The sequence below is a fragment of the Pseudomonas sp. 22082 genome, from assembly GCF_052046055.1.
Taxonomy (GTDB): domain Bacteria; phylum Pseudomonadota; class Gammaproteobacteria; order Pseudomonadales; family Pseudomonadaceae; genus Aquipseudomonas; species Aquipseudomonas pharyngis.
Map to the genome: position 1 here is coordinate 107,714 of NZ_JBQEQB010000019.1, position 41,855 is coordinate 149,568.

Below are 41,855 nucleotides of genomic sequence, written 5' to 3' on the forward strand. Positions count from 1 at the left end.
CCCACAGTTGGGGACTGCATCAACCGAAGGCTGTCAGATCAACAGCACTTCGGCCCACCCTTGCCACCGTAACGGGCTTCCTGACGTTCACGAAAGAACATCTCGTAGCTCATCACCGGTTTGTCCGGGTGTTTGGTCTGCATATGCTCGACGTAGGTGTCGTAGTCGGGCATGCCGACCATCAGGCGCGCGGCCTGACCGAGGTATTTACCGAGGCGACTCAGGTCATTGAACATGCTGCAATCCTCTGGTTACGCGTCCGGCAGGGCCTGGAATGGCGATTCTTTGTCCGTACGCTCTTTTTTGCCCCAGGCGGCGATGCCGACCTTGAGCGCATAGAACAGGATGCTGAATACCACGAACAGGAACAGCGCGGTCAATGTAGCGTTGGTGTAGGCGTTGAAGATCACGTGCTGCATCTGCTCGACGCTCTTGGCCGGCGCCAGCACCTGACCGTTGGCCAGTGCATCACTGTACTTCTTGGCCAGCGACAGGAAGCCGATCGCCGGGTTGGCGTCGAACAGCTTGATGAAGCCAGCAGTCGTGGTGCAGATCAGCAGCCAGGTGGCCGGCAGCAGGGTGACCCAGATGTAGCGCTGGCGCTTCATCTTGATCAGGACCACGGTGCCGAGCATCAGCGCGATACCCGCCAGCATCTGGTTGGAGATACCGAACAGCGGCCACAAGGTGTTGATCCCGCCCAGTGGATCAACCACGCCCTGATACAGCAACCAGCCCCACATCGCCACACAACCGGCGGTGGCGATCAGGTTGGCGGACCAGGACTCGGTACGTTTGAGTGCCGGAACGAAGGAGCCGAGCAGGTCCTGCAGCATGAAGCGACCGGCACGGGTGCCGGCATCGACTGCGGTCAGGATGAACAGCGCTTCGAACAGGATCGCGAAGTGGTACCAGAACGCCATGGTGTTTTCACCCGGCAGGACACTGTGCAGGATCTGCGCGATACCGACCGCCAGGGTCGGCGCACCACCGGCACGGGCCAGGATGGTGGTTTCGCCGATGTCATGCGCCACGGCTTGCAAGGCTTCCGGGGTAATTGCAAAGCCCCAGTTGCTGACCGCAGTTGCCACAGCCACCACATCACCGCCGACCACGGCAGCCGGGCTGTTCATGGCGAAGTACACGCCTGGCTCGATCACCGAGGCCGCGACCATGGCCATGATGGCCACGAACGATTCCATCAGCATGCCGCCGTAACCGATGTAGCGGGCGTTGGTTTCGTTATCCAGCAGCTTCGGCGTGGTCCCCGAGGAGATCAGCGCGTGGAAGCCCGATACCGCACCGCAGGCGATGGTGATGAACAGGAACGGGAACAGACCGCCCTTCCACACCGGACCGGTGCCGTCGACGAACTGGGTCAGGGCCGGCATTTTCAGCTCGGGCATGGTCACCAGGATGCCGATCGCCAGGGCGACGATGGTACCGATCTTGAGGAAAGTGGAAAGGTAGTCACGCGGCGCCAGAATCAGCCACACCGGCAGCGAAGCGGCGACGAAACCGTAGCCGACCAGCATCCAGGTAATCTGCACGCCAGTGAAGGTGAAGGCCTTGGCCCAGACCGGATCGGCGGCAATCTGCCCACCGAGCCAGATCGAACCCAGCAGCAGCAACACGCCGACTACCGAGATCTCGCCGATGCGGCCCGGACGGATGTAGCGCATGTAGATGCCCATGAACATCGCGATCGGGATGGTCGCCATCACGGTGAAGATGCCCCACGGGCTTTCAGCCAGGGCTTTCACCACGATCAGCGCCAGCACCGCGAGGATGATGATCATGATCAGGAAGCAGCCGAACAGGGCGATGGTGCCGGGGATGCGGCCCATTTCTTCACGCACCATGTCGCCCAGGGAACGGCCGTTGCGACGGGTGGACATGAACAGAACCATGAAGTCCTGCACCGCGCCCGCCAGCACCACGCCGGCGATCAACCACAGCGTGCCGGGCAGATAGCCCATCTGCGCCGCCAGTACCGGGCCGACCAGCGGCCCCGCGCCGGCGATGGCTGCGAAGTGGTGACCGAAAAGAATGTGTTTGTTGGTTGGAACGTAGTCCAGACCGTCGTTGTTGAGTACGGCGGGGGTGGCCCGACGCGGATCGAGTTGCATCACATTGTTAGCGATGAACAGACTGTAGTAACGGTACGCAACCAGATAAATGGCCACGGCGGCGACCACAATCCACAAGGCGTTGATCGCCTCGCCTCGGCGCAATGCCACTACGCCCAGGGCGCACGCTCCTACGATTGCCAGCAGCAGCCAGGGTAAGTGGCGTAGCAGGCTATTATTATTTTTCATTTTATTATTCCAGCCAGGGTGGACAAGAAAGACAGCCACCCCGAGTTTAGCGCTGTTGGCGGCAAAGGCCATACCCCGACATTGGTCTAGACAGTCCATTCGTTGGCAACACCCCGCCGGTCGGGTCTATAGTCAGCTGACCTTCCTGAGGATTGCACCATGAGCGAGCACCCGTCCGAGCGTCGCCGCTTCAAACGTATCGCTTTCGATGCCCGAACCGAATTGAGCCAGGGCGAGTACATCTGGCCGGTGAAGCTGATCGATCTGTCGCTCAAGGGGCTGTTGATCGAGCGGCCCGAGCCCTGGCTGGGCAATCCCGAGCAGGATTTTTTCGTCGACATTCATTTGAGCGAGGACGTACACATCGAGATGGATGTGCAACTGGCGCATGAAGATCACGGCCAGCTCGGTTTCGTGTGCCGGCATATCAGCCTGGAGTCGATTCAGCGCCTGCGTCGCCTGATCGAACTCAATCTGGCCGACGAAACCGAACTGGAACGCGAGCTCGGGGCGCTGATAGACGTCTGATCACTCGAACAACGAGTCCAGCGCCTGCTCCAGACGTGTCACCGCAATGATCTGCAAGCCTGGCGGCGCTTCCTTCGGCGCATTGCCCTTGGGCACAATCGCGCGCTTGAAACCGTGCTTGGCAGCTTCCTTCAACCGCTCCTGACCGCTCGGCACCGGGCGCACTTCGCCGGACAGGCCGACTTCGCCGAACACCAGCAGGTCATGGGGCAACGGACGGTTGCGCAGGCTCGACATGACCGCTGCCATCAAGGCCAGGTCGGAGGCGGTTTCCAGCACCTTCACCCCGCCGACCACGTTGAGGAACACGTCCTGATCGTGAGTCGGAATGCCGCCATGCCGGTGCAACACCGCCAACAGCATCGCCAGACGATTCTGATCCAGCCCCAGCGTCACCCGACGCGGGTTGGCCAGATGACTGTCATCCACCAGCGCCTGGACTTCCACCAGCATCGGCCGGGTGCCTTCCCACGTTGCCATCACCACACTGCCCGGGACTTCTTCCTGAGCGCGGGTAAGAAAAATCGCCGAAGGGTTGGAGACTTCTTTCAGGCCCTTGTCAGTCATGCCGAACACGCCGAGCTCGTTCACCGCGCCGAAACGGTTTTTCACCGCCCGCAGCAAACGCAACCGCCCGTCGGACTCGCCTTCGAAATACAGCACGGTATCGACCATGTGCTCCAGAACCCGCGGCCCTGCGAGCGCGCCTTCCTTGGTCACGTGGCCGACCAGGAAAATCGCCGTGCCGCTTTGCTTGGCGTACCGCACCAGCAACGCCGCACTCTCGCGCACCTGGGACACCCCGCCCGGCGCCGATTGCAATTGTTCGGTGAAAATCGTCTGGATCGAGTCGATCACCATCACCTTGGGTTTTTCCTGGCGGGCGGTGGCGATGATGGTTTCGATACAGGTTTCGGTCATGACCCGCAGTTGATCCTGCGGCAGACCCAGACGACGTGCACGCATGGCGACCTGTTGCTGAGACTCTTCGCCAGTGACGTACAGCGCCGGCATGGTCTTGGCGAGGTTGCACAGGGTCTGCAGCAGAATCGTCGACTTGCCAATGCCCGGGTCGCCGCCGATCAGCACCACCGAACCGTCCACCAGACCACCGCCGAGCACGCGGTCGAGCTCGCCGGAGGCTGTGGAAAAACGTGGAATCTCTTCGATGCTGACTTCGGCCAGGGTCTTGATCTGCGCTTGCTGCCCGGCCCAACCGGTGCGCCCGCTCGGGGCGGCGGCAGCGCCGCTCTCGACCATGGTTTCGGTCAGGGTGTTCCAGGCGCCGCATTCGCCGCACTGCCCGGCCCACTTGGGAAAGGTTGCGCCGCACTCGGTGCAGCCGTACATGCGCTTGGCCTTGGCCATTTGAACCCCCGGCAAAAACCGCGATGATAACGCAGCCATCGTCGATCAGCGCGGCGCGCCGGGACGGATTTCTCCGCTGGCCAAACGCGCGGCGCTGCTGTCGGTCAAACCCCGACAGTTGCCGGGGTTTGAAAGGGTCGCTGTCAGTCGACCAGTTTGGCGGCCAGGGCCTTGACCCGCTCCAGGTCACCCTTGGCCACTTTGGTCACACCGGCGCCGTATTCCGGATCCGCCTTATAAAGGAAGGACAGCATGATGTGCTTGCTCTCGTCGTCGGTACCCGCCAGCGAACCGCCGAAGCTCTCGATCAGGTCCTGACGTTCCTTCTTGCTGAACGAGCGATACAGATCGCCAGCCTGCTTGAAGTTCTGCTCACGCTGGATCTTCGCCTGTTGCGTGCTGCCCTGCAGCGCGGTCTGGCTGTAGCGCGCACCTGGCGTCTCTTCACGTGGTTGCAGACGGCTTGGCTGATAGTTGACGCCCGAGGTGCTCGCACCGGCATTCATCGCGCCATCCTGATTGCCATTGTTGACTGCAGTTTTGGCAGCATTGATCGGCAATTGCAGGGCATTGGCGCCGAGGCGATACATTTGCGTATCGGCATAGGCAAATATACGGCCTTGCAGCAGACGGTCTTCCGAAGGCTCGATGCCCGGCACCACATTCGATGGCGCCATGGCCACTTGTTCGGTTTCCTGGAAGACATTAGAAGGATTGCGGTTCAAGACCATTTGTCCAACTTTTCGCTCAGGAATACCTGGCCAAATCTTGGTTGCATCAAGAGGATCGAAATCAAACTTGGACAAATCTTGCGGATTCAATACTTGGATGTACAAGTCCCACTTGGGAAAATTTCCGCTGTTAATATTTGTTACTAAATCGTGAGTCATGTGACTGTAATCCCGGCCCTGAACTTGCACAACTTGTTGCGGATCGAGATTCTTGATGCCCTGCAAACTTTTCCAGTGAAACTTCACATAGTGCACATCGCCCTTGGCATTGACCAACTTGTAAGCGTGCACACTGTTACCGTCCATCTCCCGATAACTGGCCGGTGTACCCGAGTTGGAATACAACTCGGTCAATGTGCGGGTGGCTTCCGGTACATGGGAGAAGAAGTCGAAGCGGCGTGAATCATCGTCAAGGTTGGTACGTGGATCGGGCTTGAAGGCATGCACCATGTCCGGGAACTTGATCGCATCGCGGATGAAAAACGTCGGGAAGTTGTTGCCCACCAGATCCCAGTTGCCGTCAGCGGTGTAGAACTTGGTGGCGAAACCCCGTGGGTCCCGCAGGGTTTCCGGTGAATGGTTGCCATGCACCACCGCGGAGAAACGCACGAACACCGGCGTGACCTGGCCGACAGCGAACACCTTGGCCTTGCTCAGATCACTCAGGTCGTTGGTCGCGGTGAACGTGCCATGAGCACCGGTACCCCGGGCATGCACGACGCGTTCGGGAATGCGTTCGCGGTCGAAGCGTTGCAGCTTCTGGATCAGTTGCACGTCCTGCAACAGTACCGGGCCGGTTGCGCCGGCAGTTTGTGAGTTCTGGTTGTCGCCGACCGCCGCACCGTTATCCCGGGTCAACGGCGCCGCACTCGCGGAAAGGGTCAGTAGGCCGGCAGTCAATAAACCGAAGGTATGACGAAGGGAAAAGGCCCTCAGGCCATGCATGGAATTCATTTCAGACTCCTCTGTTATTTTGAGGCGCATCCAGGTGCGCCTGCCAGAGGCTAGAAGCTCAGCTTGCCAAACATAAATAGAAAGTTCGTAACGCGACGATTGAGCATTTTTTCTTGAAGATCAGCACGTTGCAGCGTATTTCGCGCGCGATTAGTGGCACTTTGCAAACTAATTGCGAAATGGTGTGTCGATAAAAGCGGGCTTTGTAAGAAGGTGTTTCGCGCAGGACGCGTTATGCTGATTTACACTGCGTACACCAAACTCATCTGTAACAAGGAAATAACTATGGGCGTGCTCAGCGAGTTCAAGGCCTTCGCGGTCAAAGGCAATGTGGTCGACATGGCCGTCGGTATCATCATCGGCGCGGCCTTCGGCAAGATTGTTTCGTCATTTGTCGGCGACGTGATCATGCCGCCAATCGGCCTGCTGATCGGTGGGGTGGATTTCAGTGACCTGGCGATCACCCTCAAGGCTGCCCAGGGCGATGCCCCCGCCGTGATGCTGGCTTATGGCAAGTTCATCCAGAGTGTTCTGGACTTCGTGATCGTCGCCTTTGCGATTTTCATGGGTGTCAAAGCCATCAATCGCCTGAAGCGTGAAGAAGCCGTGGCTCCTTCCTTGCCACCGGTGCCGACCAAGGAAGAAGAACTGCTGGGCGAGATTCGCGATCTGCTCAAGGCCCGGAACAACCAGCCTTGAAGACTGAAACGGCGCCTTAGGGCGCCGTTTCCTTACCAGTAGTTTTCCACTGCCACCTGCCCCGGTCGCCGGGCCAGGCTCAAGGCCATACCGCGTTGCTTGAGCAAGGCCCGGGTGTCATCGATCATCTGCGGATTGCCGCAGAGCATCACCCGGGAATGCGCCGGCGTCAGCTCCACACCGGCCATCTTTTCGAGTTCGCCATTTTCGATCAGCGTAGTGATGCGTCCGTTGAGGGCGCCGGCATACGGCTCACGCGTGACCACCGGAATAAACTGGAACTTGTGGGCGTATTCCGCGAGGTAGTCGCGCTGTGTCAATTCCGCGATCAGCTGTTGATAAGCCAGCTCACGAGACTCTCGCACGCTGTAGACCAGGATGATTCGCTCAAACTTCTCCCAGACCTCGAAGTCCTGCAGGATCGACAGAAAGGGCGCCACACCCGTGCCTGTGGATAACAGCCAGAGATCACGACCATCAATGAATCGATCCAGCGTCAGATAGCCAAAGGCCTGGCGCTCGATCAGCAAGCTGTTCCCCACCTTCAGGCGGCTCAGTTCGCTGGTGAACTCGCCCCCCGGCACCACAATGGAAAAGAACTCGAGAAATTCGTCGAACGGCGAAGACACCATCGAGTAGGCGCGCCACACCGTGCTGCCATCCTCACGGGTCACGCCAATCCGGGCGAATTGTCCGGCTCGGAAGCGAAAACCGGCATCCCGTGTGGTACGCAGGGTGAACAGACTGGGGGTCAGCGACTGTACATCGAGCAATGTCTGGCGGCTGAATTTTTCGCTGCTGGCGGTCATTGGGTCACTCCATCAACAAATGAATGAATTGTTACGCATTAATCCTCATTGGAACACCGACGGTTTGTAATGCTATTTCAATGTGCCATCACCCTGAGAAGGAGTAGTAGATAACATTCAAGCGATGCAATTCTTTAAATGATCCTCCGCATATAAATCGTCATCTGATATTCCCGTTTCAAGCATCGCTCAAGAGCAAAAGAATCCAACAGACTTGTGGGAATCCTCCTACACTTCCATCCGTGTCGGCGCCTTGGATCCAATCCAGCATTCTCACGAAACAGGAAGAGATGGAGAACTCTCGAAATGGAAAGGTGGAAGGAGCATCAAATAAAACAGCTTACGCGCGCGAAGAATATTGAAAACGCATTCCCGATCTTGAGAAATTTTGCCAACAACATCGGTTTTCAATTCTGCGGCATTACAATCTCGCGGCCTGACTCCCAGTCATTCAAACCGTTTTATATCAATAACTTCACAGAGGCGTGGAACGACGAATACGAAAAACAGTGCTGTGAAAGCGACCCGATTGCGGCTTTTTGCCATCAATCAATGTTGCCGTTTCTCTGGACCAGGAAAGCATTTTCCAAGACACCGAAAATGTGGAGTGCACTTCAGAACCACGGGATGGAACATGGCTGGTCACAGTCGTATCTCGACGAAGAGAACGACCTGTGCTGCACAATCAGTCTGGCGCGAACCTACTGCGAAATCTCTGCATTGGAGCTCTACGAACAATACGGTGTGATGCACTTCATCACGCAGCATTTGAGTGAAATGATCGTTCGCGCCCTCCCGCCAGCACAGGCCAAATCACCGCCCGTACGATTGTCTACCCGAGAGCTCGAAATCGTGAGGCTGTGCGCCTTGGGCAAGACCGCCTGGGAAATCGGTCAGATTCTGAATGTGGCCGAACGGACCGTGAACTATCACATCAAAAACCTGATTGTTAAGTTCAACGCCTGCAACAAGATGTCAGCCGTCATCGCCGCCACCAGGGCCGGGTTCATTCCCAATCACCCTTGCTGAAATCAGACGAGTATTGCCAATAAAAAAAACGTACCATTTGCAACCTTCCTGAGTGATGACGCGATCTTTTGCGCCGCTGTCCACTCGGACGGTTCCGCCGCACTACTCCTGGGCCGCGGGACACCCGTCGATTACCCAGAGTCCCCGCCCCATGCCTTTTCTCGATACGCCCTTCGCCCAGCTCGATCTGATCCGCCAGCCCGAACAGCAGAAGGACCCGCTGCAAGCCTTCGACGCAGCCGACGAATACCTGCTCAATCATCTGGCCGAACAGAACCTGCCGATCGAGACACGGGTTCTGGTACTTAACGACAGCTTCGGCGCCCTGGCCATCAGCCTCTCGGGCAAACTGCAGGTCAGCACCAGCGGTGATTCATTCCTGGCGTTTCAGGGGCTGGAAAAAAACCTGCTGCGCAACAGCAAGGCGTTCGATGCTGTGCGCGGTATTCCCGCCAGCGCGCCATTGGTCGGGCCGTTCGACCGGGTGCTGATTCGCGTCCCGAAAACTCTGGCGCTGCTGGAAGAACAACTGATTCGCCTGCAAGGCCAATTGGCACCGGGCGCTCAGGTAGTGGCAGCGGCGATGGTCAAGCATTTGCCGCGTGCCGCCGGTGATCTGCTGGAACGCTACATCGGGCCGGTTCAGGCTTCGCTGGCGGTGAAGAAGGCCCGACTGCTGATCGCCACGCCCGAGCCCAAGGCACCGGCCGTCTCGCCCTACCCAACTCGCTATCGCCTCGACGAGCCGGCCATCGAGCTGCTCAATCACGCCAACGTGTTCTGCCGTGAAGGGCTGGACATCGGCACCCGTGCCTTCCTTGCGCACCTGCCAAAAAATCTTGGCGCTGCACGAGTCGCGGATCTTGGCTGCGGCAACGGCATATTGGCCATCGCCAGCGCCCTGCAAAACCCAGATGCGCATTACACGCTGGTGGACGAATCGTTCATGGCCGTGCAATCGGCAGTCGAGAACTGGCGCGCGGCGTTCGGTGAACGTGACGTGATCGTACGCGCCGGCGACGGTCTGGCCGGTCAGGAAGCGCAATCGCTGGACGTAGTCCTGTGCAACCCGCCGTTCCACCAGCAACAGGTGGTCGGCGATTTCCTCGCCTGGCGCATGTTCCAGCAGGCCCGCGAAGCGCTGGTGGTCGGTGGCGCGCTGTACATCGTCGGCAACCGTCACCTGGGTTATCACAGCAAACTGGCGCGACTGTTCCGGGGTGTCGAGCAAGTCGCCGCGACTCCGAAATTCGTGATCCTCAAGGCGCGCAAATAATCCGGGCAAAAAAAACCCTCCGGTCGGAGGGTCAAAAATCCGTGCCGCAAGGCAGCGGGATGGGAAGTCTCAGTGCGTGGTCAGACCTGCGGCGTTCATGAACATGCGCATCAGGCTGGCGACGATGAACAGAGCACCGACGCTGCCGACCCAGATCATGGCCAACCAGCCGAGCCGCTGCCACAGCGGCTTTTTTTCGGCTTCTTCAATATCGTGCAGGGAATGTTTGCCGGTCATGCTTGCATCCTCCGGTTGCGGGAGATGGCGCCGCGCTCGGCGCCATCGTGATCACCATTAGTGATAACCGTCTTCGTGGGTGACCTTGCCGCGGAACACGTAATAGCTCCAGAAGGTGTAACCCAGGATGAACGGGATGATGAACAGCGTGCCCACCAGCATGAAGCCCTGGCTTTGCGGCGGCGCGGCGGCGTCCCAGATCGAGATCGACGGCGGCACGATGTTCGGCCACAGGCTGATGCCCAGACCGCTGTAGCCGAGGAAGATCAGCACCAGGGTCAGCAGGAACGGCATGTAGTTGGCGTTTCGCGCCACCGCACGGATCAGTGCGTACAGCGTCACCAACACCAGAATCGGCACCGGCAGGAACCAGAACAGATTGGGCAGGCTGAACCAGCGCTCGGCGATTTCCGGGTGAGAGAGCGGCGTCCACAGGCTGACGATGCCGATCACCGCCAGCAACACGAAGGCCAGCGGGCGCGCCAGGTCATGCATCTGCTCCTGAAGCTTGCCTTCGGTCTTCATGATCAGCCAGGTGCAACCGAGCAGCGCATACGCCACAACAAGCGCGGCGCCGCAGAACAGCGTGAACGGCGTCAGCCAGTCCAGTGAACCGCCGGCATATTGCCGGTTGACCACGGGCAAGCCGTCGATGAACGCACCGAGCGCCACGCCCTGGAAGAACGTCGCCGCCACCGAACCACCGATGAACGCCTTGTCCCACAGGTGACGCTTGTCGTCCTTGGCCTTGAAGCGGAACTCGAATGCCACGCCACGGAAGATCAGCCCGATCAGCATGAAGATCAATGGCAAGTACAGCGCCGACAGCACGACCGAATAAGCCAGCGGGAACGCGCCGAACAACGCCGCGCCGCCCAGTACAAGCCAGGTTTCATTGCCGTCCCACACCGGGGCAACGGTGTTCATCATCACGTCGCGGTCGGTCTTGCCGGGGATGAACGGAAAGAGAATCCCGATCCCCAGGTCGAAACCGTCCATGACCACGTACATCATGATGCCGAAGATGATGATCACGGCCCAGATCAGCGGAAGATCAATACCCATGATTCAAATCTCCTTGGTCAGGCTGCGGTCGTGTTCGGCGCCATCGTCGTCGGCAGCGGACAACGGACGGGCCGGCGTACGTTTCTGGCCAGGACCACCCTCGTTGGTTTCCTTGCCTTCGTCGGTCTTCGGCCCTTTGCGCACCAGGCGCATCATGTAGCCCAGCCCCGCACCGAACAGCGCGAAATACACCACCACGAACATGATCAGCGTGATGCTCATCTGCATGAAACTGTGGTTGGACGACGCATCCGCCGTGCGCATCAGCCCGTAGACCACCCATGGCTGACGACCGATTTCAGTGGTAAACCAACCCGCCAGGATCGCGATCAGGCCGGATGGCCCCATCCACAGCGCCAGGTACAGGAACGGCCGCGAGGTGTAGAGCGTGTCGCGCTTGCGCAGCCAAAGGCTCCAGAGGCCGGTGAAGATCATCAGGAAGCCGAGGCCGACCATGATCCGGAACGACCAGAACACAATGGTCGAATTCGGCCGGTCTTCTGGCGGGAATTCCTTGAGCGCCGGGACTTGCTTGTCCAGCGAGTGAGTCAGGATCAGGCTGCCGAGGTACGGGATCTCGACGGCGTATTTGGTTTTCTCTTCCTTCATGTCCGGCCAGCCGAACAGGATCAGCGGCGTCGCTTCGTTGCCGACGTTTTCCCAGTGACCTTCGATCGCGGCGATCTTCGCCGGTTGGTGTTCAAGGGTATTGAGGCCATGGAAGTCGCCGATGACTGCCTGGATCGGCGCAACGATCAGCGCCATCCACATCGCCATCGACAGCATGGTGCGGATCGCCGGGTTGTCCTTGCCGCGCAGCAAGTGCCAGGCTGCCGACGAGCCGACGAAGAAAGCCGTCGCGACGAACGCCGCCGTCGCCATGTGCATCAGGCGATAGGGGAATGACGGGTTGAAGATGATTGCCAGCCAGTCGGTTGGAATGACCTGACCGTTGACGATCTCGAAGCCCTGCGGGGTCTGCATCCAACTGTTGGAGGCGAGAATCCAGAACGTGGAAATCAGCGTGCCGATGGCCACCATCACCGTGGAGAAAAAGTGCAGGCCGCGTCCGACCTTGTTCCAGCCGAACAGCATCACCCCGAGGAAACCGGCTTCGAGGAAGAACGCCGTGAGCACTTCGTAGGTCAGCAAGGGCCCGGTGACGGAACCGGCGAAGTCCGAGAAGCGGCTCCAGTTGGTGCCGAACTGGTAGGCCATGACCAGCCCCGAGACCACGCCCATGCCGAAGTTCACGGCAAAGATCTTCGACCAGAAATGGTAGAGGTCACGGTAAGTGTCATTGCCGGTTTTCAGCCACAGGCCTTCGAGCACCGCGAGATAGCTCGCAAGACCGATGGTGATCGCCGGGAACAGGATGTGGAACGAGATGGTGAACGCGAACTGAATTCGGGCGAGATCCAGGGCCTCTAAACCGAACATAAGCTTTCCTCTATCAGATAACGGTTCCAGGACTGGCGGCCTTGAACCACTGCCCCCACGGGTATGGAGTGCGGCGAACTCGAATTCGTTCTTCTTTTTACAGGCATCGCGACGCAGGGAGTCTGCCGACGGGTCCCGGATCAGTTCCGCGATGGGTCTTGATCTGGATCAATCAACGTTGAAAGAGTAGTCCCATTTCCGACGGAGAACCGCGTGGTCTTTTGCCGCGTGACAAGTTGCCTCACAGACCTGGCAACGCCCTGAAATACATCCGAGGCCGGGGTTCGCGCCACGGCGGGGAAAAATCGATGCCTGGCTAACTAAATTTTCTGTCATAGCAACTTCCTGTTACAGACTGGTGATAATCTCGCGGTTCTCCTCGATCAAGACCGGCCCGCAAATGCCCAGCCAAGAGCCCTTGCTGTTACGTCACCACCGTCCCTTTGTTGCGTTCTGGTTTGCCCGGATCTTCACCGCCAGCGGTTTTCAGATGCTCACCGTGGCGATCGGCTGGAACCTCTATCAACTGACCGGCAATGTGCTCGACCTGGGTCTGGTCGGGTTGGTGGAATTCGCGCCACGCGTATTGTTCATGTTGCACACCGGCCACGTTGCCGATCGCTACGACCGGCGCAAGGTCGCGGCGATCTGCCAGTCGCTGCAGGCCCTGATCGCCCTGGCACTGGCCATCGGCAGCGCCACTGACCATGTCACCCGGGAAATGATCTTTATCCTGGCGTTCCTGCTGGGCGCCGCACGCTCCTTCGAAATGCCGACCACCCAGGCGCTGCTGCCGAGCATCGTGCCCAGCGCGCTGTTTCCACGGGCGGTTGCCGCTGCGCAATCGGCGCAGCAATCGGCCACCATCGTCGCCCCGGCGCTCGGCGGTCTTCTTTATGCCTTCGGCAGCGTGTGGGTCTATGGCCCGACGGTCATTCTGTATGTCATCGCCTGCACGCTGATGCTCAACCTGCCGGCCCGGCAAACCCCGCTGAACAAAGGCAAGGCGACGCTGGACTCGTTGCTGGCGGGGATTCGCTTTATCCGCAGCCGCCCGGACATTCTCGGGGCGATTTCGCTGGATCTGTTCGCCGTGTTGCTGGGTGGCGCCACGGCGCTGTTGCCGGTGTTTGCCAAGGACATCCTGCTGACCGGGCCGTGGGGCCTCGGGCTGCTGCGTTCGGCGCCGGCGGTCGGGGCGTTGATGATGTCGCTGTTCCTGGCGCGGTTTGCCGTTGAGCGAAACGTCGGCCGGGTGATGTTCACTGCCGTTGGCGTGTTCGGTGTTGCCACTATCGCCTTCGGTCTGTCGACCTCGTTCTGGTTCTCCTTGGCGGTGCTGGTGGTGCTCGGCGCGGCGGATATGATCAGCATGGTGATCCGCGCCTCGTTCGTGCAGCTGGAAACCCCGGACGAAATGCGCGGCCGGGTCAGCGCGGTGAACGGCCTGTTCATTGGTGCCTCCAACCAGCTGGGAGAATTCGAATCCGGCCTCACCGCCCACTGGTTCGGCACCGTGCCGGCGGTGGTGATGGGCGGGGTCGGCACGCTGGTGGTGACCGGAACCTGGATCAAACTGTTCCCGACCCTGGCCAACCGCGACCGGATGCATGTGCCGGTGGAAGAGGTGAAGGCCTGACGCTCTCAGGCCAATAACTCCCCCGCCACCTTCGCTCTGACGGCGTTGCCCGCCAGTTGCTCGACCAGTGTCAGCGCAAACGCAAGCGCGGCGCCGGAGCCTTGGGCGGTGATGCAATTACCGTCGACCACTACGGGTTGATCGACAAAGGTGCAACCGGAAAGGTTATGACTGCTGACGGGCAGGCAGGTCATCCTGCGTTGACGTAATACACCGAAGCTTTGCAGGGCGACGGCCGGGGCTTCGGCGATGGCGGCGAACAGGCGTCCGGCACTGGCCTGGTCCTTTAGCAGTTGTTGAAGAGGCTGGTGCGCGGCCAGGTGTTGTGCGCCGACCGCACCGCCGGGCAGGACGATCAGGTCGAAGGTCTGGGCCAGCACATCAATGAGCATGCCGTCGGCGGTCAGGCGCGTGCCTCGGGCGCAGGTCAGCATGCGCCGGCCTTCGATGCTGGCCGCCACCACTTCGATGCCGGCGCGGCGCAGCACGTCGATCAGGGTCACGCATTGCAGATCATCGATGCCCTCGGCGAGGGTAATCAGGGCTCTAAAGGTCATGGGCGCCATCCGCTGGTTGATCCTTAAAGCGTAGTCAGCTTTGCCTTGCCCTGTTCGGTGACAGCCGTTACTTGATGTAAAGCTGGGTCGACAGCGTGTTGCGCGGGGCGTTGATCGAGGTATTGCTGAAGGTAAAAGTGCCTTCCTGACGGGCCGCCAGATCGAAGGTGTACAGCGAACCGACGGTTTTCGCGCCTGGCGTGCATTCGGTCAGGTTGCCGTTATAGAAAGCACAGACCGGGCTCCGGGTGCCGTTCACTTCAAAGCCGTCCAGCGCTGCCTGAGGCTGGCTCTGGCCGTAACCGATTTCCAGCACATACACCTTGATGCCCGGCGCGCTGTGATCGCAGCGGGTCTGCACCTGGCCATCGGTAATGTCTTCGAGCCCGCAGGACGATGACTGAACCTTGATGACTTTCACCTCGCTCAATGGCGGTGCCGACGCCGCGAGTGCAGCCGGTACACCGGCCAGCAGCAAGGCCATCAGTCCAGCGGTCTTCATCCAACCCTTGTTCATGCGATCCATCCCCGAAAAAACAGCGCGCAGTATGGCGTACTTGGTCGTGGTGCAAAACTTCGCCGACGATCGACACCAACATCCGCCATCTTCCTCACGCTGCTGGTATGATGCGCGGCTTTTTCCGGCCCACCACAATTTTCCAGGCGCTTGCGACGGTCTGTGCTTTGCTGTTGAGGTCGATACATTCACGGCGCCACGCGCGCCACGGGGAGCAGACATGCTGGAAAGGCTGTTTCAACTCAAGGCACACAACACCAACGTGCGGACCGAGATTCTGGCGGGCGTCACGACCTTCCTGGCCATGGCCTACATTCTGTTCGTCAACCCGAGCATCCTCGGCGAGACCGGCATGGACAAAGGTGCGGTGTTCGTCGCCACGTGCCTGGCAGCCGCCATCGGCTCCACGGTCATGGGCCTGATCGCCAACTACCCGATCGCCCTCGCGCCGGGCATGGGGCTGAACGCCTTCTTTACCTACACCGTCGTGCTGCACATGGGCCACACCTGGCAAGTGGCGCTGGGCGCGGTGTTCATTTCGGCCGTGTGCTTCTTCCTGCTATCGATCTTCCGCATCCGTGAATGGATCATCAACAGCATCCCGCTGCCACTGCGCTCGGCGATTGCCGCCGGTATCGGCCTGTTCCTGGCGCTGATCGCCCTGCACAATGCCGGCATTGTGGTCAGCAACCCGGCGACCATGGTCGGCCTCGGCGACCTGAAACAACCGGCCCCGATCCTCGCCACCCTCGGTTTCGCCCTGATCGTCGCCCTTGAGGCCCTGAAAGTACGCGGCGCGGTGCTGATCGGCATCCTGGCGGTGACCATCGTTTCGATCGTGATGGGCTTCACCCCGTTCGGCGGCGTGACCTCGATGCCACCTTCGCTGGCCCCGACCTTCCTGCAACTGGACATCAAGGGCGCGCTGGACATCGGTCTGGTCAGCGTGATCTTCGCTTTCCTGTTCGTCGACCTGTTCGACAACTCCGGCACCCTGATCGGCGTCGCCAAGCGCGCCGGCCTGATGGGCAAGGACGGCCACATGCCTAAAATGGGCCGTGCGCTGATCGCCGACAGTACGGCGGCAATGGCTGGCTCGCTGCTGGGCACCTCGACCACCACCAGCTACATCGAATCCGCTGCGGGCGTGAGTGCCGGCGGCCGCACCGGCCTGACCGCCATCGTCGTCGCGATCCTGTTCCTGCTGGCGTTGTTCTTCTCGCCACTGGCCTCCAGCGTACCGGCCTTCGCCACCGCACCAGCGCTGCTGTTCGTCGCCGTGCTGATGACTTCGGGCCTGGCGGAAATAGACTGGGAAGACATCACCGTCGCCGCGCCGGTCGTGGTCACCGCCCTGGCGATGCCCTTCACCTATTCCATCGCCAACGGCATCGCCTTCGGCTTCATCGCCTGGACTGCGATCAAACTGCTGTCCGGCCGCGCCCGTGAGCTGAACCCGGCGCTGGTGATCCTGTCGATTCTGTTCGTGATCAAGCTGGGTTGGTTCAACGCATGACTTTTGATTCCCAGGCTTACGCCGCACAACTCGAAGACAAGGTCACGCGCCTGCGTGACCTGCTGGCCCCGTTCGATGCACCGGAGCCAACGGTGTTCGACTCGCCGTTGCAGAACTTCCGCCTGCGCGCCGAATTCCGCCTGTGGCGCGAGGCCGGCGAGCGGCATTACGCGATGTTTTCCCAGGACGACAAACGCACGCCGATCCTGATCGAAGAGTTCCCGATCGCCAGCCTGCGCATCAACCAGTTGATGCCGCAATTGAAAGCGGCCTGGCAGGCCAGCGCGGCGCTGAGCCACAAGCTGTTCCAGGTCGAGTTTCTGACCACCCTGGCCGGCGACGCGATGATCACCCTGTGCTATCACCGTCCGCTGGACGAACACTGGCACGCGGCGGCGACCCAACTGGCGACGGATCTGGGCGTCAGCATCATCGGCCGTTCCAAGGGCAAGCGCGAAGTGCTCGGCCTCGATTACGTGGTCGAGAAACTCGACGTCGGTGGTCGCACGTTCAGCTACCGCCAGCCGGAAGGCGCGTTCACCCAGCCCAACGGCACCGTTAACCAGAAGATGCTCAACTGGGCATACGAAGCACTGGGTGATCGCAGCGACGATCTGCTGGAGCTGTACTGCGGCAACGGCAACTTCACCCTGCCGCTGGCAACCCGCGTGCGCAAAGTGCTGGCCACCGAAATCAGCAAGACCTCGGTCAACGCCGCACTGAGCAACCTGGCCGAAAATGCTGTGGATAACGTCACGCTGGTGCGCCTGTCCGCCGAAGAGTTGACCGAAGCACTGAACGAAGTTCGCCCGTTCCGTCGCCTGCACGGCATCGACCTGAAAAGCTACGAGTTCGGCAGCGTGTTCGTCGACCCGCCACGGGCCGGCATGGACCCGGACACCTGCGAGCTGACCCGTCGTTTCGACAACATCCTGTACATCTCCTGCAACCCGGAGACGCTGGCAGCCAACATCGCCCAACTGCACGACACGCACCGCATCACCCGCTGCGCGCTGTTCGACCAGTTCCCGTGGACTCACCACATGGAATCCGGCGTGCTGTTGACCCGGCGTTGATCGCAGGTTCCAGATACAAGAAAGCCGTCCTCACCGACGGCTTTTTTGTGCCTGTTCATGGCACGGGATCGATCTTGCGCGGACGCCCGCCCTTCCTGCCGTTGGCCCGTGCAGCTTCAGCTTTCGCGGTACTGCTCTGGCGACCATTGCGAGAGGCGATTACCGAGGCGGCCATGGCCATCAGTGGCTGACTGGCGGAGATCATCCCGGCGATGGAAACCTGCAGGTCCTTGCCGTCGTGGCACAGCGCGGTGCCAGCGAAGCCGACGTTCAATCCGCTGAAGTCTTCCGGTTCGAAATCATCGAATTCCCGGTAGAGATTCACTGGCAGCAACACGCCGCTGTCGTCCTCGAAGTGAATCACCAGGCAGGGTTTCTGAAAGGCCACCGACACGGCTTGCAGGCTGCTGCGACGACGCAGCCCTCCCCGCTCAACAGCTTCATCGAGACGCTTTTCTGTTACCGGTCGATCAGCATGCAAACCGGCTTTTACTGTTTTCATAGTTCGATCTCCACACCTTCCTGAGCACCAACCAGGGCCAGCAGGGTTTTGTTTTCTTCTGGTTCGTAATACGCCGATCCGATTCTGAAGGTTGCTCCGGTGACTTCGCGCATGACGGCCACTTCGTTCGAGTCCCCGTCCCACCATTGATTATCGAGACACGCCGTCTGCAAACGAGTCCACCAGATTCGACGGGCCCGCCGCAGATGAACAGTTTCACGCAGCGATTGACGCAGCCCCTCAAGCACTGCAATCGGTGGCCGACGCGACAGGGGCACCACATCCCATAACTCCACGCCGTTGTGCCAGAAGCTGAATTTGAAACGGGCACTCCATGCACCTGAATCAACGTGCGCATGGGGCGGACAATGTTCGTCTCGCAGCATGATCACCACCGACAATCCCTTGTAACTGCACACTTTCATGCTAACCCATCCGTTAGGTTAAAGAGTTTCGAAAACTGCCATTCCCTGACAATTCCGACCATCGGCATTGCTGTCTCAAATGGTCATTACGTTTTCGAGCCTAGTGCGGGATTCAGGAAAGCCCCGCGCAAAATGGTAAGCAGTTCTTTCGCAGCGGCCACGCATTTGCTACATACGAAGACTCATTCCCCGGCGTAATCAATCATGCAGAGACACTTCGACGATCTTCAGCTGGGCAGCATCGAGCTGTTTTGCCTGGCCGCCGAGTGCGGCAGTTTCACCGGCGCGGCGCAAGCGGCCTCGGTGACGCCGGCAGCGGTGAGCCGCTCGGTGTCCCGCATGGAAGAACGCCTTGGCGTGCGGCTGTTTGCACGCACCACCCGCAGCGTGAAACTGACCGACAGCGGCCGGCGCTACTACGAAGAATGCAGGCAGGCGCTGGCGCAACTGGTCGAGGCGCAACGGGAAGTCATGGGCCAGCAGCAGGAACCGTCCGGCACCCTGCGTATCAGTATTCCTACAACCTACGCCCATCACCGGATCCTGCCGCTGTTGCCCGCGTTTCGTGCGCGCTTCCCGCAGGTGAAGGTCGACATGCACATCAGCAACCGCAACATCGACTTCGTCGGCGAGGGTTACGACATGGCGATCCGCGTGCGGGCAATCCCCGACTCCGGCCTGATCGCCCGCCATCTGGAGGACGCAGCGCTGGTGATGGTCGCCAGCCCCGACTACCTAAAACGCGCCGGCACGCCGCAGACCCTCGAAGACCTCGAACAACACGAGTGTATTCAGTACGAATTGCCCAGCAGCGGGCGGCGGATCACTTGGCTGTTCTATGAGGAAGACGCGCCACGGGAAATCCTCGCCGAGGGCAACTTCTGCTGCTCCGATGACGTGCTCGGTGGCGTGACCCTGGCCAAACATGGCGCCGGGTTGTTCCAGACGTATCGCTTCATTGTCGAAAAGGAACTGGCCGACGGCTCGTTGGTGGAAGTGCTCCAGCCCTACAGCGGACGCTCGCGGCCGTTCACTTTGCTGTACCCGCAGAATCGCCACATGCCGCTGCGCGTCAGGGCTTTCATTGATTTTCTGGTCGAGCAGTTGCCGCATTGATTTCACCTGTGTGCGATCACCGCACACAAAACCGGACTGTCGATGCAGAGCAATTGATTAAAGTAACCATCTAGTACAATTTAACTCCACAGGTCGAAACCCTCGGCCCAAGCCAAAAACAATAAGTGGAGTTTGCCCCCATGCCCCCTATCGTTCTGGTGCTCAACGGCCCGAACCTGAACCTGCTCGGTACCCGTGAACCGGCAACCTACGGTCACGAAACCCTGGCCGACATCTCTGCCCTGTGCGGGCGCGCCGCCGAAGAGTTCGGCCTGGCCGTGGAGTTTCGCCAGACCAACCACGAAGGCGAACTGCTCGACTGGATTCACGGCGCCCGTCAGCGCTGCGCCGGTATCGTGATCAATCCGGCCGCCTGGACCCACACTTCGGTCGCGATCCGCGACGCTCTGGTCGCCAGCGAATTGCCGGTGATCGAGGTGCACCTGTCCAACGTCCACGCCCGCGAGCCGTTCCGTCATCACTCGTTCGTCTCGGCCATCGCCACCGCCGTGATGTGCGGCTTCGGCAGCCACGGCTATCGCCTGGCCCTGGAACATTTCAGCCAGCGGCTGAAGGGGCGAACCGCATGAATCGTAACAACGTGATACTCGCCGGGCTGATCGGCGCCGGCATCCAGGCCTCCCGCACCCCGGCGCTGCACGAACACGAAGGCGACGAACAGGGCCTGCGCTACTTGTACCGGCTGATCGACCTCGATCAACTGCAATTGGACAGCAGCGCCCTGCCCGATCTGTTGCAGGCCGCCGAACGCATGAATTACACCGGGCTGAACATCACCTTCCCGTGCAAGCAAGCAATCATCCCGCTGCTTGATGAGCTGTCCCCGGAAGCCCGCGGCATCGGCGCCGTGAACACGGTGGTGCTGAAGGACGGCAAACGCGTCGGCCACAACACCGATTGCCTGGGTTTTGCCGAAGGTTTTCGTCGCGGCCTGCCAGACGTCGCCCGCGAACGTGTGGTCCAGATGGGCGCTGGTGGCGCCGGTGCGGCAGTGGCCCACGCCTTGTTGAGCGAAGGCGTACGGCAACTGAGCATTTTTGATGTGGACGTGGAGCGCGCCGAAAGCCTGGCCAACAACCTCAACCAGCATTTCGGTGCCGGTCGCGCCGTGGCCGGACATGATCTGGGGAGCACGCTGAGTCAGGCCGATGGTCTGGTAAACACTACGCCGATGGGCATGGCCAAATTACCCGGCATGCCCGTGCCGGCGGCGTTGCTGCGGCCCGAGTTGTGGGTGGCGGAGATCGTGTATTTCCCGCTGGAAACCGAACTGCTGCGCAACGCCCGCGCCCTGGGTTGCCGAACCCTGGATGGCGGCAACATGGCGGTGTTTCAGGCAGTGAAGGCGTTTGAGCTGTTCAGCGGCAAGGTGCCCGATGCGCAGCGAATGCTCGCGCACTTTCAAAGCATGAATGGCTAAAACCGTGAGGGGGCCCGTCCCCCTCGACATCGGTCACGCTTGCAAGTAGCGCAGCACCGACTCACAAATCATCTCGCGATGACGTTGCTTGATGCTTTCGTCCGGCAGGTCGATCTGGAAGATCTCACCGAAGGTATGACGGTTCGATACGCGATAGAAGCAGAACGAACTGATCAACAGATGCACGTCCAGCGCGTCGAGCCCGGCGCGGAACACGCCTTCTTCAGCACCCCGACGCAGAATCTCGCCCAGAGAATCGAGGATGGTGTTGTTCATCGCCTTGATCGCATCGGAACGCTTCACGTACTCGGCGTTGTGGATGTTTTCGATGCTGACGATCCGCACGAAATCGACGTTGCGATCGTGGTGATCGAAGGTGAATTCCACCAGACGCCGGATCGCTTCCACCGGCGGCAATTCAGCCAGGTGCAGGCGGTTTTCGGTGCTGCGGATATCGCCGTAGAGCTTCTCCAGCACTTCGACGTACAACTGCTCCTTGCTGCCGAAGTAGTAATAGATCATGCGTTTGGAGGTGTGGATACGCTCGGCGATCGCATCGACGCGAGCGCCGGACAGCCCCTGCTGGACGAACTCGACGATCGCCTCCTGCAGGATATTCTCGCGGGTCTTTTCCGGGTTGTTCTTGCGACTTTTGCGCGGCTCTACCGCGGGGAGAACGGGAGCTGCGGGAAGTTCTGAAGTCATTGTCATTGCGGGCTCACGGCCATCACTGCACAGGCTGGCGATTATGGGCCGCGCGCCCCAGTGAAGGAAGCCGCGCGACCGGTGTTTAATCCCGCGTTTACGAATTTCCTACAACTTCGCCTGGCGAACCGCACCACTGCGTGATTTGGCCATCGCCGCCAGCCGCACCGCGACGTTGGCGGCGCCATAACCGGCGTAACCGTTCTTGCGCTGGATGATCTCGAAGAAGAAGCGCCCCTCGAACGGCTCGGTGTAGACGTGGAACAACTCGCCACCTTGCGCATCGCGGTCGTACAGCACGTTGTAGTACGCCAGTTCGCTGAGGAATTCGTCATCGAAATCGAAGCGCGCCGCCAGATCGTCGTAATAGTTCAGCGGGATGTCCAGCAGCGGCACGCCTGCCTCTTTCGCTCGGCTGACTTCGGCGAAGATATCGTCGCAATCGAAGGCGATGTGATGCACCCCGGAACCGCGATAACTCGACAGCGCGTGTGAGATCGCGGTGTTGCGGTTCTCGGAAATGTTCAGCGGCAGCCGGATCGAACTGTCGCGGCTACGCAGGGCGCGGCTCTTCACCAGCCCGTACGGATCGGGCAGCACCACTTCATCGTCAGCCTCAAAATCCAGCAGGCTCTTGTAGAACAGCACCCAACTGTCGAGGCTGTCCGCCGGCAGCGCCATGGCCATGTGATCGATGCGCTTGAGGCCGCCGCGCGCCACGGCATCCGGCAGCAGATTGAAGTCGGTGCCGTAGACATCCGCCTCCTGATCCACCAGATAAATCAGGCTGCCGTCCGGTGCACGCACCGCCGCCAGTTCCAGTTCATTGGGGCCGACCAGTCCGCGATACGGCTGACCTTTATAGGCGACGGCGCGGGCCAGCGCACTGGCGCTGTCCTTGACCCGTACGGCAGTAGCGCACAGTGACGGGCCGTGGGCCTCGAAAAAACTGTGGCCGAACGAATAGGGTTCAGAGTTGAGGATCAGGTTGATATCACCCTGACGCAACAGGCTGACACTCTTGGAGCGATGCTGTCCGGCCTTGACGAAACCCAGCCGTTCCAGCCAGTTCGACAGCTTGGCGCCCAGGCTTTCATCCACGGCGAACTCAAGAAACTCGATGCCGTTGTACTCGCTGGCCTTCGGCGTTTCGAAGAGGATGTCGCGGTTATCCACAGGACGGATTTCCTGCTCCAGACGCTGGCGGGTTTTCTCCTCCAGGTACAGCAGCGAACGCAGACCGTCAGCGGCATTTGCCCGAGGCGGCGCGGCGCGGAAGCCGTCGTTGAAGATTTCCAGCGACAGCGGCCCGGTGTAGCCGCTCTGGATGATCGGCGCGAGGAAGCCCGGCAGATCGAATTCGCCCTGCCCCGGGAAGCAGCGGAAATGCCGGCTCCACTCCAGCACGTCCATCGCCAGGATCGGCGCGTCGGCCATCTGTACGAAGAAAATCTTGTCGCCGGGAATCTCGGCAATCGCCCGTGGATCGCCCTTGAGCGACAAGGTGTGGAAACTGTCGAGCAACACGCCGAGGGCCGGGTGATCGGCCTGACGCACGATGTCCCAGACCTGTTGATAAGTATTGACGTGACGGCCCCAGGCCAGCGCTTCATAACCGATGCGCAGGCCACGGGCACCAGCGCGCTCGGCCAGCAGGCGCAGGTCGTCGATGAGGATCTGCTGCTCGCCGAGACTGTCGGGGGAGGCGTTGCTGCAGACCAGCACCAGGTCGGTGCCCAGCTCCTGCATCAGGTCGAACTTGCGCTCGGCCCGTTCCAGGTTGCGCTCCAGACGATCGCGGCGGCAGCCTTCGAAATCGCGGAACGGCTGAAACAGGGTGATGGCAATCCCGAGGTCGGCGCACATCTGCCGGATTTCCCGGGGGCTGCCGTCGTAATACAGAAGATCGTTCTCGAAAATCTCCACCCCGTCGAACCCGGCGGCGGCAATGGCTTCGAGTTTTTCCGGCAGGGTTCCGCTCAAGGAGACGGTGGCAATGGATCGCTGCATGTTTCAACTCCCGGTGGAGACGTCGGCTACGGAAATTGCGCCGCTTTTATAGGGTGAGCGAATTATTGGTCCCGGTTTTTCATTGAGCAATTTAAACTGTACTACCCGGTTAGTTTTGCGTGCGATTATCGAACAGAATGCCGGTTTGGCGAATTGACGATTTTTCGTCCACTGCCCAACATCCGTCTCACCTTGAGTCCGGAACTGAACCACCGGTCGCAGCGTGCACAAGAAAAGCACACCAAATAACAAATCCAAAAACGGGTGGAACACATGATTCCTTCACAGACTTCCCGCATGGCTCCGGCCATGAGCACTGCCACGGGTGGCATCGGCGACAAGATCCGCGGCGCCATGGCCGTCGGCAAGACCCGTTGGGGCATGCTGGCGCTGGTGTTTTTCGCCACCACCCTCAATTACATCGACCGCGCCGCACTCGGCGTCATGCAGCCGATCCTCGCCAAGGAAATGAGCTGGACGGCGATGGACTACGCCAACATCAACTTCTGGTTTCAGGTCGGCTACGCGATCGGCTTCGTGCTGCAAGGACGGCTGATCGATCGGGTCGGCGTCAAGCGCGTGTTCTTCTGCGCGGTGCTGCTCTGGAGCCTGGCCACCGGCGCCCACGGTCTGGCGACCTCGGCGGTGGGCTTCATGGTCTGCCGATTCATCCTCGGCCTCACCGAAGCAGCCAACTACCCGGCCTGCGTGAAGACCACGCGCCTGTGGTTCCCGGCCGGCGAGCGCGCCGTGGCCACCGGCATCTTCAACGCCGGCACCAACGTCGGCGCGATGTTCACCCCGATGCTGCTGCCGCTGATCCTTCACGTGTGGGGTTGGCAGGCCGCGTTCCTGTGCATGTCGGCACTGGGCGGGATCTGGCTGCTGTTCTGGGGCCTGAAGTATTTCAACCCGGAAGATCACCCAAACGTTAAGCAGTCGGAGCTGGAATACATCCAGAAAGAAGTCGAACCGGAACAGGCCCGCGTGCCGTTCTCGAAAATCCTGCGCATGCGCGGCACCTGGGCCTTTGCCCTCGCCTACTCGCTGACCGCGCCGGTGTTCTGGTTCTACCTGTACTGGCTGCCGCCGTTTCTCAATCAGCAATACAACCTGGGCATCAACGTCACCCAGATGGGCATTCCGCTGATCATCATCTATGTCACCGCTGATTTCGGCAGCGTGGGCGGCGGGATTCTGTCTTCGTTCCTGATCGGTCGCGGCATGAACTCGATCAAGGCGCGGCTGCTGTCGATGTTCCTGTTCGCCTGCTGCATCATCGGCGTGGTCATGGCCGCCGGTTCCGCCAACCTGTGGATTGCCGTCGCCGCCATCTCCCTGGCCATCGGCGCGCACCAGGCCTGGACCGCCAACATCTGGAGCCTGGTGATGGACTACACGCCCAAGCACATGATGAGCACGGTGTTCGGTTTCGGCGGCATGTGCGCGGCGATCGGCGGGATGTTCATGACCCAGATCGTCGGCCATATCCTGACCGTCACCAACAACAACTACACCGTGCTGTTCACCCTGATCCCGGCGATGTACTTCATTGCCCTGACCTGGATGTACTTCATGGCACCGCGCAAGATTCCTACCGTCACCGAGTAGCCCTTCAATACTGAGAAGCCGTCCTGCACCGACCGGCCTGATTTCAGGCCGGTCACGTCTTCAGCGCCGGCTCTGCTGCCACGCTGCCGCCAGCCCGCTGCAACAGATCACCGCGATCCCGATCACCGTCATCAGGGTCGGTGTGTGAGCAAACAGCAACCAGCCCAACAGCCCCGCAAACACGATCTGGCAATAACCGAACGGCGCCAGCAACGCCGGCGCGGCATGGCGGAACGCCTGGGTCAGAAACAGGTGCGCGGTCATTCCGCAACTGCCCAGCGCCAGCATCAACAACGCATGGCCCAGGCTCGGCACTTGCCAGAAGAACGGCACCAGCGCACTCATCACCAGCGTGTTGCACAGCCCGGCGAAAAAGTTGCTGGTGGTCGGGCTGTCGACTTCGGCGAGCTTGCGGGTGAGCAATTGATAGAAGCAGAAAAACAGAGCCGAACAGAACGGCAACAAAATCGCCGGGGTGAACAGATCACCGCCCGGATGGACGATGATCAGCACCCCGATAAACCCGCACACCACCGCGATCCACTGACCGCGCGTCACCCGCTCCTTGAGCAGCGGCACCGACAGCGCCGTCACCAGCACCGGCGCAAGAAAGTTGACCGCCGTGGCTTCGGCCAGCGGGATGTACAGCAACGCCGTGGTGAAAAACAGGCTGGTGCCCAACAGGCACAACGCCCGCGCCAACTGCCACAACGGGCGTTTGGTGCGCAGCACACGCAGCCCGGACTGCGGCAGGAAAATCCCCGCCATCAGCAACGTGTGCACCAGATACCGTGCCCACACCACCATGACGATCGGATAAAAACCCGAGAGGTATTTCGACAGCGCGTCGTGACTGGAAAACAGGAAGGTTGCCACGACAATCAGCAAGATCCCCTTGAAGGGTTGGTTGACGCCGGAAAGCGGAGTGCTGACGGTCATTGGCTCTCTCTGAATGAAAAATAAACGGTGACGAGGTCGCGTGCGCCCTCGCCCCTTGAAGCAGACTTAAAGTCGGGCCAACAATTCCCGTGTCCGGTCGATCGCCATTTGCGCCCGCTGCAATCCACTCACGCCCTGCTCCAGCAATTTGACCGTGGGAATTTCCAGACTCAGGGGAAGGTTAGCCGGAAGACAGCGCAACAAGCCGCTCAAGTCACAATCGCCCTCGCCGGGAAACCGTCGCTCATTGCGGGCCTGACGCAAGATCTCGGCCATGTCCGTCGGCCTCGGCCCGGCAACATCGCACAACTGTGCGTAGCGCAGCCGCGAGGCCGGCACGCCGGCCAGCTCCTCCAGCCGCGACCCGGAGCGGTCGAAGTGAAACGCATCCACCAGCACCGCACCGTTTTCGCGCCCGGCCTTGGCGACGATGCGCAACGCCTGTTCGAGATTGCGTGCATCGGTCCACGGCATGAACTCCAGATGCGGGTGTAAACCGTAGGGCGCCGCCAGATCGCACAGCGCCGCAAAATTATCGGTGAGCCGCTGCTCGTCAGGATCGTTACCGGCGACCAGCAATTCACTGGCACCGAACTCCGCGCCGACGCTAAGCAGCTTCTCGAAATCCGCGACCACTGTCTGCGGCTTCAATCGAAGGATTTCCACGTCGAGCACGCCGATTCCGGTGTCACGCAAACGCGCCAGTGTCTGACGCCGCAAATCGCCATCGGCTACCAGCGGAAAGTGATACTCCTCGGGCGTCGCCGGCTCCAGACGCAAGCCGACATGGCTGTAACCGGCACGGGCGGCAACCTCGACCATCTCGGGTGGCGACAACTCCAGCACGGTCAGGCTGGCCAGGGACAGAATTCGTTCGCTCATGTTCAGGCCTCGATCTGCGCGGGTTCGGTGGCGCGACCGCTGGCCGCCGCTTCACGGATGGCCTCGACCAGCGCCAGCGTGCGGGCGGCGTCGGCGGCACTCACCAATGGTTCGACTTCCCGCCGTACCACGCGGACGAAATGCTGCAACTGCAACCGGAGGGCTTCGTCCGGTGTGAACGGTTCATCAACGGACAGCAACGGCTCATGCCAACCGGCATCCACCTGCTCGGCGCGGTAATGCCAGCGCTTGAGTTGCGGAATGCTCGAGGCCCCGGCCGTTCCCGCCAGTAAATAGCACGGCTGATCCGCCTGACGTGGATAGACCGGGTTCTCACCGGAGTTCAACTCCCAGCTCCATGGAGCCGCCACCGCATCGGAACCGGTCAGGGTGCCGAGCGCTCCGCCATCGAATTGCAGCAGAATCGCCGCGCTGTCTTCATTGGCAAAACCGCGCACCGAATGGTCGGTGATCGCCTGCACCGAACGCACTTCACCGCATAGATGACGCAGCAGATCGAGGTCGTGGATCAGATTGGTCAACAGCATTCCGGCACCTGCCTCGCGCCGCCACGCGGTTTCGAAATACTGGTCAGGCTTACGCAGCTGGAACAACGCAGTCACCAGCGTCAGCCGTCCCAACGCCCCACCCTTGACCAGCTCATGAGCACGCACGATCAACGGATTGTGCCGCCGATGATGGCCGACCAGCACCGGTACGCCACTGCGCTTCACCGCCGCCACCAATTCCCGCGCTTCATCCAGGTTTACGCCCACCGGCTTTTCCAGCAACACCGGAACGCCAGCGGCCAAGCAATCCAGCGCGGTGCTGACGTGCTGATTATTCGGATTGGCGACGATCACTGCGTCTGGCCGGTTCTGCTCCAGCATCTGACGGTGATCGGCGAAATGCGCCACACCCCACTCCGCCGCCAGGGCCGGTGCCTGAGGGCCGGGGTCGGCCATGGCGCATAACGTGGCCTCAGTGAGATTCTTCAAGTGCCGGTAATGTTGCTGGCCCATGTTGCCGGCGCCGATCAAGGCAATTCGAAGGGGCGGGTTCAAGGTGCGATCCTTTTGTGATTGTTGTGGGAAAACTCACTCAATCAACAATTTAGAACCGGGTTCCAGATTCTCACACCCACCCGACCGAAAAGTGGGCGAACAGCGCACAGCTTTGCTTAAACGAACAACTCCGAGGCCAGGCTCGCCGCCGACAACTCCTCGGTAAACGCCAGCAACAACGGCGCCAATTCATGCAAGCGCGCCGCCGACATCCTTGCGCTTGGCCCCGCTATGCTGAGCACGCCAATCACCCGACCATCGGCGGGATGTTTCACCACGGCAGCAATCGCCGAAGTGCCCACCGCCGAGCTTTCTTCCACACAGGCATAGCCCTGTTCCCGGGCCACGCGCAGGCGTTCGAGCAGTTCAATATTGGAGCGCGGCGCATTGGGCCCGATATCCGCCGGCACCTCCGCGCCCTGGCGCTCGACCAGCGACAACGCCTCGGCGTCGCTCATGCACGCCAGCCACGCATGGCCCGACGCGGTGTAGAACAGCGGCGCGTCGCGGCCCATGTCCGGGTCGTAACGCAGACCGCTACGAGCGCCCTGGGCCTTGGCGATCCAGGTCTGGCGCTCGCCGTCGATCACCCCCAGACGCACCAGCTCACCGGTTTCCTGGGCCAGTCGATCGAGCACCGGCTGCACAATGTCGGCACCGCTGCTCGACAGATATTGAAAGCCCATCGCCACCAGTTTGGTCGACAGGTGATAACGCAACGTCTCCGGGTTCTGCCGCACATAACCCAGGCGGATCAGCTCGGCGAGCAGGCGGTGCGTCGCGCTCTTCGGAATGTCCAGTTGCTCGGCCAGGGTCTGCATCGGCAGCCCGCGCGGATCACTGGTGAGGCTTTCCAGCACGCTGAAAACCCGTTCGATTTGACTGCCGGCCATGGTGCGCTCTCGGTGAAATTTCGCCGATTCTAGAAGACATCCCGAGGAATGCGAAATCTGGAACCCGACGTCCGATAACCGCCCACTTTGCGCGTCAGTCGGTTGATCTGCTTCGCCCACACTGGTTATTTTCTGGAACATGATTCTAAAAAAAATTGATTGCTGGAGCCCTTGCTGATGTCTGCCCTTCCCGATATCGACTGCGACGTTCTGGTGGTCGGCTCCGGCGCCGCCGGTTTGTCGGCCGCCGTCACCGCCGCCTGGCATGGCTTGAAGGTCATCGTGGTGGAAAAGGATCCGGTGTTCGGCGGCGCCACCGCGTGGTCCGGCGGCTGGGCGTGGGTGCCGTGCAATCCGCTGGCCCGGCGCGCCGGGATCGTCGAAGACGTGGAATTGCCGCGCACCTATCTGCGCCACGAACTCGGCGAGCACTACGACCCGGCCATGATCGACGCCTTCCTTGAAGCCGGCCCGCGCATGGTGGCGTTCTTCGAACAACACACCGCCCTGCAATTTGCCGACGGCAACGCCATCGCCGACATCCACGGCGAAACACCGGGCGCCGGCACCGGCGGACGCTCGGTGATTGCCGCTCCCTATGACGGGCGAAAGGTCGGGCGCCTGCTCAAGCGTCTTCGCACAACCATGCGCGAAACTTCATTCATGGGCATGCCGATCATGGCGGGGGCGGATCTGTCGGCGTTTCTCAATCTGACCCGCTCGTTGTCGGCGGCCTGGCACGTGACCCGGCGTTTCACCCGTCATCTGCTGGATCTGGCGTTGCATGGCCGGGCGATGCAATTGGTCAACGGCGTGGCGCTGGTAGCGCGGCTGGCGAAATCCGCCGAAGACCTCGGCGTACTGCTGTGGGAATCGGCGCCAGTGACGGAACTGCTGCGCGACGAATCACGCATCACCGGCGCTCGCGTGAACACCGCAAAAGGCCCGGTCACTGTCCATGCGCGCAAGGGCGTGGTGCTCGCGGCCGGCGGATTTGCCAATGACATCGAGCGGCGCAAAGCGTTGTTCCCTCGCACGCCCACCGGTCATGAACATTGGGCGCTGCCACCCTTGGGAGTGAATGGTGACGGTCTGCGACTGGGTGAAACCGTCGGAGCCCGGGTCAACACCGATGTGGCCTCGCCCGTGGCGTGGGCGCCGGTCTCGCAGGTGCCACATTCCGACGGCAGCATCGGCCATTTCCCACACATCATCGAGCGCGGCAAACCGGGCGTCATTGGCGTACTGCGCAACGGTCAGCGCTTCGTCAATGAAGCCAACGGTTATTACGACTACGTCAGCGCCATGGTCGCCGCCGCCCCAGAAGGTGAAGAGGTTGCGTCCTGGCTGATCTGCACCCGCGCGTTCCAGCGACGTTACGGGCTCGGCATGTCGCGGCCGTTTCCGGTTCCGGTGTCAGGTTTTATCCGCAGCGGCTATCTGAAAACCGGCGACACCCTGGAGGAATTGGCCGCTGCATGCGGCATCGACGCGAAGGGTTTACGCGTCACCGTCGATGACTACAACCACCATGCCCGGCACGGCGAAGACCCGCTGTTCGGTCGCGGCTCGACCCCGTACAACCGCAAACAGGGCGATCCGGCGCAACAGCTCAATCCGTGCGTGGCGCCCATCGAACAAGGCCCGTTCTACGCGGTGAAGGTGCAGCCGGGCTGCTTCGGCACCTTCGCCGGGCTCAAGGTCAATCCGCATGCGCAAGTGCTCGACGCCGGAGACCGGCCCATCGCCGGGCTCTACGCGGCGGGTGGCGACATGGCCAGCATCATGGGCGGGCATTATCCGGCAGGCGGGATCAACCTCGGCCCGGCCCTGACTTTCGGTTACATCGCCGCCCGGCACATGGCGGGCGTCACGGCTTTCGAACAGGAGATCGACCATGCAGCACATCGTTAACAGACAAGGACTGAACCTGCCGAAACTCGGCCTCGGCACCTGGCCGATGCTCGGCGACGAATGCACCCGCGCCGTGGAACAAGCGCTGGAACTCGGTTACCGACACATCGACACGGCAGCGGCCTACAACAACGAAGACGCAGTCGGACAGGCGCTGGCGAATACGCCGACACCCCGCGAGCAGATCCACGTCACCACCAAGGTCTGGTGGGATCAGTTGCAACCGGACGCCATGCGTCACTCGCTGGATCGCAGCCTCAAGGCCTTGCGCAGCGAGTACGTTGATCTGTTCATGATCCATTGGCCGAGCACTGACTGGGACCTGCCGCGCACTCTTGAAACCCTCGCGTCGTTCAAGGAGCAAGGTCTGGCTCGCAACATCGGCGTGGCGAATTTTCCGCTGCCGCTGCTGCGCAAAGTCGTCGAGGAATACGGCATTCCTCTGTCAGCCATTCAGGTCGAGTACCACGTCCTGCTCGGACAAAACGCCCTGCTCGACTACGCCCGTCAACACGATCTGGCGCTGACGGCCTACACCCCGTTGGCACGTAACAAGGTCTCGGAGATTCCACAGATTCAGCAGATTGCCGAAAAACACGGTGTGCTGCCGACTCAGGTCGCGCTGAAGTGGCTGCTGGATCAGGACAACGTGGCGGCGATTCCCAAGGCCAGCAGCAAGACCAATCAACTGGCCAACCTGGCGTCATTGAAGGTCGAACTGGACGATGACGACCGGGCGCTGATCGCCGCGCTGCCCAAGCGCGAACGTCAGGTCAGCCCGGACTTCGCGCCGGTGTGGGATGCCTTCGACCGCTGATACCTGACCCGGCGAAAGAAATCTGCCGCCGGATTGAATTCCCGGCGCTCGCGCTCGTCAATAACAGGCCCGACCTCGTCACCCCGAGGCCGGGCCTTTGTGCGTGTGTGCGAATAGACGGACGACCGGACTGGCGCCACACTCACACACCAGCAACACTCATCACCACCTACAAATAGAGGATTCCCACATGCTATGGAAAAAAGGCCGACGCAGTGACAACGTCGTCGATGCCCGTGGCGATGACATGGGTGGTGGCGGCGGCATGCGCTTCGGCGGTGGCAAGGGGCTGAGCCTCGGGGCGATCCTGCTGATCGTCGGTATCGGTTGGATCACCGGGCAGGACCCGTTACAGATCCTCGGCCAGCTCACCGGGCAGATGACCGAACAATCGGCCCGTACTTCGCAAACCCGTCAGGCACCGCCGGCCAACGATGAACAGGCCGAATTCGTGCGTTCGATCCTCGGCGACACCGAAGACACCTGGGGCGCAATCTTCCAGCAGGCCGGCCGGCAATATAAGGATCCGACCCTGGTGCTGTTCAGCAACCGGGTCAATTCCGCCTGCGGTCTGGCAACCTCGGCCACCGGCCCGTTCTATTGCCCGGCAGACCAGAAGGTCTATCTGGACATGGCGTTCTTCCAGGAAATGGCCCAGCGCTTCAAGGCCGCCGGCGACTTTGCCCAGGCCTACGTGATCGCTCACGAAGTCGGACACCATGTGCAGACGCTTCTCGGCGTCTCGGCGAAAATTCAGACAGCCCGTCAGCAAGGCCGGCAGATGGAAGGCGACGGCGGTCTGCTGGTGCGTCAGGAACTGCAAGCCGACTGCCTGGCCGGCGTCTGGGCCTACAACGCCCAGAAGCGCCTGAACTGGCTGGAACCGGGCGACATCGAAGAAGCCTTGAACGCAGCGAACGCCATCGGTGATGATCGCCTGCAACAACAGGGTCAGGGCCGCGTGGTGCCGGACTCGTTTACCCACGGTACGTCGGCGCAAAGGGTGCGCTGGTTCAAAACCGGATTCGCCCAGGGCCAGGTCGGCCAGTGCGATACCTTTGCGGCGAAAAACCTGTAAATGCATAAATGGCTGTTGGCTTTACTGTTCATCGGCGGCACCGCCCAAGCGGCCGGCGTCGACGCAATCAGTCCCGGGCGCCTGCAATTGCAGGCCGGCGAAATGGCGGTGGGCATCGGCCCGGCGCCGGCGAAAATCGAGCGCGTGCTGATCGTCATTCATGGCCGTCTGCGCAACGCCGAGACCTATCGCAAAAGCGGTGAAGTCGCGGCGGAACTGGCCGGGCAAACCGCCAACACCCTGGTGATCGCCCCGCAGTTTCTCAACGAAAGCGATGTGTCGCTCTACTCGTTACCCGCCAGCGTGCTGCGCTGGCAAGGCAACGAATGGATGGGTGGCGGGTTATCCACAGGACCGAATCCGCTGAGTTCCTACGCCGCACTGGACGAAATCGTCGGAAGGCTGAGCGATCGCAAGCAGTTTCCGGACGTGAAGCAGATCGTGATCTTCGGTCACTCCGGCGGCGCGCAGGTGGTGCAGCGTTACGCGCTGCTGGCCCAGGAACAACCGGCGCTCAAGACCGAGGGCATTCGCTTGCGTTATGTGGTGGCCAACCCGTCGTCGTACGCCTACTTCAATGAGCAACGCCCGGTAGCTTTCGATCATGCGAAGTGCCCGGGTTTCAACCGCTGGAAGTACGGTCTGGTGGACCCGCCGATCTACGCGGGTGGGCAAACGCCCGCGCAGCTTGAAGGCCGTTACGTCAAACGCGAGGTGATTTATCTGCTGGGCCAGCAGGACACCGACCCGCAACACCCGGCGCTGGACAAGAGCTGCGCCGCCAAAGCCCAGGGGGCTTATCGACTGGAGCGCGGCAAGCTGTTTTTCGGTTACTTGCTGCGTCGTCACCCTGAAGGGGTCAATCAGCGCCTGATCGAAGTGCCCGGGGTCGGGCACAACGGCGACGGCATGCTGACCTCGCCGGAAGGCCAGAAAGCACTGTTCGAGCAATAAGTTGTTGGGTGGATGGTCTGGCCTCTTCGCGAGCAAGTCGAGTCGTCGCACCGCCGCTCCCACATTTGGAATGCGTTTCCCTGTGGGAGCGGGCTTGCTCGCGAAGGCGTCCGTGCAGACAATGCAGGCCTCAGGCGAACAACATTCGCCGCAATTCCACACAATCCTTCGCATGCCAGTCGGCCAACTCCGGCCATGGATTGTCCGGCAGGTTCACCAGCACCGTTTGAGTCCCCGCCGCCCGACCGCAATCAAGATCAAACCGGTAATCACCGACCATCACCATCGCGCTCGCCGGCACTTGCCAGGCCTCGGCCAGTTTCAGCAGACCACCCGGATGCGGTTTTGGCTGTGCTTCATCGCGGCCCAGCACATCCTCCACCGCAAAACAGTCAGCCAGGCCGATGGCCTCCAGCGTCACGTGGGCCAGCTCCCGCGCATTGCGGGTCAGGATGCCGAGGCGATAGCCTCGGGCGTGCAGGTCGCGCACCAGCTCCACCGCGCCGACCGCCGGGGTCGAGCCGAGCGCCAGATCGCGCTCATGCTCCAGCAGCCACGCATGTTTCGCCGCTGCTTCCTCGGCGGGCAATGCCGCGAGGTGGGTGAGGATGTCGTCCTCCGCCGGGATCGACAGCGCCACGCGAATCGCCGCGAAATCATGCACCGCGACGGTCAGGGTGCCGTCCATGTCGAACACCCAGTGCCGCACATCCGCCAGACTCATGCCCAGTCCTTGCGATGACGGATCAGGCCTTCCTGGGTCACCGACGCCACCAGTTGCCCGGCGCGGTTGAACACGCTGCCACGGGAGAACCCGCGAGAGTTGCCGGCCCACGGGCTGTCCATGGCGTAGAGCAACCAGTCATCGGCGCGCAGGTCGTTGTGGAACCACAGCGCGTGGTCGAGGCTGGCGACCTGCATGTCTTTCTGCCAGACCGATTTGCCGTGCGGCAACATCGAGGTGGTCAGCAGACCGAAGTCCGAAGCGTAGGCCAGCAGGTATTTGTGCAGCGCCGGGATGTCGGCCAACGCGCCGTCGGCGCGGAACCACACGTACTTGATCGGATCCGCCGGTTGCGGGTTGTACGGGTCTTTTTCAGTGACCGGGCGCACTTCGATCGGCTTCGGGCACAGCAGCTTTTCGCGCATGTGTTCCGGGATCAGGTGCGCGCGTTGCTGGGTCAGTTCCAGCTCCGACGGCAGGTTTTCCGGGCCGACCACTTGCGGCATCTGGCTCTGGTGCTCGAAGCCTTCTTCGTCGTACTGGAACGAAGCGCTGCAGGTGAAAATCGGGTGGCCCTTCTGGATCGCGGTCACGCGGCGGGTGCTGAAACTGCCGCCGTCACGCACGCGGTCAACTGAGTAGACCACCGGTAACTTGGCATCGCCCGGACGCAGAAAATAACCGTGCATCGAATGCACATGGCGCGCTTCTTCAACGGTCTGACTGGCCGCCGACAGCGACTGGCCGAGCACCTGGCCGCCGAACAACTGGCGAAAGCCCAGATCCTGACTGCGACCACGGAACAGGTTTTCCTCGATCGGTTCGAGGGTCAGCAGATCCACCAGATCTTCCAACACTTGGCTCATTCAGACTCTCCTCACACAACGCTATGCCGCGCAGCCCTGGCTGCGGCGGCCAATTCAGATTCTGGCGCGAGCCATTGATCGCGCCATTGTAAACGTCCGTGTCGGCTTAGCCATGCAAGGTCTGCAGCCATTGCTCCCGGGTGATGCGGTACAACACATGTCGACTTAACGGATGGTCGACAGCCAGTTTCGGGTGATCGAAATCGTCGGCTGGATCGTGATGCATGCCGATCGCCTGCATGACTTTTTCCGACGGCAGATTGCTCTGCGCGGTGAAGGACACGATCTCCTTCAGGGACAAACGGTCAAAGCCGCAACGCAGCGCGGTCCACGCCGCTTCGCTGGCATAACCCAGGCCCCAATGTTCCTTGGCCAGCCGCCAGCCGATTTCCACCGCCGGGGTGAACGGCGCATCGAAGCCGACCACGCCGAGCCCGGTAAAACCGATGAATTCGCCAGTGTCTTTGCGCTCCAGCGCCCACAGGCCGTAACCGTGTTCGGCAAAATGCCCACGCACCCGGCCGATCAACGCGGCGCTTTCCAGCCGACTCAAAGGCGCGGGGAAGTAGCGCATCACCTGCGGGTCGGCGCACATGGCCGCGAACGCCGGCAAATCCTCGTCCTGCCATTGGCGCATCAGCAGCCTTGCGCTTTGCAGCTCCAGTATCGGTTCCATCCCGCCCCTCCGCTTGATGCCGTCAGTCTACATCGCTGTTAGGCTTTGCACTCTTTCCTGCAGCCTTTATGAATAGTCCACCATGCCGTTGCCGCTGATCTACCACGAAGACTACAGCCCGGAATTTCCGGCGGATCACCGCTTCCCCATGGACAAGTTCCGCCTGCTGCGCGATCACCTGGTGGACAGCGGCCTGACACGCGACGAAGACCTGCTGCGCCCCGAGTTGTGCCCTGCCGACATTCTCGCCCTGGCCCATGACCGCGGTTATATCGAACGCTACATGAGCGGCGAGTTGTCCCGCGAAGACCAGCGGCGCCTCGGTCTGCCGTGGAATGAAGCGCTGGCGCGACGCACGGTGCGGGCGGTCGGCGGTTCGATTCTGGCAGCGGAAAAAGCGCTGGAACATGGCCTGGCCTGTCACCTCGCCGGCGGCACCCATCACGCCCACTACGACTACCCCGCCGGGTTCTGCATCTTCAATGACCTGGCAATCATCAGTCACTATTTGCTGCAAAGCGGTCGGGTGAACCGGGTGCTGATCTTCGACTGCGACGTGCATCAGGGCGACGGCACTGCGCGGATTCTGCACAACACGCCGGAAGCGATCACCGTTTCCCTGCACTGCGAAAAGAATTTTCCTGCACGCAAGGCCGAAAGCGACTGGGACATTCCGCTGCCCAACGGCATGGGCGACGCCGACTACCTGAAAGTTGTCGACGACGCACTCAACTATCTGCTGCCGCTGTATCAGCCGGACCTGGTGCTGTACGACGCCGGTGTCGACGTGCACAAGGACGACGCCCTCGGTTATCTGCAACTGACCGACGAAGGCGTCGCCGCCCGCGACGAAAGCGTGATGCGCCACTGCCTGGGTCGCGACATCCCGGTGGTCGGTGTGATCGGTGGCGGCTACAGCAAGGATCGCCACGCCCTCGCCCGCCGCCACGGGATCCTGCATCACAGTGCGCAGCGCGTCTGGCAGTCATCCGGTTGTCATTGAGTTGTGCTGCGTTACCCACAATGGCTGTGGAACGGCCTGTGGATAACCTGAGCGAAAGGGACTACAGCCCACGCTGAACATGGCCTGCAGCGCGCTGGTTATTTTTTGATCAGGCCTGACGATGGCCGCTGCTGCTAGAATGCGCGGCTTATTCCGCCACGCTATTGCCGCTGCCATGACCCAGACTCCCGCCGCCCTTCCCGCTCACGTCGCCATCATCGGCGGTGGCCCCGCCGGCCTGATGGCCGCCGAAGTGCTGAGCCAGGCCGGAGTCCGCGTCGATCTGTACGACGGCATGCCCTCGGTGGGCCGCAAGTTCCTGCTGGCCGGGGTCGGTGGCATGAACATCACCCATTCCGAAGCCTACCCGGCCTTCCTCTCGCGCTACGCCGAACGCGCCCCGAACATCGCCCCGCTACTGCGCGCGTTCGACGCCGACGCACTGTGCCGGTGGATTCACGAACTGGGGATCGAAACCTTCATCGGCAGCTCCGGCCGCGTGTTCCCCACCGACATGAAAGCCGCGCCGCTGCTGCGCGCCTGGCTCAAGCGCCTGCGCGACAGCGGCGTGGTTATCCACACCCGCCACCGCTGGCTCGGCTGGGACGAAAACGGCGCGCTGCGCATCGACAGCCCGGAAGGCGAGAAAACCCTCACCCCCGACGCCACCCTGCTCGCCCTCGGCGGCGGCAGCTGGTCGCGACTGGGCTCCGACGGCGCGTGGATGCTGCCGCTGGAGCAACGCGGTGTAGGACTGGCGCCGTTGCAGCCGAGCAATTGCGGCTTCGAGGTGCAGGCCTGGAGCGAAGTGATGGTCAGCAAATTCGCCGGCGCGCCGCTGAAAAATATCGCAATCGGTTTGAACGACGATGTTCCGCGTCTGGGTGAATGCGTGATCACCGCGACCGGCATCGAGGGCAGCCTGATCTACGCGCTGTCGGCGCCGATTCGTGAGGCGATCAATGTGCACGGTGCCGCGACCATTCACATCGACCTGCTGCCCGGCAGACCTGTGGATAAATTGCAGGCGGCGTTGAGCAAACCACGGGGATCGCGCTCGATGGCCAAGCACCTGCACAGTCAGGTCGGGATTGATGGGGTGAAAGCGGCGCTGCTGCGGGAACTCACTGATGCGGCGACGTTTGCTGATCCGGCGTTGTTGGCCCGGGCGATCAAGGCTTTGCCGCTGACGCTGGTGAAAACCCGTCCGCTGGATGAGGCAATCAGCAGCGCGGGCGGAGTGACGTTCGAGGCGATGGATGAGCGCTTGATGCTCAAGGCGCTGCCGGGGGTGTTTTGTGCGGGGGAGATGCTGGATTGGGAAGCGCCGACAGGCGGGTATTTGCTGACGGCGTGTTTTGCCAGTGGCCGGGCGGCCGGAGCTGGAATGCTGGACTGGTTGAAACAGCGTAACTGATCGTTCCCGCATTGCGCGGGAACGACCCTGTATGACGCTTAAGGCTTACGCTTACGCGGCCCGGTATTGAACACCGGCACCTTGCGCACAGGCTTGATCGAAGGCTCCGGCGCCTGGGTCTCGCCGCTGTCCACCCACTTGCCCAGATTGCGCTTGCCACCGCCACCGGAAGCTTTCGGCTTCTTCGGTTTCTTCGGCTTCTTGATCACCTGACCACTGGCATCGGTGTCCGGCACGCGGTGCTCGGGCACGAAATCCGGCTCAACCTCGCGCTTCAACGTGCTGCGGGTCAGCATTTCAATCGCCGACAACATGTTCACTTCATCGGCGCACACCAGCGAAATCGCCTCACCGGTCGAACCCGCGCGGCCAGTGCGGCCGATACGGTGAATGTAATCCTCGGCCACGATCGGCAGATCAAAGTTGACCACCAGCGGCAGGTCTTCGATATCCAGACCACGGGCCGCCACGTCGGTGGCCACCAGAATCTGCACTTCGCTCAGTTTGAAGCGGTCCAGCGCCCGCTGCCGGGTCGCCTGCGGCTTGTCGCCGTGGATCCCGTCGGCGTTCACGCCCAGTCCCTGAAGTTTCTCGACCAACGCGTCCACACCATTACGGGTCTTGGCGAACACCAGCACCTGCTTCCACTTGTTCTTGCGCAGCAGGTGCACGAACAATTCCGGCTTGCGCTTCTTGTCCACCGTCACCACCCACTGCTTGACGGTGTTGGCGGCGACGTTGCGCGGGCTGACTTCGATGCTCTGCGGATCGTTGAGCATCTGCCCGGCCAGCAGGCGGATGTCATCGGAGAAGGTCGCGGAGAACAGCAGCGTCTGACGTTTCTTCGGCAGCGCGCGGTAAATGTTCGCGAGCTCCTCGGAAAAGCCCAGGTCGAGCATGCGGTCGGCTTCGTCCAGTACCAGGGTTTGCAGCTGGTTGAATTTCAGCGCGTTCTGGCGGAACAGGTCGAGCAAACGGCCCGGGGTCGCGACCAGCAGATCGACGCCGCCGCGCAGCTTCATCATCTGCGGGTTGATGCTGACACCGCCGTACACCGCGTAAGTGCGCAATGGCAGGTTCTCAGCGTACTGGCGCACGGCTTCGTGGACTTGCTCGGCCAGCTCGCGGGTCGGCACCAGAATCAGCGCGCGCACCGAGTTGGCGGTGACTTTCGGCCCTTCCATCGCCAGCAGTTGCAGCAGCGGCAAAGCGAAACCGGCGGTCTTGCCGGTGCCGGTCTGGGCCGCAGCCATCAGGTCGCGACCGGCCAGCACGGCCGGAATGGCTTGCGCCTGCACCGGCGTCGGGGTCTGGTAGCCGAGCTTCTCGAGGGAGCGCAGCAAGGGTTCGATCAGGCCAAGGGTGGCGAAAGTCATGGGAGTACCGTAGGAAAAATCAGAGCGGTTGTGCAAAACAAGTATGCGATGACGCGCAGTTTACCCTAATTCCCACGCTGCTCCGTCGCTATGACCTTCGCTGCGGCAGCCGGCTCGCTGACCACCGGCGACCGCGCCGGACGCCGCCACTGCGGCAGACTGATCAGCACCACCGCGCCGATGATCACCAGCATCGCCAGCGCCTCTTCGATGCCGATGGTCTCGCCGACAAACACGATCCCCAGCAACACCGCCACCGCCGGGTTGACGTAGGCATAACTGGTGGCCGCCGCCGGACGAACGTTTTTCAACAGATACATGTAAGCGTTGAAGGCGATGATCGAGCCGAAGAAGATCAGGTACGCCAGCGCCAGCCAGCCTTCCAGCGGCGGCATGGCCTGCAGGTGTTCACCGCTGGTCGCGCTGCCGATCAACAGCACCACGCCGCCCACCAGCATTTCCACGGCACTGGCCATTGCGCCCTGAGGCAGCGGCAAGTGCTTGCTCCACACCGAGCCGAACGCCCAGCTCGCCGCCGCGAAAATCAGCAACGCCGCGCCCAACGGGCTCGATTGCAGGTTGGAGCCCATGTTGAGCATCGCGATACCGATAATCCCCATCACCACCCCGGCCCACTCCAGGCGAGTGTTGCGCGCGCCCCAGAAATAACCGCAAAGCAAAGTGAACAGTGGCACCGTTGCCACCGCCAGCGCGGCAACCCCCGACGCCACGCCGCTGTGCTCGGCCAAAGTCACCGCGCCGTTGCCGAAGCTGAGCAACAGAATCCCGATGATCCCCGCCGCCTTCCACTGCGCCCAGGTCGGCGCCGGTGCTCCGCGCCAGCGCAGGAACGCGTACATCAGGGTGCCGGCAATCACGAAGCGCACGCCGCCGAGCATCAGCGGCGGCCAGTATTCGACGCCGATGCGGATCACCAGATAGGTCGATCCCCAAATCACGTACAGCGCAAAAAACGCAGCGATCAAGGGCAGGGAAAAACGGCGCAAGGCAGACATGGGCAGCTCGAAAGTCAGACTCAGGGGATGGGTTATTCTAGAAAGGCCAACCGCTAAAAATAAGTTACAAAACCTGTTTATAGCGCCGGTACACTTTTGAAAACACGGAGATCGACGGCCAAAACCGCGATTTCGAAAGTCTGGCATTTTCAGGAGTCCGACCTTGGACAAATACGACCGCATGCTGCTCAGCGCCCTGCTCGAAAACGGTCGCGCGTCCTACGCCGACCTCGCCCGCAAAGTGAACCTCTCCGCCCCCGCCGTCGCCGAGCGTGTGGCCAAACTTGAGGCCAGCGGCGTCATCACCGGCTACTCGGCCAAAGTCGACATGGCCAAACTCGGCCTGCCGATCCAGTGCGTTATCGAACTGCGCCTGAACCAGCACGGCAACCCGAAGGTGTACGACGAACTGATCAGAATTCCGCAACTCACCGAATGCCACCGCGTCACCGGCGACCCGTGCGTGATCATGCAGGCAGCCGTGGGCTCGATGACCGAGCTGGAAGAGCTGATCAACCGGGTGGCGAAATTCGGCTTCAGCAAGACCTCGATCGTGTTGTCGAGCGCGATAGAGAAGCGGGTGCCGCTCGGCCACATTGAAGGCAACGGCAAATCCTGAGACAAGAGTGATCCCTGTGGGAGCGGGCTTGCCCGCGATGAGGCCATC

At 61.3% G+C, this 41,855-nt stretch carries 41 protein-coding genes; 18 read left to right on the forward strand and 23 right to left on the reverse strand.

All coding sequences use genetic code 11. The features are described from left to right. Nucleotides 1–38: 38 nt before the first annotated feature. Both ACTJK9_RS21275 and ACTJK9_RS21280 read right to left on the reverse strand, forming a co-directional pair. The gene (locus ACTJK9_RS21275; RefSeq protein ID WP_003228401.1) at nt 39–236 is read right to left on the reverse strand and encodes a YbdD/YjiX family protein; all 198 of its coding nucleotides are present in this window, start codon (nt 234–236) and stop codon (nt 39–41) included. A gap of 15 nt (nt 237–251) precedes the next feature. After that, on the reverse strand, nt 252–2,318 hold the full coding sequence (locus tag ACTJK9_RS21280) for a carbon starvation CstA family protein (RefSeq protein WP_085612601.1): 2,067 nt from the start codon (nt 2,316–2,318) through the stop codon (nt 252–254). A gap of 159 nt (nt 2,319–2,477) precedes the next feature. Between ACTJK9_RS21280 and ACTJK9_RS21285 the strand changes: the two genes are divergently transcribed. Further along, complete coding sequence (locus ACTJK9_RS21285) at nt 2,478–2,846, forward strand: PilZ domain-containing protein (RefSeq protein WP_064599557.1); 369 nt, start codon at nt 2,478–2,480, stop codon at nt 2,844–2,846. On the opposite strand, the gene radA is transcribed toward ACTJK9_RS21285, so the two are convergent. Together radA and katB are read right to left on the reverse strand one after the other, a co-directional pair. After that, on the reverse strand, nt 2,847–4,214 hold the full coding sequence (radA, locus tag ACTJK9_RS21290) for a DNA repair protein RadA (RefSeq protein ID WP_064599559.1): 1,368 nt from the start codon (nt 4,212–4,214) through the stop codon (nt 2,847–2,849). Between the two features lie 143 nt (nt 4,215–4,357). Continuing rightward, nucleotides 4,358–5,899: a catalase KatB gene (gene katB, locus ACTJK9_RS21295; RefSeq protein WP_064599561.1), complete on the reverse strand. Its 1,542-nt coding sequence runs from the start codon at nt 5,897–5,899 to the stop codon at nt 4,358–4,360. Between the two features lie 285 nt (nt 5,900–6,184). Between katB and mscL the strand changes: the two genes are divergently transcribed. Beyond that, entirely contained in the window at nt 6,185–6,598 is a 414-nt protein-coding gene (mscL, locus tag ACTJK9_RS21300) for a large-conductance mechanosensitive channel protein MscL (RefSeq protein ID WP_064599563.1), read from the forward strand. Nucleotides 6,599–6,630: 32 nt separating this feature from the next. Here the strand turns inward: mscL and ACTJK9_RS21305 are convergent, their stop codons facing one another. After that, entirely contained in the window at nt 6,631–7,407 is a 777-nt protein-coding gene (locus ACTJK9_RS21305; RefSeq protein WP_440816004.1) for a ferredoxin--NADP reductase, read from the reverse strand. 306 nt (nt 7,408–7,713) lie between these two features. Here ACTJK9_RS21305 and ACTJK9_RS21310 point away from each other — a divergent pair, with 306 nt between their 5' ends. Continuing rightward, entirely contained in the window at nt 7,714–8,436 is a 723-nt protein-coding gene (locus tag ACTJK9_RS21310) for a LuxR C-terminal-related transcriptional regulator (protein WP_440816007.1), read from the forward strand. A 151-nt stretch (nt 8,437–8,587) separates the two neighbouring features. Further along, on the forward strand, nt 8,588–9,712 hold the full coding sequence (locus tag ACTJK9_RS21315; RefSeq protein WP_440816010.1) for a methyltransferase: 1,125 nt from the start codon (nt 8,588–8,590) through the stop codon (nt 9,710–9,712). 69 nt (nt 9,713–9,781) lie between these two features. On the opposite strand, the gene ACTJK9_RS21320 is transcribed toward ACTJK9_RS21315, so the two are convergent. From ACTJK9_RS21320 to ACTJK9_RS21330, 3 genes are read right to left on the reverse strand one after another with little or no spacing between them, the layout of a single operon-like run. Next, nucleotides 9,782–9,949, reverse strand: a complete 168-nt coding sequence (locus ACTJK9_RS21320; RefSeq protein ID WP_007950992.1) for a DUF2474 domain-containing protein — start codon at nt 9,947–9,949, stop codon at nt 9,782–9,784. Nucleotides 9,950–10,006: 57 nt separating this feature from the next. Next, the gene (gene cydB, locus ACTJK9_RS21325) at nt 10,007–11,014 is read right to left on the reverse strand and encodes a cytochrome d ubiquinol oxidase subunit II (protein ID WP_039771762.1); all 1,008 of its coding nucleotides are present in this window, start codon (nt 11,012–11,014) and stop codon (nt 10,007–10,009) included. A 3-nt stretch (nt 11,015–11,017) separates the two neighbouring features. Next, nucleotides 11,018–12,454, reverse strand: coding sequence for a cytochrome ubiquinol oxidase subunit I (locus ACTJK9_RS21330; RefSeq protein WP_064599574.1), 1,437 nt, complete (start codon nt 12,452–12,454; stop codon nt 11,018–11,020). 400 nt (nt 12,455–12,854) lie between these two features. Between ACTJK9_RS21330 and ACTJK9_RS21335 the strand changes: the two genes are divergently transcribed. After that, nucleotides 12,855–14,093 (forward strand): MFS transporter, encoded by a 1,239-nt coding sequence (locus ACTJK9_RS21335; RefSeq protein ID WP_221398140.1) that lies wholly within the window; start codon nt 12,855–12,857, stop codon nt 14,091–14,093. Nucleotides 14,094–14,098: 5 nt separating this feature from the next. Here ACTJK9_RS21335 and ACTJK9_RS21340 read toward each other — a convergent pair whose 3' ends face one another. Together ACTJK9_RS21340 and ACTJK9_RS21345 are read right to left on the reverse strand one after the other, a co-directional pair. Then, nucleotides 14,099–14,650, reverse strand: a complete 552-nt coding sequence (locus ACTJK9_RS21340) for a DJ-1 family glyoxalase III (protein ID WP_085612657.1) — start codon at nt 14,648–14,650, stop codon at nt 14,099–14,101. A gap of 67 nt (nt 14,651–14,717) precedes the next feature. Next, nucleotides 14,718–15,167, reverse strand: a complete 450-nt coding sequence (locus ACTJK9_RS21345) for a DUF4879 domain-containing protein (protein ID WP_085612593.1) — start codon at nt 15,165–15,167, stop codon at nt 14,718–14,720. Nucleotides 15,168–15,387: 220 nt separating this feature from the next. On the opposite strand from ACTJK9_RS21345, the gene ACTJK9_RS21350 reads away from it, so the two are divergent. Continuing rightward, nucleotides 15,388–16,683, forward strand: a complete 1,296-nt coding sequence (locus ACTJK9_RS21350) for an NCS2 family permease (protein ID WP_011336038.1) — start codon at nt 15,388–15,390, stop codon at nt 16,681–16,683. Then, the gene (gene trmA, locus ACTJK9_RS21355; protein WP_064599586.1) at nt 16,680–17,759 is read left to right on the forward strand and encodes a tRNA (uridine(54)-C5)-methyltransferase TrmA; all 1,080 of its coding nucleotides are present in this window, start codon (nt 16,680–16,682) and stop codon (nt 17,757–17,759) included. The genes ACTJK9_RS21350 and trmA overlap by 4 nt, the downstream gene beginning before the upstream one ends. 55 nt (nt 17,760–17,814) lie before the next feature. Here the strand turns inward: trmA and ACTJK9_RS21360 are convergent, their stop codons facing one another. Beyond that, nucleotides 17,815–18,261 (reverse strand): hypothetical protein, encoded by a 447-nt coding sequence (locus ACTJK9_RS21360; protein WP_064599588.1) that lies wholly within the window; start codon nt 18,259–18,261, stop codon nt 17,815–17,817. Then, nucleotides 18,258–18,686, reverse strand: coding sequence for a hypothetical protein (locus ACTJK9_RS21365; RefSeq protein WP_039771768.1), 429 nt, complete (start codon nt 18,684–18,686; stop codon nt 18,258–18,260). Before ACTJK9_RS21365 ends, ACTJK9_RS21360 begins: the two co-directional genes overlap by 4 nt. 204 nt (nt 18,687–18,890) lie before the next feature. On the opposite strand from ACTJK9_RS21365, the gene ACTJK9_RS21370 reads away from it, so the two are divergent. The 3 genes from ACTJK9_RS21370 to ACTJK9_RS21380 all read left to right on the forward strand — a co-directional run bounded on the left by ACTJK9_RS21370 (nt 18,891) and on the right by ACTJK9_RS21380 (nt 21,243). After that, on the forward strand, nt 18,891–19,802 hold the full coding sequence (locus tag ACTJK9_RS21370) for a LysR family transcriptional regulator (protein ID WP_085612592.1): 912 nt from the start codon (nt 18,891–18,893) through the stop codon (nt 19,800–19,802). Nucleotides 19,803–19,942: 140 nt separating this feature from the next. Continuing rightward, on the forward strand, nt 19,943–20,392 hold the full coding sequence (aroQ, locus tag ACTJK9_RS21375) for a type II 3-dehydroquinate dehydratase (protein ID WP_039771771.1): 450 nt from the start codon (nt 19,943–19,945) through the stop codon (nt 20,390–20,392). Next, on the forward strand, nt 20,389–21,243 hold the full coding sequence (locus ACTJK9_RS21380) for a shikimate dehydrogenase (RefSeq protein ID WP_074691515.1): 855 nt from the start codon (nt 20,389–20,391) through the stop codon (nt 21,241–21,243). Before aroQ ends, ACTJK9_RS21380 begins: the two co-directional genes overlap by 4 nt. Nucleotides 21,244–21,276: 33 nt before the next feature. Here ACTJK9_RS21380 and ACTJK9_RS21385 read toward each other — a convergent pair whose 3' ends face one another. Then, on the reverse strand, nt 21,277–21,954 hold the full coding sequence (locus ACTJK9_RS21385; RefSeq protein WP_085612590.1) for a TetR/AcrR family transcriptional regulator: 678 nt from the start codon (nt 21,952–21,954) through the stop codon (nt 21,277–21,279). Between the two features lie 102 nt (nt 21,955–22,056). Continuing rightward, nucleotides 22,057–23,958 carry a 3-dehydroshikimate dehydratase QuiC gene (gene quiC / locus ACTJK9_RS21390; protein WP_236190072.1) on the reverse strand — a complete coding sequence of 634 codons (1,902 nt, stop codon included), beginning with the start codon at nt 23,956–23,958 and terminating at the stop codon, nt 22,057–22,059. Nucleotides 23,959–24,231: 273 nt separating this feature from the next. Here quiC and ACTJK9_RS21395 point away from each other — a divergent pair, with 273 nt between their 5' ends. Beyond that, a complete protein-coding gene (locus ACTJK9_RS21395; RefSeq protein ID WP_064599596.1) occupies nt 24,232–25,569 on the forward strand; it encodes an MFS transporter in 1,338 nt (445 codons plus the stop codon). Between the two features lie 60 nt (nt 25,570–25,629). On the opposite strand, the gene ACTJK9_RS21400 is transcribed toward ACTJK9_RS21395, so the two are convergent. The 4 genes from ACTJK9_RS21400 to ACTJK9_RS21415 all read right to left on the reverse strand — a co-directional run bounded on the left by ACTJK9_RS21400 (nt 25,630) and on the right by ACTJK9_RS21415 (nt 29,347). Continuing rightward, nucleotides 25,630–26,508, reverse strand: coding sequence for a DMT family transporter (locus ACTJK9_RS21400; RefSeq protein ID WP_039771776.1), 879 nt, complete (start codon nt 26,506–26,508; stop codon nt 25,630–25,632). Nucleotides 26,509–26,574: 66 nt separating this feature from the next. Then, nucleotides 26,575–27,390 carry a sugar phosphate isomerase/epimerase family protein gene (locus tag ACTJK9_RS21405; protein WP_440816020.1) on the reverse strand — a complete coding sequence of 272 codons (816 nt, stop codon included), beginning with the start codon at nt 27,388–27,390 and terminating at the stop codon, nt 26,575–26,577. Between the two features lie 2 nt (nt 27,391–27,392). Next, the gene (locus ACTJK9_RS21410) at nt 27,393–28,454 is read right to left on the reverse strand and encodes a Gfo/Idh/MocA family protein (protein ID WP_440816023.1); all 1,062 of its coding nucleotides are present in this window, start codon (nt 28,452–28,454) and stop codon (nt 27,393–27,395) included. Nucleotides 28,455–28,570: 116 nt separating this feature from the next. Then, a complete protein-coding gene (locus tag ACTJK9_RS21415; RefSeq protein ID WP_440816026.1) occupies nt 28,571–29,347 on the reverse strand; it encodes an IclR family transcriptional regulator in 777 nt (258 codons plus the stop codon). A gap of 177 nt (nt 29,348–29,524) precedes the next feature. Here ACTJK9_RS21415 and ACTJK9_RS21420 point away from each other — a divergent pair, with 177 nt between their 5' ends. From ACTJK9_RS21420 to ACTJK9_RS21435, 4 genes are all read left to right on the forward strand, one after another. Further along, nucleotides 29,525–31,261 (forward strand): FAD-dependent oxidoreductase, encoded by a 1,737-nt coding sequence (locus ACTJK9_RS21420; protein ID WP_440816028.1) that lies wholly within the window; start codon nt 29,525–29,527, stop codon nt 31,259–31,261. Then, nucleotides 31,245–32,078: an aldo/keto reductase gene (locus ACTJK9_RS21425; protein WP_440816031.1), complete on the forward strand. Its 834-nt coding sequence runs from the start codon at nt 31,245–31,247 to the stop codon at nt 32,076–32,078. Before ACTJK9_RS21420 ends, ACTJK9_RS21425 begins: the two co-directional genes overlap by 17 nt. Before the next feature lie 190 nt (nt 32,079–32,268). Beyond that, a complete protein-coding gene (ypfJ, locus tag ACTJK9_RS21430) occupies nt 32,269–33,156 on the forward strand; it encodes a KPN_02809 family neutral zinc metallopeptidase (protein WP_085612584.1) in 888 nt (295 codons plus the stop codon). Continuing rightward, nucleotides 33,157–34,110: a hypothetical protein gene (locus ACTJK9_RS21435; protein WP_085612583.1), complete on the forward strand. Its 954-nt coding sequence runs from the start codon at nt 33,157–33,159 to the stop codon at nt 34,108–34,110. A 130-nt stretch (nt 34,111–34,240) separates the two neighbouring features. On the opposite strand, the gene ACTJK9_RS21440 is transcribed toward ACTJK9_RS21435, so the two are convergent. The 3 genes from ACTJK9_RS21440 to ACTJK9_RS21450 form a co-directional block, all read right to left on the reverse strand. After that, a complete protein-coding gene (locus ACTJK9_RS21440; RefSeq protein ID WP_440816035.1) occupies nt 34,241–34,834 on the reverse strand; it encodes an HAD family hydrolase in 594 nt (197 codons plus the stop codon). Then, complete coding sequence (gene tesB, locus ACTJK9_RS21445) at nt 34,831–35,700, reverse strand: acyl-CoA thioesterase II (RefSeq protein WP_039771793.1); 870 nt, start codon at nt 35,698–35,700, stop codon at nt 34,831–34,833. Before tesB ends, ACTJK9_RS21440 begins: the two co-directional genes overlap by 4 nt. Before the next feature lie 106 nt (nt 35,701–35,806). Then, a complete protein-coding gene (locus tag ACTJK9_RS21450; RefSeq protein ID WP_064599611.1) occupies nt 35,807–36,376 on the reverse strand; it encodes a GNAT family N-acetyltransferase in 570 nt (189 codons plus the stop codon). 82 nt (nt 36,377–36,458) lie between these two features. Between ACTJK9_RS21450 and ACTJK9_RS21455 the strand changes: the two genes are divergently transcribed. Then, the gene (locus tag ACTJK9_RS21455; protein ID WP_007958746.1) at nt 36,459–37,379 is read left to right on the forward strand and encodes a histone deacetylase family protein; all 921 of its coding nucleotides are present in this window, start codon (nt 36,459–36,461) and stop codon (nt 37,377–37,379) included. Between the two features lie 175 nt (nt 37,380–37,554). Then, nucleotides 37,555–38,796: a TIGR03862 family flavoprotein gene (locus ACTJK9_RS21460; protein ID WP_440816040.1), complete on the forward strand. Its 1,242-nt coding sequence runs from the start codon at nt 37,555–37,557 to the stop codon at nt 38,794–38,796. Between the two features lie 38 nt (nt 38,797–38,834). On the opposite strand, the gene ACTJK9_RS21465 is transcribed toward ACTJK9_RS21460, so the two are convergent. Together ACTJK9_RS21465 and yedA are read right to left on the reverse strand one after the other, a co-directional pair. Beyond that, nucleotides 38,835–40,172 (reverse strand): DEAD/DEAH box helicase, encoded by a 1,338-nt coding sequence (locus ACTJK9_RS21465; protein WP_064599613.1) that lies wholly within the window; start codon nt 40,170–40,172, stop codon nt 38,835–38,837. A 65-nt stretch (nt 40,173–40,237) separates the two neighbouring features. Next, nucleotides 40,238–41,188, reverse strand: coding sequence for a drug/metabolite exporter YedA (gene yedA / locus ACTJK9_RS21470; protein ID WP_440816043.1), 951 nt, complete (start codon nt 41,186–41,188; stop codon nt 40,238–40,240). Nucleotides 41,189–41,351: 163 nt separating this feature from the next. Between yedA and ACTJK9_RS21475 the strand changes: the two genes are divergently transcribed. After that, on the forward strand, nt 41,352–41,807 hold the full coding sequence (locus tag ACTJK9_RS21475; RefSeq protein ID WP_085612578.1) for an Lrp/AsnC family transcriptional regulator: 456 nt from the start codon (nt 41,352–41,354) through the stop codon (nt 41,805–41,807). The last annotated feature ends 48 nt before the right edge of the window (nt 41,808–41,855 follow it).

Excerpts from the sequence above, each read along its gene's own strand:
- ACTJK9_RS21275 (WP_003228401.1), bottom strand. The coding sequence starts at position 236 with ATGTTCAATGACCTGAGTCGCCTCGGTAAATACCTCGGTCAGGCCGCG.
- ACTJK9_RS21280 (WP_085612601.1), bottom strand. The coding sequence starts at position 2,318 with ATGAAAAATAATAATAGCCTGCTACGCCACTTACCCTGGCTGCTGCTG.
- ACTJK9_RS21285 (WP_064599557.1), top strand. The coding sequence starts at position 2,478 with ATGAGCGAGCACCCGTCCGAGCGTCGCCGCTTCAAACGTATCGCTTTC.
- radA (WP_064599559.1), bottom strand. The coding sequence starts at position 4,214 with ATGGCCAAGGCCAAGCGCATGTACGGCTGCACCGAGTGCGGCGCAACC.
- katB (WP_064599561.1), bottom strand. The coding sequence starts at position 5,899 with ATGAATTCCATGCATGGCCTGAGGGCCTTTTCCCTTCGTCATACCTTC.
- mscL (WP_064599563.1), top strand. The coding sequence starts at position 6,185 with ATGGGCGTGCTCAGCGAGTTCAAGGCCTTCGCGGTCAAAGGCAATGTG.
- ACTJK9_RS21305 (WP_440816004.1), bottom strand. The coding sequence starts at position 7,407 with ATGACCGCCAGCAGCGAAAAATTCAGCCGCCAGACATTGCTCGATGTA.
- ACTJK9_RS21310 (WP_440816007.1), top strand. The coding sequence starts at position 7,714 with ATGGAAAGGTGGAAGGAGCATCAAATAAAACAGCTTACGCGCGCGAAG.
- ACTJK9_RS21315 (WP_440816010.1), top strand. The coding sequence starts at position 8,588 with ATGCCTTTTCTCGATACGCCCTTCGCCCAGCTCGATCTGATCCGCCAG.
- ACTJK9_RS21320 (WP_007950992.1), bottom strand. The coding sequence starts at position 9,949 with ATGACCGGCAAACATTCCCTGCACGATATTGAAGAAGCCGAAAAAAAG.
- cydB (WP_039771762.1), bottom strand. The coding sequence starts at position 11,014 with ATGGGTATTGATCTTCCGCTGATCTGGGCCGTGATCATCATCTTCGGC.
- ACTJK9_RS21330 (WP_064599574.1), bottom strand. The coding sequence starts at position 12,454 with ATGTTCGGTTTAGAGGCCCTGGATCTCGCCCGAATTCAGTTCGCGTTC.
- ACTJK9_RS21335 (WP_221398140.1), top strand. The coding sequence starts at position 12,855 with ATGCCCAGCCAAGAGCCCTTGCTGTTACGTCACCACCGTCCCTTTGTT.
- ACTJK9_RS21340 (WP_085612657.1), bottom strand. The coding sequence starts at position 14,650 with ATGACCTTTAGAGCCCTGATTACCCTCGCCGAGGGCATCGATGATCTG.
- ACTJK9_RS21345 (WP_085612593.1), bottom strand. The coding sequence starts at position 15,167 with ATGAACAAGGGTTGGATGAAGACCGCTGGACTGATGGCCTTGCTGCTG.
- ACTJK9_RS21350 (WP_011336038.1), top strand. The coding sequence starts at position 15,388 with ATGCTGGAAAGGCTGTTTCAACTCAAGGCACACAACACCAACGTGCGG.
- trmA (WP_064599586.1), top strand. The coding sequence starts at position 16,680 with ATGACTTTTGATTCCCAGGCTTACGCCGCACAACTCGAAGACAAGGTC.
- ACTJK9_RS21360 (WP_064599588.1), bottom strand. The coding sequence starts at position 18,261 with ATGAAAACAGTAAAAGCCGGTTTGCATGCTGATCGACCGGTAACAGAA.
- ACTJK9_RS21365 (WP_039771768.1), bottom strand. The coding sequence starts at position 18,686 with ATGAAAGTGTGCAGTTACAAGGGATTGTCGGTGGTGATCATGCTGCGA.
- ACTJK9_RS21370 (WP_085612592.1), top strand. The coding sequence starts at position 18,891 with ATGCAGAGACACTTCGACGATCTTCAGCTGGGCAGCATCGAGCTGTTT.
- aroQ (WP_039771771.1), top strand. The coding sequence starts at position 19,943 with ATGCCCCCTATCGTTCTGGTGCTCAACGGCCCGAACCTGAACCTGCTC.
- ACTJK9_RS21380 (WP_074691515.1), top strand. The coding sequence starts at position 20,389 with ATGAATCGTAACAACGTGATACTCGCCGGGCTGATCGGCGCCGGCATC.
- ACTJK9_RS21385 (WP_085612590.1), bottom strand. The coding sequence starts at position 21,954 with ATGACAATGACTTCAGAACTTCCCGCAGCTCCCGTTCTCCCCGCGGTA.
- quiC (WP_236190072.1), bottom strand. The coding sequence starts at position 23,958 with ATGCAGCGATCCATTGCCACCGTCTCCTTGAGCGGAACCCTGCCGGAA.
- ACTJK9_RS21395 (WP_064599596.1), top strand. The coding sequence starts at position 24,232 with ATGATTCCTTCACAGACTTCCCGCATGGCTCCGGCCATGAGCACTGCC.
- ACTJK9_RS21400 (WP_039771776.1), bottom strand. The coding sequence starts at position 26,508 with ATGACCGTCAGCACTCCGCTTTCCGGCGTCAACCAACCCTTCAAGGGG.
- ACTJK9_RS21405 (WP_440816020.1), bottom strand. The coding sequence starts at position 27,390 with ATGAGCGAACGAATTCTGTCCCTGGCCAGCCTGACCGTGCTGGAGTTG.
- ACTJK9_RS21415 (WP_440816026.1), bottom strand. The coding sequence starts at position 29,347 with ATGGCCGGCAGTCAAATCGAACGGGTTTTCAGCGTGCTGGAAAGCCTC.
- ACTJK9_RS21420 (WP_440816028.1), top strand. The coding sequence starts at position 29,525 with ATGTCTGCCCTTCCCGATATCGACTGCGACGTTCTGGTGGTCGGCTCC.
- ACTJK9_RS21425 (WP_440816031.1), top strand. The coding sequence starts at position 31,245 with ATGCAGCACATCGTTAACAGACAAGGACTGAACCTGCCGAAACTCGGC.
- ypfJ (WP_085612584.1), top strand. The coding sequence starts at position 32,269 with ATGCTATGGAAAAAAGGCCGACGCAGTGACAACGTCGTCGATGCCCGT.
- ACTJK9_RS21435 (WP_085612583.1), top strand. The coding sequence starts at position 33,157 with ATGCATAAATGGCTGTTGGCTTTACTGTTCATCGGCGGCACCGCCCAA.
- ACTJK9_RS21440 (WP_440816035.1), bottom strand. The coding sequence starts at position 34,834 with ATGAGTCTGGCGGATGTGCGGCACTGGGTGTTCGACATGGACGGCACC.
- tesB (WP_039771793.1), bottom strand. The coding sequence starts at position 35,700 with ATGAGCCAAGTGTTGGAAGATCTGGTGGATCTGCTGACCCTCGAACCG.
- ACTJK9_RS21450 (WP_064599611.1), bottom strand. The coding sequence starts at position 36,376 with ATGGAACCGATACTGGAGCTGCAAAGCGCAAGGCTGCTGATGCGCCAA.
- ACTJK9_RS21455 (WP_007958746.1), top strand. The coding sequence starts at position 36,459 with ATGCCGTTGCCGCTGATCTACCACGAAGACTACAGCCCGGAATTTCCG.
- ACTJK9_RS21460 (WP_440816040.1), top strand. The coding sequence starts at position 37,555 with ATGACCCAGACTCCCGCCGCCCTTCCCGCTCACGTCGCCATCATCGGC.
- ACTJK9_RS21465 (WP_064599613.1), bottom strand. The coding sequence starts at position 40,172 with ATGACTTTCGCCACCCTTGGCCTGATCGAACCCTTGCTGCGCTCCCTC.
- yedA (WP_440816043.1), bottom strand. The coding sequence starts at position 41,188 with ATGTCTGCCTTGCGCCGTTTTTCCCTGCCCTTGATCGCTGCGTTTTTT.